Here is a 57,671-nt window from a genome sequence, read left to right on the forward strand (position 1 = left end):
AAGTGTGGAAAATCTGGAGTAATCCTGAACACATTGTAAAATGGAGCACTGCATCTGAGGACTGGCATACTCCCAAGGCAACAAATGACCTGCGTCCGGGAGGTCGTTTTTCTTCAAGGATGGAAGCTAAAGATGGCAGTATGGGATTTGATTTTTTTGGTACCTACGATGTGGTAAAGCCCCATGAAAAAATTGGCTATACCCTCGGCGATGGCCGTAAAGTAGATATCTATTTCCACAGTCATGGAGACTCAACTGATATAGATGAGACTTTTGAACCAGAAAAAACGAACCCGGAAGAGATGCAAAGAGCAGGTTGGCAGGCAATTCTTGATAACTTCAAGAAGTATACTGAATCCATCTGAGCAAATTGAAAAAGGCCTCCTGATCAGGAGGCTTTTTTAATATTATATACGAATTGCCATCTGAGAGAAAGTTGAAAAACAGCTACGCCGACTATTGAACCGATAATTGCTCCACCTAACACATCAGACGGGAAATGCTTGCCAACGTACACCTGCGCATAACATACCGCACCTGCCCAGATCCACAACCAGTTCCATTTTTTATCTAAGTAATGCCTGATAGCATAGAACCAGTAAGTTGCTAATACAAAATGATTGGCGGCATGATTGGAAGGAAAGGAATAAGCTCCTCCGCAGCCCACCAGGCTTCTGACCATACCGTTCAGTTCAGGATCATAGCAGGGGCGTAGTCTGCCCACGAAAGGTTTTACCAGCTGGGCACACATCAGGTCTGTAAATGCAAATGCCACAAGAGTGGTAACAATAAAAACCAATGCGTCTTGTTTTAATCTGGTAATGCTAAACCATAGCATAAATGCATAGAGCGGGATCCAGGTGAGGGGTTCTCTTATTGCCATCATAACAGGATCCAGCAATTTACTATCCGAATCGTGATTAATAAACATAAAGAGGACCTTGTCCAGTTCCCTGAACGAATGTAAAATGTCCATAAATAAAGTCGTTTACACTGATTTTCAATTGGCAAACCCGGATGATCAGCTGAACAATGTAGGTCTTGTTCAGTGCCGGCCGCATCAGCTTAATTTTATCGTTTTTAGTTGTAGGTTTCTTATCCGATCTATTCAGACTGTAAGGTAGTTATTTATTCAAATGTCCTCTTTTAGTTCATAATCATTTAATATTAGCGACGAGGACCAAAAGTTCGTCGATGTATTTTTTTGCACGGTAGCGTTCGTTTTACGGGCATATCGCGGGAATCTGAACACTGGTCGCTACAATTCGACAATATGCCTATAAGCCGGCTATATTATGGGATTCAGTTGTAGTATTGACCAGCAGGCTTCCTGTATGTGAACGAACTTATCGCTTATGAAGTGTACGATACTATCGTGTTGTCTATTTATTGCCTTCCCGGTTTCTCCTGTTGCCCAGACGACTGTGTCAGGAACAGTGACTGACGCCGCAACCCATGCTCCCCTTGAAATGGCAGGTATTATGATCACAGGCAGAACGATTGGTACACATGCTGACGAAAAAGGTCATTTTACGCTGACTGCCAGCGAACCATTTACACAGATCACTGTATCTGCAATGGGATATAAAACGGTTAAAGTCACCGTTGTACCCGATAGTCAGCAGGTGATCAACATAGCGCTGATAAAGAATACCTACGGCCTCAATGAGGTAGTGGTGAGGTCAGGTAAAAAACAGAAATACTCCAATAAGAATAATCCGGCTGTAGACCTGATCAGAGAAGTGATTGCACATAAACAAAAGAATCGGCCAGGGAATTATGACTATGCAGAATTTCGTAAATATGAAAGCATGCTGCTTGCGCTTAGTCATCTGTCGGATACTTTTCGAAACAGGCATATATTTAAGAACTACCAGTTCCTTTTTACAGCGCAGGATTCAAACGCCATTGGCGGTAGATGGATGCTCCCCGTGTATATGGAGGAAAAGTTGTCTGAAAATTATTACCGTCGTAGTCCTTATACTCAAAAACAGTTCGTTCTTGCCAGCAAACAGGTGAAATATGACGAAAATCTTATTGACAATAAGGGTTGGTCGTCAACACTCAATTTCTTTTACCAGGATATAGATATATATCAGAATAATATTATGGTGATGACCAACCAGTTATTGAGTCCTGTGGCAGGTGGAGCGCCTGCGTTCTATAAATATTTCATTACCGATACAACAGATAACCAGGTAGTGTTGGATTTCAGTCCCAGGAGCAAAACAGACCTCTTGTTCGAAGGTCGTTTGTATATCAGGTTGGATAGTACTTATGCGATATCACGGGCAGAGCTGACGGTGGATAAACGTATTAATCTCAACTTTGTACGGCGTATGGAAGCCAATCTCATTTTTGACGGGCAAAACCAGTTAAAAGAAAGCACGCTGAAGATAGATTTTGGGCTCAGCAGGGAGAAGGGAAAAGGAATGTATGGAGAACGTATTGTGAAGATAGACAGCTTTTATCTGAATAAGGTTAAACCAGCTGCCTGTTATACGGGCCCGGCTGTAGAAGTAGCTGCCGATGCGGTAGAGAAGGATACCGGTTATTGGGCAGCGAACCGGCCGTTTGCCTTGTCGGGGCCGGCACTGGATGTGTATAAGAATATGGATAGCCTGCAGCGGGTGCCTTCCTTTAAGAGAGCGGTAAACTGGGCTACCTTTTTATTGATCGGATTTAAAAATTTCGGTCCCTTTGAAATAGGACCGGTGAATACTTTCTACAGTTTCAATGCAGTGGAAGGTTTTCGACCTCGCTTTGGAGGCAGAACTACAGAGAAACTGAGCCGGCGTATTTACTTTGAAGGGTATGTGGCGTATGGTGTGAAAGATGAGCGCTTCAAATATTTTGCGAGCGCGACCTATTCATTGAATAATAAATCAATTTATACTTTCCCTCAACACTACATCCGGGTGGGTTTTCAGCACGACACAAAAATTCCCGGTCAGGAACTGCAATTTGTGCAGGAGAACAACGTGTTGTTATCATTCAAGCGGGGTACGAGCAACCAGATGCTCTACAATGATTTTTTCAGGTTAGAATACCTGCATGAGTGGCAGAATCATTTCTCTTATTCGTTGGGATGGAAATATTGGGACCAGCACCCGGCCGGTGGCTTGTATTTCCGGAAAATGGTGAATGAAGAAGAGGTGAATGTAAGTGGAATAAAAACGAGTGAATTGAATATGACGTTGCGTTATGCGCCGCATGAGCAATTTTACCAGAGTAAGTTGTATCGCACACCCATTACGGATAAGTACCCGGTATTTACATTGCGATATAACCAGGGGATACAGGGTTTGTTAAATGGGCAGTATAATTACCAGCATGTGGCATTAAATATGACGAAGCGGTTTTACTTATCACAGCTGGGGTATACAGATGTAAGTGCAGAAGGTGCCTATTTATTCGGACAGGTTCCTTTCCCTTTGCTGGATATACACAGGGCTAACCAGACCTATTCTTTTCAGCTGCAGTCTTACAACCTGATGAACTTTCTGGAATTTGTAAGTGATCATTATGCAGGGATGAATATTGATCATCACTTCAATGGATTCTTCTTTAATAAAGTGCCCTTGTTGCGCAGGTTAAAGTGGCGGGAAATTGTGAATACGAAGTTCCTGTGGGGCGGGGTGAGGAATGAGAATGAGGGGAAACTGCTACTGTTTCCTTCCGGTACTTATTCGTTAAGTAACGGGCCATATATAGAAGGAAGTGTGGGTATAAGTAACATATTCAGGATCCTGCGGGTGGATGCGGTAAAGCGTTTCACGTATCTGGCTCATCCGGAGGCACCTTCATGGGGAGTCAGGGCGATGTTGAAATTTGATTTTTAAGTGATAATTAGTATTTTAGTTATCGCACTATGGAAGAGAGAATGTTTAAATTCCTGTTAGCAGACGATGACAGGGATGACCAGGAGTTATTGATGGAGGCTATATTGCAGGAGCAACCATATACACAGATTAGTACGGTTTTTAATGGACAGAAGGTATTGGATTACCTTGCTGAGCGGGCACCTGCTGAGTGGCCGTCACTGATCATACTGGATTATAAAATGCCGGTGATGAATGCGAGGGAAGTGTTAGAGAAAATACAGGATGTGAAGATACCGAAAGTGGTATGGAGTACATCTAATCAACCGGAGCACATGTATTTATGTCAGCAGCTGGGTGCTGTGAAATATTTTATCAAGCCGAACAACAGGCCGGAACTGACTGCGATGGTGCAGGAATTATTCCGGATTTGTGGCGGGTAAGAGGATCGTGAAGGTCGCCCCTTCGCCAACCTGGGCTGTAGCGGTGATGGTGCCGTGATGGTTTTGCACAATACGCTGGCAGAGTGCCAGTCCTATGCCGGTTCCCGGGTAGCTTTCGCGTCCGTGCAGGCGTTCAAACATTTCAAAAATCTTTTCACTGTTCTGTGGTTCAAAGCCAATCCCATTATCCTGTATAGTGATTTTGTATTGGCCATCATCGATGACAGACCTGATAATGATATGAGGGTTTCTGTCTGTATGGTGGTATTTGAGTGCATTGCCGATCAGGTTATCCAATAACTGCCGCAATTGAAAGGTAATACCGGGCAGGACAGGGAGTGCAGTGGTTTCGATTACAGCATTGAGTTCTGTGATGGTATCCTGGTAATGGGAGAGAACTTCTGCCAGTATTTTGTCGAGTGTGACCTTTTCAAACGGGGGGACTTCGCCGGAGATATGGGTGTAGGTAAGCAGATCATCTATTAGTCCCTGCATACGACTTGCGGCATCTACAGTTCTTTCGAGGTAGGACTTTTCCTTTTGAGGAAGAGTGGCACCGATGCTTTCCAGTAAGGCGGAGGTGTAGAACTGCACTTTACGAAGTGGTTCTTTCATATCATGGGCGGCGGCGTAAGCAAATTGCTGGAGGTCTCTGTTCTGGGCTTCCAGTTCCCTGGCGTATTGTTTTATTTTGTCTTCAGCGACTTTCCGCTCGGTCAGGTCGCGGGTTACTTTAGAGAAGCCTATTACATTCTGCTGATCATCGTGAAGGGCGGTGAGGATCACGCTACACCAGAAGGCGGTGCCATCTTTCCGTACACGCCAGCCTTCGTGAATGGCTTTGCCGGTTGAGCGGGCCTGTTCAATGAGTCGCTGAGGGAGTTGCTGTTGCTGGTCTTCGGGACGGTAAAAGATGCGGAAATTGCGGCCTATGATTTCAGCTTCCTTATAGCCTTTGATCTTTTCAGCGCCTTTATTCCAGTTCATTATACGGCCATCTTTGTCGAGGAGGAGGATGGCGTAATCTTCGACTTCTTCTACCATTTTTTGATAGCGTTCCTCACTGCGCAGCAAGGCAGCGTTTTTTTGTTCTGCAAGCAGTACCATGCGCTCATAAGCAGCGGAGTCGTCAAGAGATGTAGTGTCCATGGAATTGTGCGTGTGTCGTCAGAAACAAATATAAGATATTCAAAAATAGTTTCTTATTTTATCCGGATAAAGAGTTCACGTATGAAATTACTTAGCATCACTATGCTTGGCTTGTTATTAGGTATGAGCAGCCATGCACAACCCAGTATTATTCCAGAACCGGTATCTATGCAGGTCCATGAAGGCAGGTTACCGTTAGGGCACACGATTGTCTGGAAAACAGATCTCAGCAGTCCATCATTATCATTGGCGAAGACACAGCTGGAGAAAGATTTTAACAGGAAAGTGACAGCTACGGCAGACACACGTATTTTCCTGACCCTGTTGACAAAAGAAGATAGTCGTATTGGAACAGAAGGATACCAGCTGGAAGTAGATAAAGAAGGGATTCATATAGCTGCCAATAAGGAGAATGGATTGTTCTATGGAATACAGACCGTACGCCAGTTGCTGACTGCGCCCGAAGTGCCTTACCTGACTATCACAGATTATCCCATGGTAGGTTGGAGAGGAATGATGTTGGATGTAGCCAGGCACTTCTTTACCAAAGCAGAAGTGAAGCAGTACATCGATGAAATAGCAGCTTATAAATTTAATGTGCTGCATTTGCACCTGACAGATGATGGAGGATGGAGAATTGAAATCAGGAGTTATCCTAAGTTGACCGAAGTAGGTGCATGGGGTGTGGAAAAGTATGGGTATTACGGTGAGTTTTCAGCACCAGGTAAAGATGCGAAGTATAATTATGGCGGATTTTATACCCAGCAGGATATTAAGGAGATCGTGCAATATGCAAAGGATCATTACATGGATATCCTGCCTGAAATAGATATTCCCGGTCACTCAATGGCTGCTGTTGTAGCCTATCCGGAGTTGTCAGGTACAAAAGAGGCGGTGAATTACAAGGTTTATTCCGGCGAGAAAGGTTTTATGGACTGGACGAGTCATGGCATTGTAGCAAGGTATGATAATACACTGAACCCGGCTAAACCGGAAGTATATAAATTCCTGGACAAGGTATTCGGAGAAGTAGCGGGGTTGTTTCCATTTGGTTATATCCATGTAGGTGGAGATGAATGTGCGAAGAACTATTGGCAAAAAGATCCGAATGTCACAGCGCTGATGCAGAAAGAAAAGCTGAAAAACTATGAAGAAGTACAGGCTTATTTTGAGAAGAAGGTAGAAGGGATTGTTGCATCCAAGGGTAGGAAGCTGATAGGATGGGATGAGATCCTGGAAGGTGGTGTGGCACCAAATGCAACAGTGATGAGCTGGAGAGGAGAGAAAGGAGGAATAGAAGCTGCCCGCCTGAAACACCAGGTAGTGATGACGCCGAATAACTATGTGTACATTGACTACGTGCAGGGAAACAAGTACATGGAAGCGAAGGTGTATGAATCGCTGCGATTGAAGAAAGTATATGATTTTAGCCCGGTACCGGCAGGTGTGGATCCGAAGTATATATTAGGGGGACAGGCGAACCTGTGGACAGAGCAGGTTTTCGATTTTAGTAAGGTAGAATATATGACCTGGCCACGTGGACTGGCGGTGGCAGAGCGTTTGTGGAGCCCGGCTTCAAAGAAGGACTGGCCGCGTTTTGTAGAAAAAGTAGCGCAGCATATGCAATTATTTGACGTGGATACTATTACTTATGCTCCTAGTATGTATGAGCCCGATGTAACGGTGAAATATGTGCAGGACAGTGCTTTGCAATGCACATTTGTGCCTGAAATAGATGGATTGGAAACACATTACAGTGTTGATAATTCATTCCCTGATACAAAGTCCCCCTTGTACAAGACTCCTTTCACGCTGCCGGAAGATGCCGTGACGCTGCGGATTGTGAGTTATAAAAATGGCAGGCAGGTAGGCCGGATACTGACGATTCCGGTGAGTGAACTGAAGAAGGGGTAGGTTATCGCTTTTTTTTGTCAGCGTTCTGTTTTACACGATAAATAACAATTTTATTAATGAGTTCCAGGGGAAGGGGTTGATCAAAAGGAAACTGGATCGACCCCTTTCCCTGTTTATAAGGCGATAATTCCTGCTCAAACGCTTTGATGCCCGTGGGGGCAGGGTAGAACCCAATATGGTGCTTAAATGCCGCAAAATGCACCAGATTACCATTTAGTATAAAAGTAGGGATGCCATATTTAATAGCTTCCGTAGCCCCGGGAGCAGCCTGTTGTATCGTCTTTCTTACCTGTTGCAGCAGGGTTTGTACGTCTGCCGGAAACGATGCAATGTAGGAATCGACAGTCATGTTGGTTTAAAATTTGTTTCCGCTAATTTAATGTTACCTCGTTACAAAACCGCTTTATTGAAGGGCCTGTTTCTGTTAATTTTGGCCATATATTGCGCACCTGCCTTTAGCCAGGTGCCGGCACCTGCTGCTGATACGCTGAAGGGTGATTCTTCTCAGGTGCATGTCAACAACCCGGTTGTGGCAGAACGACTGGAAACGCAATTTGACTTCACCGATCTCGTCAGGGATATCTTTCATGTGCGCAGGGATCCTGGCAAGAAGCCTTCGGGTATTATAGTCGTTCCCAATGTGGCTTCTAACCCGAGTATCGGCTCGCAGATAGGGATCAAAGCTGTGGCGGGTCGTAAGCTGGGAAATGATCCGAATACATTGTTGTCGGTAGGTGCTACATCGGCATCTATTACGACAAAGGGGATCATTTATTTCTACATCAGCCATAATATCTACACACCGGGGAATAAATGGAATTTCCAGGGTAACCTGGTAGCTGCCAAGACAGTGACGCCGGATTATGGTTTGGGAATAGGGATCGATCCGGAAGGGAGTGCAACCGATAAGCAGCTGGCGAACCCCGGCAGAAAGCCCCGGGGATTGCATGCACAGTTTTATAACTTCAGGGAGAAGGTGTATAAAGAAGTGGTACCGCATCTGTTTTTAGGGGCAGGGGTATCGTTTGATATCCGGAGGAAGCTGACGGAAACGGATACCTCGGGGAACACTCCGTATGATATTTATAGTGACAGGCATGGATTTCACAGGGATCATTATATGGCAAACGGGTTGTTGTTCAATGTGCAGTATACAACGCGTGATAACCAGAACAGGGCTTATAAAGGAATTTATATCGATGCGGGATTCCGGTGGAATCAGACCTGGCTGGCGAGTACGCGGAACGCATTGCAGTTTACATCAGATTTTAGAAAATACTTCAGTTTATCGCATCGGAATCCGGAGCATGTGGTCGCTTTCTGGAACTGGGGATCTTATCTGATAGCGGGGAATGTGCCTTACCTGGAACTACCGGGAACTGGAAAGGATCCGTCGTTCAGGAGTGGGAGAGGGTATACGGTGGGATATTTCAAAGGAACACAGTATAATTATTCAGAGGTAGAGTACCGGTTTCCCATATTGAGGAATAAGTTTTTGAGTGGAGTGGCGTTTTTCCATGTGCAGACGGCGAATGATGCCTCGGGGACTAAGTTATTCCAGGTATGGCAGCCGGGTGGAGGGGCTGGTTTGCGGGTATTGTTTAATAAGCTGACGAGAACGAATCTGTGCCTGGATTACGCGTGGGGTAAGTTTGGGGCGAGAGGGTTCTTTTTGGGGTTGAACGAGGCATTCTAGCTGAATAGGTAGTTTAGAATGAGAGCCGTTTTTTCATTTCTTCAACTACATTGTAAATAATGAGGCAGGTGCTGTAATGGGTAAAGGTGGTAAAGAGTCGTTTATTGAATTTTGGCAGGTGCAAAGCAGGGAATTCACGACAGCCGGCGAAACGGTGTTCGTAGATGTTACAGCGGTTTTCATGCAGGAAGTGGCAGGGGATGGTGTTGACAATCATCATGTCGTTGCCGGCGCCTGTTTCGATATATTTTTTCTTCAGTTCGGTATTCGATGTGTGGAGGTGAGTGGCGAGGGAGGTTACTTCTTCTTCGGTGACATTGATCATGAGGTTGCGGCAGCAGTTGCCACATACGGTGCAGTCTATTTGTGGGGTCACGAGGGCATCCAGTTCCCGGACAAGCTCATCAATCTCGTTTGAGTCATGTGATTGCACAAATGAGCGGAAGGCGAGGTTTTCAGCTTCTTTTTCTTCGGCAGCGTGCGCGATTTCGGTAAGTGTGGTGGTCAGTTTCAAGTTGTGAAGGTAGGGAAAATTTTAATCCTGTTGTTTGGCGGGTAATGATTCATTAGAGACTTTAGGTTGAAAATCCCTGATGGCGGTACATATTATCTCAATTTCATCAAAAGGCAGCAACCTTAGAGGGGTGAAATTTCCTTTGGCTTCAATTAGTACCAGGTACCATGCACCTCTATTACCAGTTATGAAAATATAGGCATCAGTATAGTTCTCCCAGTGATATTCTGTTCCTCTGAAATTGATTCCATCATGATTGATCGTGATTGAAAATTTCCGCAGGTAAAAAGAAAACGTAAAGGTGACAATCCCTATTACTAATGTAATGGGAATGGTCAGGAAGATGAATGATTTTGTAATAATCATGTTCCATGCAATGTAGATACAAAACATGCAAGCCATTATAGGGAAGATTAATCCTGGGCGAATGACGACATTGCCGTCTTTGTTCTTCCTGGCAGGGTTGTAGAAGGCATATTTCTGTGCCGGTTTGAAAGAGGTATTGGCAAAGGGAACGTGATTTTTCCGGGCCAGCTCCTTATGAATGTTGGCAATCATATCCATGATCTGTGTTATAATAAGCAGGTTGAAAATCCATGATGGCAATACTTTACATTGTTGAGGGCTTCCTTACAGTTGTTGTCCGCTATCGATTTATCTTCACATTCAATTTCACTTTTGTTTGATATCAATGAGATCTGGGCAAATAAGGTCTTGCTGATCAATAGCTGGTAACAGAAATGAAATTGTATGGATGGTTTGGATGAGTTATAAATCTTTGCAAAATTAATAAAAAAGAAGCCGTGCATGTGGATACTTTCGTTTAGTCCAGATGCTATTTTAAGATCAATGTGGCTGTTGGTGAGTAATGATTGCCTGTTATGTTGAAAAAGAAAATCCCGCGGCTGGCGCGGGACTTGAATATAAAAAAGTAGTATTATAACGATAATTCTCCGGTTTCAATATCAATCCTTGTGGCAAAAGGTTCCTTCTTTTTGATATATGGAATATTCTCCACGAAAGGCATCGTCCCCGCCATCGATCCGGCTGCAATAGCGCCTCCGATTAATCCTCCACCTACAGAACTCCAGATCAGGGCATTGTTATTCCGGCGTGAGTTCGCAAGATAATTGACTAAGTAAATACTGTTTTGTTTTTGTTCAATAGGAATAAGCGACGCATCATAATGTTGTTTGAGTAGCGCCCCGCTTTTACGTACGCCCCAGAATTTATCGATATAGAGGATTTTTCCGCTACTATCTTTTTGATAGAATTGTGTGACTCTGTCGCTATTGGTTGTGAATTCGAAATTAGTAATGGAGGGCCGGTCATCAATAAATTCCTGGAAGGTCAGGTAGATGCCGTCCGGATGTTCTTTTGCCTGCAGGCCGGGTACATTGTAGCGCCTGGCGGCATCTTTCCTGATTTCGGCTATGGTATAGGCAGTATTGCCAGCCTGTGTCGCTTTGCCAGATTTTACCAGCAGGAGGTGCAATGCAGCGGCTATGTTTTCGCCATGTTTGTGGGTAACGTCCAACCCGCCTCTGGTAAGGATCGTGTCCAGGGTGGTGATCTGTTTGAATTTACCGTTCCCGTCTCCGGTAAAAGTGATGGCCTTTAACTGGCAGAAGCCGCGTTCACTCATGCTGAAGGTGCGCTCGCCGATCCGGATTTCCTGCACTACGATCAGTAATTGCGGGGCCTCTTTTTTAAAGATGGATCTATAGTGCTGGTCTACGTATGATTGCAGATAGTCAGTAAAAGGTTTGTCAAACCCGGCGGGTTTCCATCTATTGAACATGCCGGTTTGTACATAGCCCAGTACGGAGGAGTCACTGACTTCGTTGATGATTTGAATACCGGAAATTTCTATGCCTGTGGAGGAGACGTTTTCCATATTCACATCAGGATCAGGCAGGGAGATTTTTGAGATTTTGCCGCTATCGAGATCCTGGGCTTTGTTTTTTCCTTTGAATGGGTCTTTGGATTTGCGGCTGTCGTTGACGGTTACGTTGTCATCTGCGTATTGGGCAAAGGCGGAGGTGGCAGTGAGCGTAAGGAGTGTTATGAGTGTCCAGGAAATAATTTTCATTAGGGAATGTTTATGGTGATAGGTATAACATGCTAAAGTACAATGGACAGCAAGGTAAGGAAATTTTTGTCTTATTTCGGGAAAGGATGGGCGCCGGGGATCTGCAGAAAATGGTAAATTCTATAAGGGTAAATTAAAGTTTTCCACGGAGTTTTTTTCGATGGGTTTTTCCCCATTTTTCCAGTGGAGCTGCTACTTCTTGTGTAGTTAAACAGTAATCTGTAATAGCATATTCGATCCTTACGGGATAATCGTTTATTACATTTCTGCAGATCAGTAAATTTTCCTCCGGTGTTTTAATTCTTTGGACAAGACACGATTGGTAATGCCTGGAATAGAACCTGCTATTTCATGCGACGAAAACCAATGTGTTCACTGCTGCCGATGTGATTTCGCATCCGGTGTATGATGAGGTGATACAGAAGATGCTCGGCAGCATACAACAGTCAGGGGAACCTGTAGATATCGCGGAAGTTATTTTTAGTGCTGCAAATGATGGGAGAGAGCAGCTGCGCTATCCTGCCGGCAGGGCTTCACAGAAAATTTATTCAAGGCGTTTGGAGATTGGCCCGGAGGCTTCGAGGGTTGAAACAACTAAATGGTTTTTGAGTTTGTAGAAGAAGAGGGGATGAAATGTGCGCTATCGGTTCTAAAAAAGATCATTCAGGTGATCGTTTTTAGAACCGATAAAATCATGTAGCAGCAGAGGCGTTGATGCTAAGATTAAAGCGTTTAGCAATGCAATGAGATGGGTGAGAGACGTAGCATTCTTTCTGTTGCCTTAAAATATTTAGATATATTGTCGCTGTATGTTCGACAATTCGACTATCCATCCCTTTACCTGTTTCACATAATTAATGTAGGCAACCCGGTAACCAGGTTGGAGGTAAAACCACATACACTCGCCATTTGCTTTCCTAATTGCTATACGCGGTGTTTTTTTTATTTTGGAATAATCAACATCAATAATCTTCGCCCGGGGTGCTCCGGGTGTGCTGGTTACCAGCATTGCATTGTAAATAATACTGCTATCCAGCATGATAATGATACTATCATTGAACTGCTTTTCAAAAATAAGACGAACACTTCTCTGTAATGTATCGACAAAGTCCATCTCTCCCGATTCTGCTTGCCTGGTCTCTTCAATGGCTGGAATAATTTCATTTTTGCAGCATTCATTTTTCTGCGCAGCAGCATCTAAAGCGTGCAAAAGAAGGAAGAATATAAAAAGTATGCTATGAATGTTGGGGATTGGCATCTTTATCAACCTTTGAACTGCATTTTCTCACGGATTGCCCATTTATCGGCTAATCTGCCCTAAAACGAAAAAGGGACCGATCATCTTTTCGATAATCAGTCCCTTTTAGCGGACCAGACGGGACTCGAACCCGCGACCTCCGCCGTGACAGGGCGGCATTCTAACCAACTGAACTACTGATCCTTTTCCGTTTCAATCCAACAAGGGACTGAACCTTTACCCACCGTTCAGGCACTGCTGCTTTCCCGTTTTGGGATTGCAAAGATAGCGACAAAGCAATCAATTTTGCAAATCTTTTTTAAAAAATATTTTAGCCGTTATCTTTACACCGTACTTTAACCAATTTATAACATAAATATGCAATTCCTGGAATTCGAAAAACCTATCGCGGACTTGTATGATCAGCTGGAAAAACTGAAAGAGAATGGCGCCAAGTCTGGTGTTGACGTGACAGCTACCGTGGTGGAATATGAAGCTAAGATCGCTCATACCCGTCAGGAGATCTACAATCATCTGACCAGTTACCAAAAGGTACTGTTGAGCAGGCACCCGGATAGGCCCTATACCCTGGCGTACATAGAGAAGATGTGTACCAACTTTGTGGAGCTGCATGGCGACAGGAATGTAAAGGACGATAAGGCGATGGTAGGTGGTTTCGCTGACCTGGATGGCGAAACTGTGATGTTTATCGGTCAGCAGAAGGGGGTAAACACCAAAATGCGCCAGATCCGCAACTTCGGTATGGCAAATCCTGAAGGCTATCGCAAGGCATTGCGTCTCATGAAACTGGCTGAAAAGTTCAATAAGCCTATCGTAACGCTGATAGATACCCCGGGTGCTTACCCAGGCCTGGAAGCAGAAGAACGTGGACAGGGTGAGGCAATTGCCCGCAACATATTTGAAATGGTGAAGCTGCGTGTGCCAGTGATCTGTATCATTATCGGGGAAGGTGCTTCCGGCGGTGCCCTCGGCATTGGTATCGGCGACCGTGTACTGATGTTGGAAAACAGCTGGTATACCGTTATCTCTCCTGAAAACTGTTCTACCATCCTCTGGCGTAGCTGGAATTTCAAAGAAAAAGCGGCAGAAGAGCTGAAACTGACTTCTGATCATATGAAGAATTTCGGCCTGGTAGATGGTGTTATCAATGAACCGCTGGGTGGTGCGCATGTGAACCCTGATGAAATGGCGGTGATCCTGAAGCAAAAAATCAAAGAAGAGCTGGCAGAGCTGAAAAAGCTGGATGCCGACACCAGAATCGAACAGCGTATTGACAAGTATAGCAACATGGGCTTTTTTGACGAACGTTAAAAATAATTTGACATAAACCATTTCAAATTGTCATCTTTGCACCTCCTTTCAGGAATTTCCCTTGAAGGGAGATGCCGGGAGGGCTATTTGAAATTTCTTATCCGGAATTTTTACGCATTATGGAACAATTAAGAGGCACCGGTGTTGCGCTGGTTACGCCCTTTAAAAAAGACGAAAGCATCGACTGGAATGCTTTAGAGAGAGTCATCGATCATGTGATTGCCGGCGGGGTTGACTATGTAGTATCCCTGGGGACAACCGGTGAAACACCTACACTAAGCGCAGAAGAGAAGCTGGACCTGATAAAGTTCACCTTCGAAAAGGTAGCGAAGCGCGTACCAGTGGTGGTGGGTATTGGAGATTACAACACCCGTGATGTAGTCAAGCGTCTCGAAACCTGTCCGCTCGATGAAGCCGTTGCCATACTCAGCGTAGCTCCTTATTACAGCAAACCCAGCCAGGAAGGTATCTTCCAGCATTATAAGGCGGTAGCCGCAGCTGCGCCAAAGCCAATCATACTCTACAACGTACCGGGTCGTACAGGGCGTAATATGACTGCCCAGACCACGCTTCGTCTTGCACATGAAGTGGAAAATATCGTGGCAATGAAAGAGGCCAGTGGCGATATGGTACAGTGTATGCAGATCATTCGTGACAAGCCGAAAGATTTCATCGTGGTGAGCGGAGACGATGCCCTGGCCATGCCACAGATTGCTACCGGTATGGACGGCCTGATCTCTGTAGCAGCAAATTATTTTGCAAAAGATACTGCTGATATGGTACGTGCTGCTTTGAAGAACGATTTCCCAACAGCCAGAACATTGCATTATAAGCTGCAGGAAGCTTTTGATCTTATGTTTGAGGAAAATAATCCGGCGGGGGTGAAGGCGTTCTTACATGAAGGCGGTTTGATTGAAAATGTGTTCCGCCTGCCGGTTGTACCGGTGAGTGGTGGACTGCAGGCAAGAATTGCTGCTTTCGCGAAGAACTTTAAGTAAGTTTGAAAGAAATAAATAAAAAAACGCTTCTGCATCTTGCAGAGGCGTTTTTTTTATGGTCGGAATGAAGCTGTATGAATGGCTAGATGATATAGGTAGCCCCTTCCAGTGCGAGGTCTGTATTCGGAAACACGGGCCTGCATTCCTCCAGGAAAGGAGTCAGTTCTGTGTACTTTGACGAAAAATGCCCGATAATCAGCCTTTTAGCCGCCCCTTTAGCCGCTAATGTGGCCGCCTGCACACTGGTGCTGTGGAACCTGTCAGCAGCTCTTTCAGCCAGGTTATGCAAATAGGTTGTTTCATGATACACCAGGTCCGCCTTATGAACATATGGTAACAGGTCTTCTGTATACCTTGTATCTGCACAGTACACATATTTCTTGCCCGGGGCAGGAGGGAGGGTGACCCAATCGTTTTTTACGAGGGTACCATCTTTCCGCTGATAGTCAGCACCCTCGGCTAATTGTGAGAAATATGCGGCCGGGATTTCATATGCCCTTGCCTGTTCCGGTACAATCCGTCTTTTCCGCTTTTGCATATCAAACACAAAGCCGTAACAGGGAATGCGGTGCTGGGTAGCAAAATAGCTGACCTGCAGGTCCTTATCATTTACGATCACACCTTGATTTTCCGGCAATAACGGGGTAAAATGCAATTCGAACTGTAACGTAGTGGCTGCACATTCCATCTGGAGTCTGAGGATCTGCTCCAGTTCAGGAGGGCCAAATAAGTAAAGTGGCTCCTGACGGCCCAGCAGACTAAGGGTATTGACCAGGCCTATCAGCCCAAAGTAATGATCTCCGTGTAAATGACTGATAAAGATGTACTTCAGCCGGCTTCGCCGGATTTTATAACGTGCAATCTGCACCTGTGTGCCTTCACCGCAATCTACGAGTAGCAAACTATCGTTACATGTAACTACCTGTGCCGTTGGATGCCTGTCTAACGTGGGAAGAGCCGAATTATTACCTAATATGGTGACCGCAAACATGCCCGAAAATACGCATTTATAAAATGAAAAATTCCGGAATATGGAACCATTTTCCACATTCCGGAACTAAATAGCTGCACTAAGGCAACACAAAAAAATTATTCATCTTCTCCCAACAATTCCCTTTCCAGGTCTTCCATCATGACCAGGTCAATGGCTTCTAACATAGTAGGGGCAAGGTTTACAACATTTTCATCCGCGGCCTTGATTTTACCCAGCAGGTCATTGTTAAGCCCGGTAAGCGCACATGATAAACTGCTGTCATACTGCTGATTGTAAACTGTTAAAATGGCTTGCACCCCCGCATCGTCTACATTTGACACCAATGCCATATCCAGTATAAGATTGCGGCCTTCCAAGCCTGGCTGCGCGGACACCTCTTTTACAAAAGCATCTGCCAAATTAGCATCCAGCAAACTTATTTGCGGCTGTATAACAAGAATTTTTTCTTTGGTATCAATTTTGAACTCCATTCGCTAAGGTTTTGTTTTATAAAGTTTAGTAAATAAGTAATCGGAATCCTGCCCAATAACAGCCTTCTTCTTACTCATTCGCCCTTCACAAGGATCTTTATACTATTAAAGTGTTAGGGTAAAGGTAAATCAAAATTATTTGCTAATATTGTATAAGCAAGTCCCGGTAAGGGTTTTAATAATTTAATATTCTCACAATGGACCAGAATTTTTCACCGCAAGTAAAGGAGATTATTTCGTTTAGCAGAGAGGAAGCTCTACGCTTGGGAAATGATTTCATCGGCACAGAACACCTGTTGCTTGGCATTATCCGAGAGGGGGAAGGGACAGCTGTTAAAATTCTGCAGGCCTTGAATGTAGACCTTTATGAACTACGTAAGGAGGTTGAGTTGGCCGTAAAAGATAAGACAGGAAAAAACATCGCCAATATCAATAGCCTCCCGCTTACAAGGCAGGCAGAGAAAGTTATCCGTGTTACAGTGCTGGAAGCAAAGGCACTGAAAAGTCCCACAGTGGAAACGGAGCACTTAATGCTTTCTATCCTCAAGAATAAAGAAAACGTTTGTACACAAATCTTACAACAGTTTGACGTGGATTACGACACTTTTAAAAACGAGCTGGGCTTCGTAAAGTCTTCTGACCCGAAAGCAGAATTTGACGATCCAGGAGAGGAAGAATTTGAAGATGAGCGCAAGAGTTTTGCCTCTAAGGCCAAACAGACGAATACGAAGTCAAAAACGCCTGTGCTGGATAATTTCGGCCGGGATATCACTAAGCTGGCCGAGAGTGGCAGCCTGGACCCTATTGTAGGTCGCGAAGCGGAAATTGAGCGTGTATCGCAGATTTTATCGCGTCGTAAAAAGAATAATCCGATCTTAATCGGTGAACCGGGAGTAGGTAAAACTGCTATCGTTGAAGGTCTTGCACTGCGCATCGTGCAGCGTAAGGTTTCCCGCGTATTGTTCGACAAACGCGTTGTAAGCCTCGACCTCGCCGCACTGGTAGCGGGTACTAAATACCGTGGCCAGTTTGAGGAAAGGATGAAAGCCATCATGAATGAACTGGAGAAAAACAGAGATGTCATCCTGTTCATTGATGAAATCCATACGATCGTAGGTGCTGGTGGTGCTTCAGGTTCCCTGGATGCTTCCAATATCTTCAAACCTGCATTGGCTCGCGGAGAACTCCAGTGCATCGGTGCATCCACCCTGGATGAATACCGCATGTACATCGAGAAAGATGGTGCGCTTGACCGCCGTTTCCAGAAAGTAATGGTAGATCCTCCAACCGTAGAGGAAACCATACAGATCCTCAATAATATCAAACCAAGATATGAAGAGTATCACAACGTAAGTTACAACCAGGAAGCGATTGAGGCATGTGTAAAACTGAGCGACCGCTACATGACAGACCGTTTGCTGCCAGACAAGGCGATAGACGTACTGGATGAAGTAGGTGCCCGTGTACACCTCAAGAACATCAACGTTCCGCAGAACATCCTGGATCTGGAAAAACAGATCGAAGATATCAAGCAGGAAAAGAATAAAGTAGTGAAGAGCCAGCGTTTCGAAGAAGCAGCTGCGCTACGCGATACTGAAAAGAAACTGGGAGAAGACCTGGAACGTGCGAAAGCCGTATGGGAAGAAGAAGTGAAACATAAGCGCTACCCAATCGATGAAGAAGCCATCGCAGAAGTAGTGAGTATGATGACAGGTATCCCTGTAAAACGTATGGTGCAGGCCGAAACCGAAAAACTGCGTCGCATGGGCGAAGACCTGAAAGGTGCAGTAGTAGGTCAGGACGAAGCCATTTCCAAAGTAACAAAAGCCATTCAGCGTAACCGCGTAGGTCTGAAAGATCCTAAGAAACCAATTGGTACTTTCATCTTCCTCGGTCCTACAGGGGTTGGTAAAACTGAACTGGCCAAGTCACTCGCACGCTATATGTTCGATTCAGAGGATTCCCTGATCCGTATAGATATGAGTGAATACATGGAGAAATTCTCTGTAAGCCGCCTGATCGGTGCGCCTCCGGGATATGTAGGTTATGAAGAAGGTGGTCAGCTGACTGAAAAAGTTCGCCGTAAACCATACTCCGTCATCCTGCTGGACGAAATCGAAAAAGCACACCCGGATATTTACAATATCCTGCTGCAGGTGCTGGACGATGGTATCCTCACCGATGGTCTGGGTCGTAAGGTAGACTTCAAGAATACACTGATCATCATGACCTCTAATATCGGGGTGCGTCAGCTGAAGGATTTCGGAGCAGGTGTAGGTTTCTCTACCAATGCCAAATCCAGCAGTGAAGAAGAGAATACCAAATCAGTGATCGAAAAGGCACTGAAACGTACATTCTCTCCTGAGTTCCTCAACCGTATTGATGATGTGATCATATTCAACTCACTGAGCAAAGAGCATATCTATACAATCATAGATATCACTATGCAGAGCGTGCTGAAACGCCTGGAAAACCTGGGCTTCAGCCTGGAACTGACCGACGAAGCAAAAGGATTCCTCGCAGAAAAAGGCTACGATCAGCAGTTCGGTGCCCGTCCCCTGCACAGGGCGATCCAGAAATACCTGGAAGATCCTTTAGCAGAAGAGATCCTGAATATGAATATTCACAACGGAGATGTATTAATTGCTGATCTGGACAAGGAAAATCAGAAACTGATCTTCACTTTAAAGAACTCAAGAAGTAGCAAATCCGAAAAATCAGAGGCATAATTTGTCGATAAAGCCTTAGTTGATAGTAATATTTTTCCAATAAAAACTCCCGGGATTGATTTCCCGGGAGTTTTTTTATGGTAAAAACGCCCATTTTCTCCCCCTTTCGTGTTAAAGAATAAATTTTTAACATATGTTTGTGAAATGAGGAAAACAGCTTTTTTGTTATTGCTGTCGGCCATGCTGGGATGCCATCCGAAAGCGTCCGTCACAGCCAGCCAGAACGTTGATTCAATAGCCGGTATAAGCGGTAACCAGGATACAGGACGACTGACCGAAGACACAGACCCCGGTGATGAGGAACTCGCAGCATTATCAGAAAGAGAGAAACAACTGGCTTATAAAACAGAAGACCCTTCCTATAGCGAGCAGGAGCTCACATCTACGCAATACATATTAGATGAGGAAAACGACCTCGCATTCAGGTCGGCTGTTGGAACGATCAGTAATATCTCCTGCACAGTTTATCTGGCAGGCATACAGATTCCAAAGGATAATGCTGCAAAGCCAGACAGCCTGAATAAGATAGTAACAAAAATGGGAAAGAAACATTTGATGGTGCTTGTGAATGATCGACAGCTATCAATTAACAATGGACTGATCCCGGATGAAATACAGGAGCGGATGGATCCGACGAAAATAGGTGCTTTTGTGTATAACAATACTCCTTACCTGCTGCTCAAATTTTATACCTTCAGTTTTATCACTTCAGGGAGTGGCAACGTCAATTTATTGATCAATGTAAGTACAGGTAAAGTATCGGCCATAGAAACCCCGGGCGAAGTACTTTTTAAATCACTTATTGATGCGATAGATGCGAAATAAAACACTCATGCAAACTGAATAGAAATTATTTTCAGCACACATAGCTCATGAAATCCTGCATACATTAAACTGAAGGAAGATAATCCCTGTTGCTGCCCGATGCCTCAAAAACGCATACATCCATTTATTTGACATCTGAAATCCGCCCTTTTTATTTACCAGTATTTTTTATGAAAATTCCTGTAGTAGTATTTCTACAAAAGTGGTATGCCGTATCAGATATTGATATTATTTTCCCTTAAAAAAGCATTAGAATTAGCTAAAATGAACTAAAAATAGAATAGGCATAACACATAGGTGTTATTTTTACCCCCCTGGTTAGCCCCATTTTCTCCTGTTCAGGCTCATCCATCTGCTGGTTTTTGCGGTTTCTGGTTACATGATCATTTTTAATAATGAGAATCAATTAATTATGTGACTTGTATTTAAAATTAAAATGATACGTTCATGTCATTTGACTAATATTACTAATATTAGATATTTGCGCCATAGGAATTCGAAACACCTATCAGCACTTTAGGGTTCGTGAACATTACAATACAGTGGACATTACATTTTGCCTCTTTTTAACCACCTTCTTTACTTGAAGACCTTTTGACGCCTAGCAAGTTCCAATCTGTGCAGCAGGACAGTGTGATGCCAGGTATATCTATTACTTATTAATAACAAACGAAAAAGGATAAATAAATAAATTTTAAAATCTATCTATCCCTATACTAATATGAAAACAGTTTTACACAACGTTTCACGCAAACTCATATTGGCTGGTGGAATCACCCTGGCAGCTACTGCGGCAAACGCACAGATGAAAATTGGTGATAATCCTTCACAGATTACTAAGTCAGCCATCCTCGAGTTGAGCAGTACCAAACAAGGTCTGTTGCTGCCAAGGCTTGCAGATTTTACCGCTATCAATACGGCGATCGGTACTGATGCTGTAGACGGTATGATCGTTTACCTGAACAGCTCTACTGCTGCTAACAACGGTGTGTATATGCGTAAAGCAGGTGCATGGGTGAAAATCGCCAGTGCCGCTGATGCAGCTGCAAACTGGGGCCTGACCGGTAATGCAGGAACTAATCCTACTACTAACTACATCGGAACTTCTGATGCACAGAACCTCTCTATCCGTGCAAACGCGACTGAGGCAATCAACGTGCAGACTGATGGTAAGGTACAGCTGAAGAACGTAGCAGCTACCACTACTGATGCTGCCCTGGATGTACTGATCATCGAAGCGGACGGTACGATCGTGAAGAAATCTTTGCCAGCTTATGCATTTAAAAATCTGCTGACGAATGTGAATACGTCAGTACTTACTTTAAGTACTTCACAGGCAGCTGATGGTCAGGTGACTATCAATGCGCCTATCATGGACGGTGCTTCCACCAAGTCATACGGTTTCATGACCCTGGCTGACTGGACCACCCTGCAAAATCTGGCAGCTGGTAACAGCCTCACAGTAGCTAACCTGATCTCTGCAGCAGCTACTACGTTTGATGCTACCAAAGGTGCTATGATCAATTATAACACCACTACCAAACAATATGAACTGTCACTGATCGAAGCGTCTACCGATAGAAATGGTATCGTAACTACAGGTGCACAGTCATTCGCAGGTGGTAAAACTTTCACCGGTACTGTAACTGTAACAGGCGCTACTACCCTGAACAGCACTTTGGGTGTAACAGGTGCTACTACCCTGAACAACACTTTAGGTGTAACAGGTGCTGCTACCCTGGGTAACACGTTGGATGTTACCGGTGCAACTACCCTGAATAACGGTCTCGCTGTAACAAGCGGTAACGTGAACGTTACGACTGGTAACTTAAACCTCGCAGCTGGTAATGCTACTGTAGGTGGTACTTTGGGTGTAACAGGTGCATCTACCCTGGATGGCACTGTGAAAATCAACTCTGCTGCTGCAAACACTGAGACGAATGCACTGAACGTACTCGTACAGAATAAAACAAGCAACAACGTAGAAGTAAAATCCTTCTCTTTTGATGCAATCGCCAATGCGATCACGCTGATCAAAACCGGTGCAACTTCAACTGCTGGTAGCGATGTAGAACTGCTTTCTGCAACTGCTGGTACTGACTTCAATATCGTAGCTGATGGTACTGCAAAGACTGTTACCTTCAACCTGCCTGATGCAAGTGCTGTTGATGCTGCGCACACCGCTGTTCAGCGAGGTGTTGTTTCTACCGGCAGACAATCTTTTGCTGGTAGCAAATCTTACACTGACAGCGTAGCGATCGGTTCTTCATCTGTCGCTAACTCTACCCTGCAGGTAAATGGTTCTGTGGCAATGGCTATCAAAACCGTTACTGCTACATATACAGTGACTGGTAGTGATAACACCATCCTCGCAGACGCTACTGCAGGTGCTTTCACTATTACACTGCCTGCTCCGGCTGCTGCTATCCAGGGTCGTATCTATACGATCAAGAAAACTGGTGGTGATATTGACAAAGCAGTTACTATCATGCCAGGTGCTAACAGCATCGAAGGTGGTTCCAGCTACGTAATCTACAACGACTGGACTTTTATTACTGTACAAACTGATGGTACTAACTGGTACATCATCAAGAAATAAGGGATAAGATTTTATAGAGGTTGTATCAGGAGTAAATATGCCGTGTTGAACCGGATTTCTGATACAACCTCTTACGCTCTTTTGTGTGCCTGTATTCGTGAACCAACTACTACCTATGACGACATTCTCAAACCGGCTAGTGCTTTTGTGCATGCTTATGCTGATAGCGGCATATGCAGATGCCCAGCAATTGAAGTTGGGGCAAAACCCGACTACAATTGAAAAATCGGCGCTGCTGGACCTGAATAGTGATAAACAAGGATTATTACTCCCAAGAATTGCCGACTATACCGTTGCCCCGCTGAATACTGCTCCCGATGGGATGCTTATATACTATGTTCCTGATAGATTATTATATATCCGCAAGAATGGAACATGGAAGAAACTCGTAGACGAAACAACTGCTATCTCATCCGTAAATGGACAAACTGGTCCAGCCGTTACTTTAACCACCAACAATATTGGCGAATCTGTTAATCTTTACTATACCGACGCGAGAGCAAGAGCGGCGTTCAGTGCCGGCACTGGAATTAGTTTATCCGGTGCAGGTGTTATTTCAGCTTTGAATACTTCTAATTTATGGAATGCGGCCCAGTTACAGGGCCGCGCCATCGCCACGACAGCACCTGCTGATCAGAACGTGTTGACCTGGGACGCTGCTTCCAGTACCTGGATGCCCAAAGCGACAGGTAGTAATGGTTCTGTTACCTCAGTTGCTTTGTCATTACCATCTTCTGTATTTTCAGTAGGTGGTAGTCCGGTGACATCTGCCGGTACCTTGTCTGGTACCTTCAACTCACAGGCAGCTAACACCGTTTTTGCTGCACCAAACGGATCTGCAGGTACCCCTTCTTTCCGTGCACTGGTAGCAGCAGATCTTCCTGCTGGATCTAATAATTACATACAAAATATATCTTCCGGCACTCAGACTGCCAGTTTTTCTATCAGCGGCAATGGCGCCATTGGCAGTAAGCTGGGTGTAGGCATCAGCACTACACCAGCCAATACATTGGAAGTGGGAGGAACAACTGCTGCCAGCGGTTTGTCTGGCTTAAGACTGACCGGTCTTGGTGCAGCTACCTTACAGACACCCCTGTCCAACACACTTGCTGTAAATGCCAATGGAGACGTAGTAGTCACCTCCAACGCAGCTGCCAATAACTGGTTGATTACGGGTAACTCCAATGTAAATGGCAACACACAATTCCTTGGTACTACCAATGATGTGAAGATGGTGATCAAATCCAATAATACTTCCTTCCTGGAATTCGGCCGCCGCGCTACTTTAGGATTGGTCCAGAATTACCCGGAGTATACCAATCCGGATGAAAGTGTAACCTTCGTGAGATCTGCCCTGCAATTTGATGTACCAGCTACTGTACAGTTTTATAAGCCCAAATTCTGGACGACCAGCGATGGCAACTTCCGTTTGAAAGGGCCTGCTGCCGGCACTGACTATTTCGAGATGGGCGCTACCGGTACTAATAATAATGGTGGTTTCGATTTCATTATCGGTGATGATGGAGATGAGCCGATCCTGTTTAAGAGTTACTACTATGTAGATTCATCTTATACAGAGATGATGCGCATGCAATCAAAGAAAGTAGGTATCAACATGAATGGTGTGACACCTGCGCAAACGCTGGATGTAAGAGGTACAATGCGCCTCACAGGTAGTACAGGTACTCCAGACAATTTATTGGGTCGTAACAGTACCAGTGGTGACATTGCTACCATGGGACTGGATGCTACTACATTAAGTATCACCAGTGGAACGATCAAAGCGAATAATACAAGTGCTGCGTGGAATGCAAATCAATTGCAAAGTGTAGCTGTCGCAACAACGGCGCCTACCTCCGGGCAGGTATTAACATACAATGGAACAAACTGGGCACCAGCTGCCGCCGGCCTGCCTACAGTAACAGGTAGCCGGCTACTCGGCAGGTATTCAACCACATCAGGTACTGCACAGGAGATTAGTTTAAACACTTCTTTGAAGTTGACAACTGGTGGCGTGCTGTATGCAGACAGTACCTTGTCTATCTGGAATGCCAGTAAGCTGCAGGGTATCCGTATGTCCCCGGTTGCTCCTGCTACAGGTCAATACCTGGCCTATGATGGTACCAGCTGGGTGCCTACTACTGTGCCTGGCGGAGGTAATGGTAATGGTACCAAGTGGTCTACTAACGGTAACAGTGGTACTGCTCCCGGATCAGACTTCCTGGGTACTACCGATAGCAAAGACCTTGTTGTAAAAACAAATAATACTGAAGCAATGCGTGTGGATGCCAGTGGCCGTGTTGGTGTCAATACAGCTGCCCCAAGCAGTACGTTTCAGTTTACCGGATCTTTTGCGGGAAGTGTTACTTCATTCGATAATCCATCGGTTGCTACTACTGTGAATCTGAATGAGACACATTATCTCATCTCACGGATGTCAAGCGCCAATGGTGGAACTTTTGATGTAACTGCCAATCTCCCCAAAGCATCCACTTGTCCAGGCAGGGTATATATATTTTCCAATACAATCTGGGGTTCCGGATATGGTAAGCTCTACGTAAAGCCAGCTTCAGGGGATTATATTGGCAGTTTGGGTGTTAATACAACCATGAACGTGGACGAACGTCAGAGTGCCGGATTGCAAAGTACAGGTAATTACTGGGTAGTACTGTATAAGGGTTCAAACCAAGGTTACTAACAACAAAAGTTAATAATGAAGTTCTTATTCTCCATAATACTTTTATGCGTTATGTTCCTACCGGGCTATGGGCAGGAGACTTACATCTCTTCCAGTGCGCAGGTATGGAATTTTGGTAACGTAGGAGTATTTGGCAACATAACGAATGAGGGGTCATTAGGATCGAGCCCGAATGCCAATCTTTACTTCTTCGGTAAGGTATGGACGAACGGCTTCAACGCTTCCCTCAAAGACGAAAGTACCTCCGGCCTTAGAGGCACGGGAGGTTTTTTCCGGTTTGCAGGTAAAGGCGGACAACAAACCATTTCCGGTGGATTCAACGTTGCAGCAAAGATGGGGGCAAGTTTCCCCAACGTAGATGTCAATAACCCGGATGGCGTGATCTTTTATACCCTCCATGACCTGAAGATCAGAAATACCCTTAGCTTATCGAATGGACTGATTTATCTGAACGGGCAGAACCTCATGGTAGGTGATACCTCCACAGGTACGATCTCTGGTTATTCTGATAAGCGTTTCATTGTTACCGGCACCGGTACCAACGGTGGATTTGTGTATCGTGCTAAACTGTCCAGCAGTGCAGGGCAGGTGATGTTCCCGATTGGTAGCACACCCACGAATTACTCTCCAGCAATGGTGCAATATGAAGGTGCAGCCGAGGATTTTCATGCGCGTGTATTTGACAGTGTATATCAATATGCCAGTTCAGGTACATCTATCCATGATACTGTCGTGTACAAAACCTGGAACATCGGACAGGAGCTGGGAGGTACCGGCAAAACAGCCATCACCCTGCAGCACATGGATACCGACGAAGGAAATGAATACGGTTTGAGCAGGGATGAAAGTTATATCTCTTTGTTCCAGGACAGCCAGTGGGAACGCCGGTATGGTGTGAATGACAATATGACCACAGGTTCACTTTCCACGCAGGCAATGGCCTCTTCTGCAACGATGCATTCCCGCGGATTTGCAGGTATTGGTATGAATGCTTATTTCTCCAAAAAGGCGAATTATAATAAAAGTTATTCTCCGGCTACAATTATTGATTTCAATGCCTATCGTGTGAGCATCTCACTGGTGGACCTGGTATGGATTACCAGCAGGGAGGCGAACATGTATACGTTTGAAGTAGAGCGCAGACTTGATAATGAAGAAACCTTTAAAAAGGTGGGAACTGTAGCGACGAAAGCACCTAATGGGAATAGCACTACAAAACTCAGTTACTATTATCAGGATACAAATGACTACGATGGATGGAGCTATTATCGCATCAAGGCTGTATCAAAAACCGGCTTCTATGTCTACTCTGATGTAAGAGAAGTGGGGCCGCTGGTAGCTGTTACCGTTTACCCGAACCCGAACTGGGGTGATTTCAAGATCAGGGTAAGAGGTATCAAGACTACTTTGACTATGCAATTGTACGATGTATGGGGTCAGGTGATGCGTAGACAGGATATTACAGGCGCAGGCGATGTAGAAGTACACGACTTACCGGCTGGTACTTACTTCCTCGTCATGAAACAAAAAGATACGCAGAAAGAAGTGTATACCTGCAAAGTAATAGTGATCGCCCATTGATAAAACAACAGAAATGAATTGAAAATAAATAAAGACACATAATTATCGACGAAGAAAGCAAGTGGGGCGTGTATAAACCCTGCCTGCTTTCTTAGTCATATTTGTAGGTTTTTGTTTAAATCCGGGTAACTATTTATGAAGACTAAATTCTTTGTCCGAGCCGTCCAACTATTGCCAGTATTCCTGCTCTGGTCAACGCTGCTTTTTGCACAACAATTGAAGCTGGGAGATAATCCGAGTTCACAGCAAAAATCTGCACTGTTGGAGCTCGAAAGTAAATCTCAGGGTTTACTGCTTCCCAGAATTGCTGATACCACATCTGGCCCTATTACCACAGCGCCTGATGGTATGATCATTTACCTTACGCTGAACAATAGCTTGTGTATCCGTAGCAATGGTCACTGGCGTCCATTGTTGCCTGAAGGGTATGCGATCACCAGTTTGAATGGACAGACAATTGCAGTACAGTCATTAGCTACGACAAATACCACCGGTGCTTTTGGCTTTACGTCAGTTGCAGGAGCACATACTTTGAATATCCCGGATGCAACTGCCACGAATAGTGGTTTTGTGAATACCAATGCACAGACACTGGCAGGCGCCAAGACATTTACAAACACATTAACCGCTAATCAGGATGTATTCCTGACAGGCATTAATGTAGACAATACAAAGGATAGCGTGCTGCTGATTGATGGTGGCAAACTGCTGAAGAAACAACTGACCGGATTACCACCCATCGGTACTGCAGGTGGAGACCTTACAGGTACATATCCTAATCCGGCGATTGCAGCAGGTGCAATAACGGGTACCAAGATCGCACAGGCAGGTGCAACCACTGGTCAGGCTTTGAAATGGAACGGCTCCACCTGGGCACCGGCTGCTGATGATGGGCTGACTTCAATAGGATTGACAATGCCTTCATTGTTCACCGTGGCAAATTCCCCGCTCACGGCGAATGGTACTATTGCTGCTTCGCTGGCTTCACAAACAGCGGCTACAATATTTGCAGCCCCAGCCGGCTCTAATGGTACACCTTCTTTCCGTTCACTGGTAGCAGGTGATATTCCTGCTTTACCATTCTCGCAGATCACCGGCACTGTACCTGTAGCACAGGGAGGTACCGGTTTGACAACAGTAGGTACTGCCGGACAGGTATTAACCTCTGACGGTACAGGATTGTCTTATGTAACGCCTTCAGTAACGCTGGCAGGTGATGTAACGGGTGCAAGCGGAGCAAATACTATTGCAAATGGTGCGGTAACAGGTACCAAGATCGCACAGGCAGGTGCAACCAACGGTCAGGTACTGAAATGGAATGGAACCACCTGGGCGCCGGCTGCTGATGATAACAGCGGATCTATATCTTCTATTGGGTTAGTCGTGCCTTCTTTCCTCACTGTATCGCCTGCAACCTTAACAGCTAACGGCACATTTACGATAGGGACAAGTACCCAATCGCCCAACCTTGTCTTTGCAGGACCCTCTACCGGTTCTACTGCTGCTGCACCTACTTTCCGCTCACTGGTACCGGCTGACATGACACTGGGTACACAACGCCTGGTAGGTCGTTATTCCAATGGTACCGGCGTTGGTCAGGAAGTAGCGATGGACAGGACTTTGAAAATGATGACCAGCGGTTTCCTGTATGTAGATACTACGCTTGCAGTGTATAATGCAAGTAAAATACAAAGCATCAAAGTTTCCCTGACAGCACCTGTGACCGGGCAGGTATTGAAATATGATGGTACAAACTGGTCACCTGCTGCTGATGATAATGCAGGTCTGACTTCTGTAGGTTTGTCATTACCATTGTATACCTTCTCAAACTCTCCGCTTACAGCGAATGGTACTTTGACTGGTTCATTGTCTTCGCAGGCTGCAAATACATTCCTGGGTGCACCAAACGGTGCTGCCGGTACACCTTCTTTCCGTACCCTGGTAGCAGGTGATATCCCTTCTTTACCATTCTCACAGATTACCGGCACAGTGCCTGTAGCACAGGGTGGTACTGGATTGACAACAGTAGGTACTTCAGGGCAGGTATTGACCTCTAATGGTACCGGCCTGGCTTATGCAACGCCTTCTGTTACACTGGCAGGTGATGTAACAGGCGCCAGTGGCGCAAATACAATTGCGAATGGTGCAGTAACGGGTAGCAAAATTGCACAGGCAGGTGCTACCAGTGGTCAGGTATTGAAGTGGAACGGTACTACCTGGGCGCCGGCTGCTGATGATAATGCAGGCCTGACCTCTGTAGGATTGACAATGCCCTCTTTGTTTACAGTAACGAATTCTCCGCTCACAGCGAATGGAACTATAGCTGCCTCACTGTCTTCACAAACAGCCAATACAATATTTGCAGCACCAGCCGGCTCTAACGGTACACCTTCTTTCCGTACCCTGGTAGCAGGTGACATTCCTTCTTTACCATTCTCACAGATTACCGGCACAGTGCCTGTAGCACAGGGAGGTACGGGATTGACAACAGTAGGTACTTCAGGACAGGTATTAACCTCTAACGGTACAGGCCTGGCTTATACAACACCATCAGTTACACTGGCAGGCGATGTAACCGGTGCCAGTGGTGCAAATACAATCGCTAACAGTGCAGTAACTTACGCGAAGATCCAGAATGTAAGCGCGTCTAAATTATTAGGCAGATATGCTGCGACCGCAGGTGTGGCACAGGAAATCTCCCTGGACAACACATTGAAATTTACAGCCGGTGGTAGCCTGTATGCTGATAGTGCCCTGACAGTATGGAATGCGGGCAAGCTGCAAGGTGTGAGAGTGGCATTTACCGCACCTGCTACAAACCAGGTATTAAAATATGATGGCACCAACTGGTCACCAGCTACTGATAATGGGTTGACATCTGTAGGATTGACATTACCGTCTATGTTTACAGTAACAGGCTCACCGCTTACGGCAAATGGTACCATTGCTGCTACACTGGCTTCACAAACAGCCAATACAATTTTCGCAGCGCCCAATGGGTCTGCAGGAGCACCTGCTTTCCGCTCACTGGTAGCTGCTGATATTCCTACCTTACCATTTTCTCAGATCTCTGGTACCGTGCCTGTATCTCAGGGTGGTACCGGTCTGACAACGGTAGGTACATCCGGCCAGGTACTGACATCGAACGGAACGAGCCTGACATGGGCTACGCCTGCTTCAGCTAGTGCTGGTCTGACCTCAGTAGGTTTATCAATGCCTTCTATTTTCACCGTTACCAACTCTCCGTTGACCGCCAATGGAACGTTGACAGCTGCATTGAATACACAAACAGCCAATACCGTTTTTGCTGGTCCATCTTCAGGAGCGGCTGCTGCACCTACTTTCAGAACTTTAGGTAGCGGAGATATACAGGGTGTAAATACACAGAAATTACTGGGAAGATATTCAACTGGTGCAGGTGCTGCACAGGAAGTAAGCCTGGATAATACGCTCAAGTTAACGACAGCAGGTACGTTGTATGCAGATAGTTCACTGGCTGTATGGAATGCCAGTAAAGTACAAGGTGTGAAGGTATCTGCAGCAACGCCAAGCAGCGGGCAGGTATTAAAATATAATAGTACAACTGCTATATGGGAGCCTAATACAGATAATGACGGTGGTGCTACTTATGCAAAGGCTACCACAAACGATCTTTCTTATGCAACGGCAGATGGGTCTACAACGGTCATGAAGATCTGGCAAAGCCCGGTAAGCGGAACAGCGACGAACAGCCCCAAATACACAAACGCGTATGCCTGGAGTGTGATGGCATTTAATGGTACTTCTTATACCACACAATTATACTTTGATAAGAATACCCTGGCGATTAAAGAATGGGGGGGGATAACAGCGCCGCTGACTACCAACCCGGGAAATGGCTGGTATAAAGCAATCCTAACGAATGGTGATAATAAAATAGGTGTAGGTGCAATCGTGTATGGTAAGCGTACCTACGATGCATCTGCAGAAGCGGCATCAGATAGTACAAGCTTTGTATGGGATGAGAATAATGACAGGTTAGGTATTAATACCAGTTCGCCACAGTATAGTCTGGATGTGAATGGAACCGAAAGAGTGACAGGAGCGGCAACGCTGGGTTCGACACTGGCAGTGACGGGAGCAACGACATTGAGTTCTACGCTGGCAGTATCAGGTAATACCACGATGAATGGAACGGTGAAAGTGGGTAGTGCGGGTACTGCGTTAACAAATATTATAAAGACGACTATAAATGTTGCCAGTAATACAACGGTGAATGTCGCCTCAACCGTAACTATTTCTTTTGCGAATGCCAATGTGACTACTTCATCCGTTGTAACAGTAAATCCAATGGCAGCAATGAGTACAGGATTGGCAATTGCCTATGCATATACAACCGCCGGTAATATCAACGTTGTTTTTTATAATTATGGAACGACGTCAAGAACAATTTCAAGTGGTACTACATTTGCCTTCACCATCGTGAACTAATCCAATCAGGATACACGCATAAAAAAACGCTTCTGCACAGGCAGAAGCGTTTTTTGTTTACCTTTATACCGTTTAATTCATACAGTTTTGAAAAAGATTATCATCACCTTAGATGGATATTCTTCCTGCGGGAAGAGTACGCTAGCCAAACAGTTAGCCGCGGAGTTGGATTATGTTTATATTGACAGCGGTGCCATGTATCGTGCTATCACCTTGTATTTTATTCAGAACCGTATAGACTGGAACAGCGCTGAAGAAGTAGCCCGGGCATTGTCAAACATCCAGCTGGAATTTATTTACAACCCGATCTCCGGTGCTTCCGAAATGAACCTGAACGGCGAAAATGTAGAACACATGATCCGGGAAATGCTGGTGGCTGAAAAGGTAAGTGAAGTAGCTGCCATTGGTGCAGTAAGAGAATTTGCCGTGGCACAGCAACAGGAAATGGGCAAACAGAAAGGCATCGTCATGGATGGCCGCGACATCGGTACCACCGTGTTCCCACATGCAGAGCTTAAGATCTTTATGACAGCCGACACTGCTATCCGGGTAGAACGTCGCTTCAAGGAACTCTACGCGAAAAATAAGAATATCACTATTCACGAAATTAAAGAGAACCTGGAGCTGCGCGATTATATAGACACTAACCGTGAAATCAGTCCACTTCGCAAAGCAGAAGATGCTATCATATTGGATAACAGCCAATTAACCCCCGAAGAGCAATTAAAGCTTGTGCTGCAATGGGTAGACGACGCTGTAATGGTGAAGTCCTGAGCCAAAATAGTGAGTATCATGCGTCCTGACAGCAGGCTATCTTCCTGATACCTGCTGCCAGCGGGACCTTACTACCGGATAGAATATTCTTCCTGAATTTATTTTAATATTAGAAAAACCTTTGCTAAATTTGTTCTATTCCGGTGAGTATTCCGGTTAATCCTACAATAGTTTTTCCACATCCTTTAGAATTTCCTGCATTTTATTGTTATTATAATGTTGTACCCGGTTATTTGAACATATGCCGTTGAACGATATTTTCCATACATGGTCAAGAGAAGTCATAAAAGATCTTTTGGACGATCTTTCTATAACTATATCCAGGGACCTGTTACTATTAGCCGTATAGAACACTCAATACTTATATATAATACACCCGGGCATTTTTGTGTACCGGTTTTATTAAAAACTTAATGTGGGACGGGCAGCTTTGCCTGTCAGGTCTCATGTTTTCAGTAGGTGTATTCGGTTAATAGGAAGAAGGGGCGAATTCTTTCGCCCTTTCGCTTTTTTATTTAACTTGTGCCTATTACCCTGGCTGTCGCATGGCGAAATTACCTTACGTATTATTCTTTTTATTCCTGGGGCTAAAAGTGGACATTTCATTTGCGCAGGATTCTTCCCTCATTTTCAGCACACTCGATTCTGCCCGGACTCTCCATGGAGATACCGCTAAGATCAATTGGCTGTTAGATAAAGGAAAGACCTTCGGTCGGTATTTTGAAAAACAAAAAACCGAAAACCCCTTTTTCCAGGAAGCTGTTACCCTTGCTCAACACCTGAAGAATGCAAGGGCACTCTTTAATGTCTATAATGAAATAGGCACCGCTAAAAGGAATATCTCAGAATATATCCTGGCCGCAGACTATCATGAAAAGGCGATTAAATATGCAGATGAGACTAAAGATGATCATCTGCGTGCGATTGCCCGCAACAATACCGGCGTGGATTATCGCCGTATGGACAAACCCCAGAAAGCATTCGACTACCATTTCAAGGCCCTTCAACTAGCTGAAAAAGTGAATGATGTGCGTAACATTTGCGTTGCAATTAATAGTATTGGTAATATTAACCTCTCTACTGAGAAATACGAAGACGCAATCAGTCATTTCGAAAAAGCCCTCCAGCTGGAACGGGAGAACAAAAATAACCTGGGAGTAGCCATTAACCTGGGTAACCTGGGGTATGCTTACCAGGGCCTCGGCAAACTGGATATGGCCATCGACTATTACAAGAAGTCCCTGGCCGTGAATGTGCAGTTGAACAATGCTATGGGGAAAGCTATTTGCTACAATTCACTGGGGGATGCCTACAAGGAAAAGAAAGACTACACACAGGCCCTGGATGCCCTGAAGAAAGCCCTTGAGGTAGAAGTAGGGGTAGACGATAAGGTGCACATCGCCGAAAGTTACCTGAACATCGGTAAATGTTTTAGTCTGATGGGCAAGCATGACGAAGCCCGCAAATATTTTCAGCGAAGTATTGACCTGAGCCAGCACTGGCGCTTTAATTATTTGCTGCAGGAAGCCTACAAAGCCCTGGCTTCCGATTACAAAGCCAGCGGTGATTTTCGCCGCTCACTGGAATGTGCTGATAAGTCGCTGGTTTATAAAGACAGTATCCTGGATGAAAAGTCCGCCCTGGAGCTTGCACAGATGCAGGCTGTGTACGAAGTAGACCGGAAGGATAACCAGATCAAAACCCTGGAACATGACAAGCAACTGAATGAGCTCCGTACCCGCCGCAATCTGGTTTACATGTTATCGCTCGGGGGATTTCTGATTATGCTGGCAGTCGGTGGGTTCTTTTATATCCGCCACCGCAACCTGGAAACAAAAAAACAAACCCTGCAACTGGAGCTGCGCTCGCTACGCGCGCAGATGAATCCCCACTTTATTTTTAACTCCCTGAGTTCTATTCACCGTTTCATCTGGAGCAATAATCAGGAAGAAGCTTCCGATTACCTGACCAAATTCTCCAGGTTGATGCGCATGATCCTCGATAACACCCAGTATACCTTTATTTCGCTGAATAAGGAACTGGAGTCTCTACGTTTATACCTGGACCTTGAACAATTACGTTGTAATAATATCTTTGAGTACAAAATCACGTTGGCCGACGATATAAACGATGAAGAAGTAATGATTCCGCCTATGATCATCCAGCCGTATGTTGAGAATGCCATCTGGCACGGCCTGGTACATAAGTCAGGAAAAGGATTACTTGAAATAGCAGTATCTCTGAAAGACCGCACGTTAACCTGCCTCATAATTGACAATGGGATAGGTCGTAAAAAGGCAATGGAAATCAAAGAAAAGAAAGGACAGACGCACCGCAGCATGGGAATGCAGGTGACAGCAGGGAGGATAGACCTGATTCGTAAGATCAACAATACCAAAGAAGCCACTGTAAGCATTACAGACCTTGAAGACGAGGAAGGCCACGCAACAGGCACAATGGTCACACTTGTGTTGCCTGTAGAATTTATATTTTAAACCCTGGATATTTATAGCATGAGCGAAATTAAAGCGATTATCGTAGATGATGAACAGCATTGTATAGATGCCCTGCAAACCATGCTGGCGAAAAAGTGCCCGGAGGTAACCGTACTGGGAGGGGTCAATAGCGTAAAGGCAGCAAAAGAGCTGATCGATGAAGTGCATCCTGATGTGGTGTTCCTGGATGTGGAAATGCCACACCAGAATGGATTTGAACTACTGAAACTGTTTGATAAGATCAACTTCAACATCATATTTACCACTGCCTACGAACAGTATGCCCTCAAGGCCATTAAGTTCAATGCACTGGATTACCTGCTTAAGCCATTTAGTGTAAAAGAGTTGCAGGATGCCGTACAGAAATGTGTGAGCCGAAAGAATGTACAACAACCGGAAGCCGGCAATTCTCCGCTCGATGTGTTTTTGCAGAACATGAAAACCTTACACCAGACACATAAGAAGATTGCACTACCGACTATTAACGGGTTGGTTTTTATGCCCGTACAGAATATTGTCAGGTGTGAGTCTACGGGGAACTATACCAGGATCTTTTTCACAGATAAAAAAAATCTGATGGTATCACGTCCATTGAAAGAGTTTGAAGAGTTACTGACCGATGTGGATTTTTTCAGAGTGCACAATTCTCACCTGATCAATTTGCAACAGATGCAATCGTACATACAGGGTGAAGGCGGCTTTGCACTCATGAGTGATGGAACGCAGGTAGAAGTTTCGAGAAGACGTAAAGCTGATTTTTTGAAAAAAGCGATGCAATTCTAAACCAGATTTAATGCGATTTACGCCACTTACCCGAAATAGGATACCGGATAATAAATGTGGTTTGCAGGCGGTGGGGGAAGAGATTACTTTTGATTTAGGTTTAAACTAATTACGATATATAAGTTTTTTTCTCTGCATTACTAGCATTGATTAGCCCCAAAGAAAAAAGACACCGCCTGGTGTCTTTTTTATTATTTATAACTTTCAATGACCTGTTCTATTCGCTGCTCCAGTCCGTAGAACGATAGTAATCTTCTGATGACCGCTTCGACCAGCGCATCGGGACAACTTGCCCCACTTGTCATCATCACTGTTACCACATCTTTCTCAGGCAAAAATACATCACTATTCAATTCCTGCTTATGATGGAAATCATAATGTCTGATTTTATTCTTCGAAATCATCTGATCGTCAGCAGCTATAAAGTAGGTCGGCAGTTTTTCTTCGCACAGTTCCACCAGGTGGGAGGTATTGGAACTGTTGTACCCACCGACTACAATGGCCAGGTCGGCCTGTTCCTGCAGTAAGCCGGTCACGGCACTCTGGTTATCGTTCGTGGCATAGCAGAGGGTATCTCTGGTATCTGCAAATCGTTCTCCTACATTTTCCGGGGTGAGGGCATACCTGTCCATGATCACGTTCTTAATATAATCGGCGATTCCCTGGGTTTCAGTTGCCAGCATGGTAGTCTGGTTGACTACCCCTACGCGTTGCAGGTCTTTTACCACATCGAATCCTTCGGAGAATTGCCCTTTGAAACGTTCGTAGAATTCAGTCGCTGGCCGCTCGCCGGTAATAAAGGTGGCCAGGAGCTGCGCTTCGGCCATATCTTTTACCACTACAGTTGGAGTATTGCTACGGCTGTGGGAGAAGGTGGCACGGGTTTCTTCGTGACCGGGCTTACCATGTACGATCACAGTATACGATTGCTGGCCGATCTGCTCCGCTTTGTTCCATACCCTTTCCACAAAAGGACAGGTGGTATTGTATTGCAAAGGCGCAATACCCAGGGAACTCAGTTTAGCTTCTATTTCCAGTGTAGTACCAAATGCGGGAATAATGACAATGTCCTCAGGTGTAAGGCTTTCCCATGGCACCAGCTGACGGCCGGCGGTATCCATGATGAACTGAACCCCTTTTGCCAGCAGGTCATTGTTTACATGAGGGTTATGGATCATTTCGCTGAGCAGGAAGATCCTTTTGCCTGGATTTTCCTCTACGGTCTTGAATGCTATCTCGATGGCATTTTCCACACCATAGCAAAAGCCAAAGTGACGGGCCAGTAAAATCCTTAACGGACCGAAGTCGAGAACAGTAGGCGTGAAATCCTTTTTCATGCGATCCTGTTTCTTACGGCTATTTTTAATAGCAGTAATAAGTGGACTCCGATAAATGATTGGTACGTTGAACGTTTTCATGTTGGCGACAAAGTTACACATTTTGATGTGGAGAAGTCCAAAATGTGTGGGGGCGCGGCAGATTGCGGTTTTATTCCTGGCTCATTTTATTCAGCCAGGCTTTCTCTTCAGGACTCAGGCTTTCCATTCCCCTGTCATTGATCTTGTCAAGGAGTTGGTCCAGCCGGAGCTGTTTATTTTCTTCAGGGTGACTTTTTACCACCTTGAGCGGGGATTTTTTAGGTTTAAACGAGCGGCGGGTGCGGCTCTGCATAGCTTCCACCCTCACCCGGCGGTTGAAGAGCCAGATGAGTGGCTGGCAAAGGTCAGTTCCGTTATCCAGCAGTTTAATATATAAGAACCCGATCAGTGCACCACCCAGGTGAGCGATGATACCGCCCATATTTCCCTGTCCGATAGAGAGCAGATCCAGGATCAGCACAGCGATCGCCAGCCATTTTAAACGGATGGAACCAAGGAACAGCAATCCGATTTCGTAATTGGGAATCTTGGTCGCACAGGCGATTAATAAGGCCATCACAGAGGCAGAGGCACCTATCAGGGTATAGTCGTTTACCTTAATGATGTTAAATACCAGCAGGTAGGAGAGTCCACCGATCAGGCCTCCCAGCAGGTAGAGGGGCAGCACCCGGTGGTTGCCCAGGAAGGAGCGAAACAGGTTGCCAAAGTAGTACAGGTTCAGCATGTTGAAGAAAATATGAAATATTTCAACATGTGAGAACATATAGGTCACCAGTCCCCATGGTTTTTTAATAAACTCAGGGAGTAGGGAGTGTAAAGCTGCTTCATCATATATCGTATTGTAGACTCCGGCAGCGGCAGGTGAAAAGTTAGCAATCAACCGGGGTATATTTAATACGAGGAAAACAACAATGTTCCAGAAAAGTAAATGGTTAATCGTGTTTCCCTGTCTAAGCCAATATCGTATATCTGATCTGAAAGAAGTTCCGTTCATACATGAAAATTAGTACAAAATCCGCATTCGTTAATCACAAATTTTAGCCTAAAAAATTATGCCGAAATTAGCAGTCTGTAGGGGTGTAAGCGCGTACTGTTGTAGTTTCCGGGGGAGGTATGCTGCCAGAATCAGGGCCAGCGGGCTGAGAATTGAATTTTAACGCTTTTTTTGGTGAAGATGTAGTATCTTTGCCGTCCACTTAAACCTCGGGGTGTGAAATTCCGGGAAAAACCATAGGTGGAATTAAAGTTTTGGCAGAAAACAACATTACTAACGAACAAAACGCTGAACAACAGGCTCCGGCAGCTCAGGCTGCAGAAGCAACAGCGACAAAAAATGCACCTGTTGTAGCTACCGCTCATGACGATTTCGATTGGAGCGTAGACAAACGTAACGTTTCTTCTTATAGCCAGGAAGAAAAAGCAAAGTACGACCAGACTTACGAAAACACCTTCAAGGTGATCGAAGAAAATGGTCTGCTGACCGGTACAGTTGTGGGTTTAACCAAGACTGACGCCGTTATCAACATTGGCTTCAAATCTGACGGTCTGATCTCTCTGAACGAATTCCGCGATATGCCGGGTCTGAAAGTAGGTGATGACGTTGAGGTATTAGTAGTTGAAAAGGAAGACCGCGATGGTAACCTGCACCTGAGCCGTAAACAAGCTCGTCAGCAACGTGCATGGGAAAAGATCGTGGAAGTGTACAAAACCGGCGAAGTTGTTACTGGTACTGTTACCAGCAAGACCAAAGGCGGCTTGATCGTAGACGTATATGGTATGGAAACGTTCCTGCCAGGTTCACAGATCGATGTGAAACCAGTTACCGATTACGATCAGTTTGTTAGCAAAACAATGGAGTTCAAAGTGGTTAAGGTTAACGAAGCCATCAGAAACGCAGTTGTTTCTCACAAAGCACTTATCGAAAGCGATATCGAGCAGCAGAGAGTGGATATCATCAGCAAACTGGAGAAAGGCCAGGTGCTGGAAGGTACCATCAAAAATATCACCGATTTCGGCGCATTCATCGACCTGGGTGGTCTGGATGGTCTGCTGTACATCACCGACATCAGCTGGGGCCGTATCTCTCATCCAAGCGAAGTACTCCAGATGGATCAGAAGATCAATGTGGTGGTGCTGGACTTCGACGACGAGAAAAAACGTATCAGCCTCGGTTACAAACAACTCACTCCTCACCCATGGGATACCTTGCCTGCTCACATCACTGAAGGTGCGCGCGTGAAAGGTAAAGTAGTGAACATCGAAGATTATGGTGCATTCCTGGAAATTCTGCCTGGCGTAGAAGGTCTGGTACACGTATCTGAAATCTCCTGGGCTTCTACTCCAATCAACGCTAAAGAATTCTTCAAATTAGGCGAAGAATACGAAGCAGTTGTAGTTACCCTGAGCAAGGATGAGCGTAAAATGTCTCTGTCTATCAAGCAACTGACCGAAGATCCTTGGGCTACTATCGAAACTAAATTCCCGCTGGACAGCCGTCACAAAGGTATCGTGAAGAACATCACTCCTTATGGCGTGTTCGTAGAACTGGAAACTGGTATCGGTGGTATGATCCACATCTCCGATCTGTCCTGGATCAAACGCTTCAACCACCCAAGTGAATACACTAAGGTAGGTAGCGAAATCGAGGTAGTTATCCTGGGTATCGACAAAGAAAACCGTAAACTGAGCCTCGGTCACAAACAGATCGAAGAAGATCCTTGGAATACTTTCGAAACTATCTTCCCGATCGGTTCCGTACACGAAGGTACTGTAGTGAAGAAAGATGAGAAAGGTGCTACCGTTCAGCTGCAATACGGTCTGGAAGCTTACGCTCCTGCCCGTCACCTGCGCACTGAAGATGAGAAACCAATCAGCGTTGAAGATGTGAAAGAATTCATGATCATTGAATTCGATCGTAGCGAAAAACGTATCCTGGTATCTCACACCAGAGTTTGGGAACAAGCTAAGAACGAAGAGAAAGAAGCTGTCGCTAAAGAAAGAAAAGCGGATGCTGACAAAACCCGTAAGGCTGTGAAAAATATCCAGAGCAAGGTAGAAAAAGCTACACTTGGTGATCTGGGTGCACTGGCTGAACTGCGTGAGAAGCTGAAGAAAGACGAAGGCGACAAGAAAGATGGTGAATAATCATTTTTAGGTTGTTGAAATATCATGAGGCTGTTTCGAGAGAAACAGCCTCTTTTTTTTTATTTTTCACCTATGAATAAAGTTTATATCACCGCCACCGGACAATTCCTCCCCAATACCCCGGTTGCCAACGAAGAAATGGAATTGTACATCGGTAGCATCAACAACACCCCATCCAGGATGAAAGATATCTTTCTCCGTAAAAATGGGATCAAATCCCGCTACTACGCATTGGATACCCAACAGCAAACCACCCATCAGGCCTGGCAGATGGCCGCCAACGCAATCGACAATTGCCTCCATGGTGCCCCGGCCGATAAACAGGATATTGACTTCCTCAGCACCGCCACTACCCAAAGCGATATGCCCGTTCCCGGTTTTGCCAGCATGGTACAAGGCGAAAGCGGTATCGGCGCCTGCACCATCGCCTCTCATCAAAGTGTATGTGCATCCAGTATCATGGCTATCCAGAATGCATTTATGCATGTGAAAGCCGGACAAGCCGGCAACGCCCTCTGTTGTGCCGCAGAATTACCCAGCCGTATGTTCAAAGCTTCACGCTTTCAACATCAGCACATTGTCAAGGACAATGAACTGCCTGCAGAAATAGATTTTCTCCGCTGGATGCTCAGTGACGGAGCAGGTGCCATGTTACTGCAACCAACTCCTTCACCCACACAGTTGTCACTGGAAATAGAATGGGTTGACCTGCGCTCTTATGCCCACCAGTTCGACGTTTGTATGTACACCGGTACAAACAAAGACACAGACGGGCGCATCACAAAAACATGGCTGGATTATGCAAGCATGAGCGATGCTGATCGGAATGGAGCTATCAACCTGAAACAGGATATGGGCCTTGTTGATAATATTGTGAAGCTGGGAATTCAACGCTTCTTTGAATTGATAGATGAAGGTAAAGTGTCGCCAGATGCAATCGACTGGCTGGTATGCCATTACTCTTCCCATCACTTCAAAAAGCAGATCACAGACCTGCTGGAAAAAGGCGGAGTAGTCATCCCTGCACATAAGTGGTTTACGAACCTTTATACCACCGGCAATATAGGCGCTGCCTCTATCTTTGCCATGCTGGATGATTTGCTGCGTAGTGGTAAACTGGAAGAAGGACAGCAACTTCTTTGCATGGTGCCCGAAAGTGGTCGTTTCATCACAGGTTATATGTTGTTGAAAGTGGTCGCTCCGGGTGGAAAAAGATTCATCACCGAAGATATCGCCACTATCAAAGCACCGGCAATCAGGATACAGGAAAAACCTGTACAGGAATGGTTAGTAAGACAACTGACGGGTGTGTGGTTTGACTTTGAACGCTCCCTGCAACAGGTCCCCATTGTGAAAAAGATCTTTAATGGTCAGCTGAAAATGGAAGAATATAAACGACTGTTACTCAACTTGAGGCAACAGGTCGTTGACGGCTCACAGTGGATAGCACGCGCCGCCTCCAATGTGAGTATGCAATACTTCCATGTACGTTCTTCCTTTATTCGTCACAGTGCGGATGAACACAGAGATTACCAGATCCTGGAAAAGAACTATATTAATTGCGGGGGAAATGAGCAGGACCTGTATACCGGAGAGAAGAATATCGGTAGTGAAGCCCTCAGTGCTTATATGTTCCAGCGTGCAAGCCAACCGGATCCGTTTGATCTGTTAGGCGGTATGTTCATCATCGAAGGCCTGGGTAACCGTGTATCCGGTAAGTGGGGGAGGGCTATTCAGCAACAACTGCACCTCAATGCCGACCAGGTTTCTTTCTTTATATACCATGAAACCAGCGATAGCAATGATAATCACTTTGAGCGCTTTGAAAATGCGATTCAATCCGATCTCCTGACGCAGGAAATGGCGGCCAGGATCGTCAAAACAGCGAAAGTAGTCGCCAGGTTATATAGAATGCAATTAGAAGAACTGGACAATATTTAATATGATACACACCAGAGAATATTATGAGAAGATGCAGCATGACACGCGCAATCCCAGTCACTGGCATGCATTGTTTCTCGACAAAAGTATCCCCTTTGACCCTGATGCGAAAGCGGCATTTTTGTACGACTCTTCTACCAGGAGCCGGCAATTTCTTTATCCGGTTATAAAAGCCTTTGCCAGATTAAGTATTGTGCTGATGCAGGTGTTTAAGATCTTTATTCCCAACCTGATCAATGCCCCTAAGATGCTGCATAAAAGCCTCTTCTGGGGCATGAAATACTGGATCACACCAGAAGCTAACTTCCTGATCCTTCGGCATTTCTACCTGGGGTCAGAAGTGCTGCGTTTTATCAAAGACAATGTAAGAGGCGCAGAAAACATTCCGATGAATCCACTGAAACCTTTGTCAGTAAGTGATGTACGGGATAACCTGTTCCTGGAGCATGACCTGAACCTTTATAATTTTATTATCAACCTGAATAAGGCGATCGATGAAAAAGGAGTACGGGTGATGAAGCAGGAGCAACCTGACTTTAGTGCAATTTCGGTGGAGCCGATCCCGTTTGCCACTTTCAGAGACAAGTGGACGAATTTTATAGACCTGGGCACAGCGATTGAGATCTTTACGCCGGTATATCAGTTTTTTCTTACCGATGCTGATTTCTGGCGGGCCACAAATTCCCTCCAGCTGGATGAGGTAATAGGGATTTATGCCGCTACAATTATGGATTGCCCGGAAAAGCTGACAGCATTGAATAATAAACATCCGATGATTCCCCTGCCTATGGCCGGGGCTGCCTTTAGGTTATTGCTGCATGGCTTCTCGACAGAAGTACTACACGCATTATTAGTACAGGCTAAATTGGAACAGGCAAAGCAGCAGCCTGTTAAATAAGGAACCAGGTCGTCTCAAAAGTACGCTGAGCGCTTCGGGAAGTGTTTATCAGCATTTCGTTCCGGTTCAGTTCACTTTTGTGACAACCTGTTCTTTATAACTGTCCTAAAATATCGTCGTTAAAATCTTTCAGGCTATTCAGCTGCACATCCGCCAGGGCATAACGTTTATTATGCCGGTTATGACCTTCGGGAACAGCTATTACCTTCATTCTGGCCGCTTTTGCTGCCGTCATGCCGGTTACGGAGTCTTCAAATGCGATACAATCCAGTGCATTACTACCCAATGCTTTCGCACAGGTGAGATATACTGCCGGGTGCGGTTTACCGTGTGATTCAAACTCTGCGGAAGCGATCGCCTGGAAACGATCCCTGATGCCGAAATGCGTGGTAGCGGCATCAATCAATCGTAAAGGGGAGGAGGAAGCCAGCCCCATCTTGAATTTCCGCTTTTCAAAAAAGTCCAGTATATATTCCAGCCCTTTCATGGGCTTTCCTTTATTGATGATCTTGTCAGTTACCGAATCAATAATTTCATTCGTCACCTGCTCAGTCGATTTCCCCTTCCATTTGAAGTAGTTATGCCAGTAATCAACCACCTCTGCCGTACGCAGCCCTGTAGTGTGGCTGGCCAGTTCCATAGATAATTCTACACCAACGGATGCAAATACCTCTCGCATGGCCTGTCCCCATAGTGGCTCTGAGTCAATTAATAACCCATCCATGTCAAATATTACCGTATCGATCATATCTTATTTTTGTCAGATTGCCGCCGCAAAGATAATACAGGGAGACTTTTCTTTTCCAAATTCTCTGGGTGATCCTCATCTCATTATAACTTTTCATTATGACCCATAACTTTATTTTATGCAAAATTCTTTTGGTTTTCTGCCATGGATGTATAACTTTGTAATAGTCTACTTAAATGGTAGGAAATATAGATAAGGAAGCTGAAATATCGCGCTAATAGCTGGAGCTTACCTTTTTATACGCTAATCTGATAAGGAAATATTCACTCAATAATTTACCACCAAGAAAATTCATCATATGCAAGGATTTAGAACAGAGCTTGAAAATCCCGTCGTAGAGAAGGATATCATAGAACTGGAGAAAAAGATCCGTCTGTTCCGCGAAGGGCAGATTCCGGAAGAAAAGTTCCGCAGTCTGCGTCTGGCAAGGGGCATCTACGGACAACGTCAGGCTGGTGTACAGATGATTCGTATCAAATTACCTTATGGTAAAATGACCCTGGAACAGTGGAAGAGAATTTCTGATGTTTCAGACGAGTATTCAACTGGCAACCTGCACCTGACTACCCGCCAGGATGTTCAGATCCACTTTGTAAGTCTCGAAAGAACACCTGAACTATGGGCAAAACTGGATGCTGATGATATCACCATCCGTGAAGCCTGTGGTAATACGGTAAGAAATATAACTGCTTCTGACATTGCAGGTATTGATCCGGATGAACCATTTGATGTAACACCTTATGCAGATGCAGCATTTCGCTACTTCCTGCGTAATCCCATCTGTCAGGATATGGGCCGTAAGATCAAAATGTCCTTCTCCAGCAGTGATAAAGACACCGCCTGGTCCTTTATGCATGATATGGGAGCCATTCCCAAGGTGCGTATTGTAGATGGCAAAGAAGTGCGTGGATTCAAGGTACTGGTAGGTGGCGGCCTTGGGGCACAACCGATTCTTGCACACGTAGCATATGAATTTCTGGAAGCAGACAAGCTGATACCATATATAGAAGCTGTATTGCGGGTATTTGACCGTCATGGTGAAAGAGCCAGCCGTCATAAGGCTCGTATGAAGTTCCTCATAGCTAAGATTGGTTTTGAAGAATTCACACGCCTGGTAACAGAAGAATTCACAGCGATCAAATCAAAGGTGTATGAAGTCGATGCAGCAGCATGGCCGGCTGTAGAACTGGCGCCTGCAGGAGCAACGGTGCCTGCATACACCATCAGGGATCCAAAGAAATATGAGGCATGGAAGGCAACCAATGTTTTTGAACAAAAGCAATCCGGTTACTATGCGGCTTATGTACGTGTACCATTGGGCAACATTAGTTCAGTGATCTCCCGCCAGCTGATAGAAGCGCTGCGCCCAGTGATCGCCAATGATGTACGTGTGACAGCTAACCAGGGTTTACTGCTCAAATATATTCAGCCGGCACACCTGCCTTACGTATTCAGTGCACTGGAGGCAGCAGGATTTGCGGAACCAGGCTTCAACAGCATAGCAGATATCACGGCCTGCCCGGGTACAGATACCTGTAACCTGGCCATCTCCAGCAGCACGGGTATCTCCACAGCACTGGAACTGGTCATTCAGGAAGAATTTCCGGCACTGGTATATAATAAAGACATTAAGATCAAAATCAGTGGTTGTATGAACTCCTGCGGTCAGCATGGTATTGCCAGCATTGGTTTCCATGGCAGCTCTATGAAGAGTGGCGGCAAGGTACTTCCAGCCCTGCAGGTATTGCTGGGTGGTGGTATTGTAGGTGATGGGGTAGGGCGCGTGGCAGACAAGGTGATCAAGGTACCCAGTAAGCGTGGTCCGGAAGTACTGCGTACACTTCTCCAGAACTATGCAGAGCAGGCACAGGAAAACGAAAAGTTCAACGATTACTATGATCGTCAGGGCGAACGTTACTTCTACGACCTGCTGAAACCATTGACAGACCTGGCTTCTCTGGTAGATGAAGATTTCATTGACTGGGGCCAGGGCGATAAGTTTGCCACTGCTATCGGCGTGGGTGAATGTGCGAGCGTAGTGATTGACCTGGTACAAACCCTGCTGTTTGAAGGTGAAGAGAAACTGGAATGGGGTAAAGTAGCGCTGGATGCTAACCAGTATGCAGACAGCATTTACCACTCTTACTCAACTTTTGTGCAGACAGCCAAAGCATTGCTGCTGGGTGAAGGCGTATCTTGTAATACACAGACCGGCGTTATCAATGACTTTGACAAACATTTCGTGCAGACAGGCAAATGGGAAATAGAAGGTACATTCAATGACCTGGTATTACAGATCAATAAGAATGAACCATCAGAAGCATTTGCAAAAGCATATTATCAACAGGCAACTGACTTTTATCAGCAGGCGCAGTCTCTAAGGAAACGGGAAGCTGCTGCCGTTCCCGCTGAATAAGGATATCAACAGGCCCCTGTAACCAAGGGGCCTGCTGATATTACGGTTGTGCGAAACCGATCACATTTTAAATTAGTACACTATGCAGCAGATTACTCCAAAATTAACCCTGGTGGGCGCTGGCCCCGGAGATCCTGAGCTGATTACTGTAAAAGGCCTGAAGGCCATACAGCAGGCAAGGGTCATCCTTTACGATGCATTGTCAAACAATGAACTGCTGGAACATGCACCCTGCAATTGCCTGAAACGTTTTGTAGGTAAGAGAGCAGGTATGCACGTGTACTCTCAGGATGAGATCAATCGCATGATCGTAAAGTATGCATTGACTTATGGCAGCGTGGTAAGACTCAAAGGAGGAGATTCATTTGTATTTGGTCGTGGACAGGAAGAATTAACTTTTGCCCGCCAGTTTAATATTGAAACAGAAGTCGTGCCTGGTGTAACCAGTGCGATCTCTGTACCTGGTTTCAACAGCATTCCTGTGACTGCCCGTAACGTGAGTGAAGGCTTCTGGGTAGTGGCCGGAACGACACAGGAAGGTAATTTATCCCGTGACCTGGTGCATGCGATTCATGCAGATACAACCGTGGTAATCTTGATGGGAATGGGTAAATTAGCTGAAATATCCGCTGCCTATGTTGCGCAGGGAAAAGGGAATGTACCTGCGGCAATCATTCAGAATGGTACCTTACCCACACAGAAAGTAGGTATTGGTGCAGTTTCCGATCTGGCCAACATCGCTCTTCGGGAGGAGCTAAAAAGCCCGGCTATTATAATAGTGGGGGAGGTAGTACGCTTCCATGAAACCTTCATAGCAGTGCAGGACAGAATTGCAGCGGAATTGAAAATAGCTGTGTAAATTTATATTAAAGCGGTTCGTATGGAAGAGAATCATTTGTTTCCCGTATTCTTTAAGGTGCATCGTCTCCAGATCTTAGTGGTAGGCGGTGGCGCTGTCGGACTTGAAAAAGTAAGTGCCCTCCTTGATAATTGCCCGACTGCTAACTTAACAGTAGTAGCCACCTGGTTCCTGCCGGAACTGGAGGCATTGGTCAAAAATGCACCCAATGTAACGTTGGTACAGAAGGCGTTTTCCTGCGGTGACATGTTCGGAAAAGACCTGGCCATAGCTGCTACCAGCGACCATGAGTTTAATTATTTTGTCTGGGAAAAGGCAAAATGTAGTAAAGTACTAATTAATGTAGCTGACACCCCGGAACTGTGCGACTTCTACCTGGGTTCAGTAGTTCAGAAAGGCAACCTTAAGATAGCCATCTCCACCAACGGCAAATCTCCCACCATTGCCAAAAGACTCAAAGAGGTATTGCAGGAAGCATTACCAGGGTCGTTGAATGAAATTTTAGATAAACTACAGCTCATCCGTGACCGGATTAAGGGCGATTTCTCTGAAAAAGTAAAACAACTCAACCAGATTACCGATGTACTGGTTAAAAAAGACTAATTAATATTTTTTATATATGATCTCTTTGAAAAGGCTCTCTTGTCTTTTCAAAGGGGTGTTTTTATCTAACATGTTAGATAACAGTATACTTGCGTATTTTCTATATTATATTGTAAATATAAATATATGAATGTTTGTGTGCTGAATTGTTTAAAAATTAGATAATGATTATTATTTTTATGTCAGAATTCGAAGGTGATCAGAAAGTGTAGTATGTACAATAGCGAAAATGTGAAAGATGTAATTATTTATAATGTGATTATTTCTTAAGTATGCGAATCTCGTCAAAGAACAGGTTTAGTAGGGTTATCATCAGGAAGGCGCAGTTTGCGGACCAGGGTAGCATACTAAAAATAGACACTTCCTCCACAAGAATAGACCAGTCAACCAAAATTCAGAAACCAGCTCAAAGCACAGCGTCTGTCTACGATAGAAGAATTATAGCTGGATCTGCGCTGTAAGATATTTTATCAATGTACTGAAAGGGTACGTTGTCATCGAAAAATTTTTGCGGTAAAAGGCGGGGGGCTGCCGAGGCTAGGGTCAGCAAAGGTCAGCAAAGTTATTGACCTCGAAGTCCGGTAATCAAAGTTTTCCCGCCTTCAGCCGCGCCAATTTTTCAAACAGATTATTCCCGCTTCCCTGAAGTATATACCTTTAGAGAGAGGCCCAAAAGGGGCCTCGCTAAGGTATCGATCCGGAAGTTGTAGTCAGATAATGTACATTTTATCAACCAAAATTTAAGATCGCCCGGCCGGCATACCTGCATTTAACCATTAGTCACAACACCTAAGGCCGGTACACCAATTATTCTGTCGAAGATCCAAACATTGAAAAGGAAAAAAGGAAAAACGAAGAATATCTTAGTGAAGCAAGATCCCTGTTGATTATTCTAATTGCATGCCTGAATACCAGGGAGGAGAGATGGAAAAAGGAAAGAAGGTTACACATAAGCATTCTTCTCTAAACCCATTTTACACTCATGAGACACCTTTTCCGTTTCTCTTTTTCTTCGTTTTTCCTATTTTTTTTGCCCCATCAACCTCCTTATATTTGATCTTATGACACAAGATCAATTGATAGACAACACCGTTACCTATGTAAAACAGGAATTAGCCCAGGCAGAAGGAGGCCACGACTGGTGGCATATTCATCGTGTATGGCATACTGCCAGGGAAATTGCGGCCAAAGAATCAGTCAATCCACTTATTGTATCATTAGGAGCCCTGCTGCACGACATTGCAGATGCCAAGTTCCATGGTGGCGACGAAACGATCGGACCTGCCAAAGCCCGCCAGTTTCTCTTATCTCAGGGAGTAGCGGAAGACATTATCACACATGTGATTGCCATAATCGAAAATATATCATTTAAAGGGGGGCATAACGAAGGTAAATTTACCTCGCCCGAACTGGCAGTGGTACAGGATGCCGACATGCTGGATGCCATCGGAGCGATTGGCATAGCACGTGCATTTAACTATGGCGGGTTCAAAAACAGGGCATTATATGATCCGGCTATTCCACCAGATCTGCAAATGAGCAGGGAACAGTACAAAAACAGCACTGCCCCTACTATCAATCATTTTTACGAAAAACTGCTCTTATTAAAGGATAAGATGAATACCACTACCGGAAGAGAGTTGGCTGCCGAACGACATGCCTTTATGGAGACTTTCCTCGAACAATTTTATAAAGAATGGCATTAAATAAACAGTGCTTTCAACTCCTCGGCATCCTGTGGCTTCATTTTTCCACCCAGGATCAAACGGAGCTGCCTGCGGCGTAATGCACCTTCGTATAAAGTTTTTTCCTCTTCAGTTTCAGCAATAATAGGAGGTACCGGGCGAGGATTACCATTTGGATCCAGGGCAACGAAAGTCATAAATGCCTCGTTGGATTTATAGCGGTATTGCTGTACCGGATCTTCTCCCCATACTTTAAGATGTACTTCCATACTTGAATTGAAAGCACGGCTCACCTTTGCTTCAATGTGAACAGCGTTTCCCAGACGGATAGGGTTCTCAAATGAAATGTTGTCTACCGAGGCGGTAACTGTCGGCGCAGCGCAATGCTTCATACTGGCAAGGGCAGCAGCAATATCCATCCAGTACATCAGGCGGCCTCCCATGAGGTTGGTATATACATTGGTATCATTGGGCAATACCAGTTCAGTCATCTGGATCAGAGATTCCTGTGCACGCTTTGGCGTTAGAGTCATGTTTGATAATTATTACGGATCGCAAAATTAAGAATAAATCACCGGCCCGCCGCAGTGATTAAATTTATAAGCCTTTTATATCCCTTAATTTGTTTATAAACATGCTATTACATGTATGCACTCAGTGAAATGTGAAAAACCAATTTGGGTGCGCGTTAAATTTGTGTAACTTTGCATGACCTTCGGAAGTTACTTTTACTTGACTGGTTACACCAAACGTCGTCCGGCACTTCCCTTTTAGGTCAAGTATTCTACAGAATTTTAGATTTTATGGCAAAATATATCTTCGTTACGGGAGGTGTTACATCCTCATTGGGTAAAGGAATTATCGCAGCTTCACTTGCAAAGTTACTGCAGGCACGCGGCTTTAGAGTGACTATTCAAAAGTTCGATCCATATATCAATGTGGATCCGGGAACATTAAACCCATATGAGCATGGGGAATGTTATGTAACCGAAGATGGCGCCGAAACTGACCTGGATCTGGGACACTACGAACGTTTTCTGAACACGCCAACGTCACAGGCGAATAATGTGACCACAGGCCGCATTTATCAAACTGTTATTAATAAAGAACGTGAAGGTGCCTACCTCGGCAAAACCGTGCAGGTTGTTCCCCACATCACCGACGAGATCAAACGTCGTATTCTCCTGCTCGGCAAAGATGGTAAATTTGATATCGTTATCACCGAGTTAGGTGGTACAGTCGGCGATATCGAGTCGCTTCCCTACATTGAGGCTGTTCGTCAGCTGCAATGGGAACTGGATGAACAGGATTGCCTGGTCGTTCACCTGACCCTCATCCCTTACCTGCGTGCTGCTAAAGAATTGAAAACCAAGCCAACTCAGCACTCTGTGAAAATGATGAGCGAAAATGGTGTGCACCCCGACGTGATCGTGTGCCGTACCGAAGAGCCTATGTACAATGACCTGAAAAAGAAAATCGCCCTCTTCTGTAACGTAACCGTAGATGCCGTGATCGAAGCAACCGACATGAGCACCATCTACGAAGTGCCGCTGGAAATGCTGAAGGAGAAGCTGGACGTCATCTGTATGAAAAAACTGGGTATTCCTGTCGAGAAAGAACCGGACATGACCAAATGGCGTGGTTTCCTCGACAAGCTGAAATATCCTAAGTCTAAAGTAACTATCGGCCTGATTGGTAAATATGTGGAATTACAGGATGCTTACAAATCCATCCTGGAATCCTTCATCCACGCAGGCGCCATGAACGAATGTAAAGTAGTTGTTCAAAATATTCATTCTGAATTCCTTACAGCAGAGAATGTAGCTGAAAAGCTGCGTAACCTCGATGGTCTGCTGGTAGCACCAGGCTTTGGCCACCGTGGTATTGAAGGAAAGATCACCGCTATTCAGTATGCCCGTGAAAACAACCTGCCATTCTTTGGTATCTGTCTGGGTATGCAGATGAGCGTTGTAGAATTTGCCCGTAACGTAATCGGCTGGAAAGATGCCCACTCTACTGAAATGAACCCTGAAACCGGTCACCCGGTAATTGGTCTCATGGAAGAGCAGAAAAAGATCACCGCCAAAGGTGGTACCATGCGTTTAGGTGCCTATAGCTGCGACCTCACACCTGGTTCCAAAGCTTCCGCTATCTATGAAAGCACTAAGATCAGCGAGCGCCATCGTCACCGTTATGAGTTCAATGGTCAGTATCTAAGCGATTTCGAAAAAGCAGGTATGATTGCTTCAGGCCGCAACCCTGAAAGCGGACTGGTGGAAATGGTAGAATTACCCAACCATCCGTTCTTCGTGGGCTGCCAGTTCCACCCTGAGCTGAAAAGCACAGTGGAAAGACCAGCACCACTGTTTGTTCACTTCATCGGCGCTGCCAAGCAGTATGCAGAAGATAAGACAAACAAAACAAAGGTGGCGGAAGAAGTAGCACAATAATAATATTAGTGGCAAACGCCCACCAAAAGGACTATTTTTTAGGTCATTGCACCACAATGACCTAAAAAATAGTCCTTTTGGCATTTATACCCCCACATTTTGCTTACCTTCGCTGCCTAAATTTTAATTGTAATTTCAATGGACAGAAATTCGGTCATTGGTTTTAGCTTACTGGGTTTGTTGCTGGTAGGGTACATCTTTTTCAATACCAAACAGCAGCATGCAGCAGAGTTAGAAAAAGCTCGTCAGGATTCTATCGCTGAAGCGAACAAACCTAAAGCAATCACAGACACCACTGCCTCTTATCCCAATTCAGGCACTCCTGATTCCACCAGGCTCGCAGGTCAATATGGCGCCTTCGCAGGTGCTGCTACCGGCACCGCACAGAAAACCGTGCTGGAAAACAAAGTGCTGAAAATCACCTTCTCCAGCCAGGGTGGTCAACCTGAAACTGTAGAACTGAAAGCCTTCAAAACATTTGCAGGCACTCCTTTATTACTGGCAAACAGTTCTTTTAACCGCATCTCTATGAAGGTGCCGGCTAATAACAATACTTTATTAAATACTGCAGACCTTTATTTCGCTGGTGGAAATGTACAACAGCTGCCAGATGGTAGCCAATCTTTGGTATACCGCCTTGCGACTAACAACCCTGGTCAATTCCTGGAGTTTGTATACACCCTGAAACAGGATAGCTATGCAGTAGATTTCGACATTCATGCCGTAGGTCTGGAAAACGTGATCCCAGCCGGTCAGAAAACATTAGAACTTCAGTGGGATAATGAGAATGACAAGCAGGAACAGGATATGCAAAATGAGCGATTGAACAACCAGGTTCACTGGAAAACAACAGAAGGTAAACATGACTACTTCACCCTGCAGCGTACCGCTCATAAAAATCTGGAAAGCAAAGTACAGTGGCTGAGCGTAAAGCAACAGTTCTTCAACACCACTTTCATTGCGAAAAAAGATAAGAGCTTCGAAAACGCAGATATCAACACGAAAGTGCCTGAAAGTGGTAACATCGTAGGCCAGACCTTCACTACCCTGGCGATCCCTTACGACCGGGCACATGACTTTACCTTCCCGATCGAAATCTATTATGGTCCTAACCATTATAAGACCCTGAAATCTTATGATATCGGACTGGAAAATATCATTCCACTAGGTACCGGTATCTTCGCTTTCGTAAAATATGTGAACAAATGGGTGATCATCCCTGTGTTCAACTTCCTCAGCGGATTTATTCATAACTATGGTGTGATTATCATCCTCCTGACACTCTTTATTCGTTTGCTGATAGCACCATTCACCTACCAGAGTTATGTGTCTTCTGCAAAGATGAAAGTACTGAAACCGGAAATCGATGCCCTGCGCGCTAAGCATGGCGACGACCAGCAGGCTTTCGGTATGGAGCAGATGAAGCTCTTTAAGAGTGCAGGTGTGAATCCTTTAGGAGGTTGCCTGCCGGCAGTGATGCAGTTGCCGATCCTGGTAGCCATGTATAGCTTCTTCCCATCTTCCATCGAATTGAGACAGGAGAGCTTCCTGTGGGCTAAAGACTTATCTACTTACGATTCTATCCTGAATCTGCCTTTCAATATTCCTTTCTATGGTAACCACATCAGCCTGTTCACCCTGCTGATGACTGCCACCAGCTTAATGCTGGCGTTCAATAACCGTGGAATGGCAGATCAGAGCAATCCGGTCATGAAGTACATGCCTTATATCTTCCCAATCATGCTGTTGGGTATCTTTAACAAACTGGCATCCGCGCTGACTTTCTATTACTTCCTGTCAAACGTGATCAGTATCCTCCTGCAGTGGGTGATACAGAAGTTCATCATTAACCATGATAAGATCCATGCACAGATCCAGGAGAATAAAAAGAAGCCGGCTTCAAAATCCAAATGGCAGGAACGCCTGGAAGACATGCAGAAACGCCAGCAGGATATGCAGCAAGGTAGAAAAGGAAATAAATAACCGATAACTGTTTATAAAGAAGAGCCTCCCATAAAAGGGAGGCTTTTTTTATGTCATCAGTGCTAAATACCTTAAATTTTTTTATGCCGGCAATCCATCCCTGCAAATGTTGGCTTTAGACAACTTTTTATACTACCACAGGCCATTTCCTTTCTCCTCCCGGTCGTCCAGATAACATGTTTTTTTCATGTAATCTGTCCTCCGAATCAAAGAATCGATGTAATAATTTTTTAATCCTCAATCCTGAACCTTATGTTTGTAATGTGATAAATAACCCTATATGAAGCCGATACAACTGAGTGTACTATTCATTTGTCTGTGCAGTATGGTCCGTTTACCTGCACAGTCACTCAGACTATCCGTTTCAGGCAAAATATCTGATTCCCTCAGCAACCAAAATCTGCCATTTGCCATCGTGTTATTACTCACAGATACCATCAGGCAAACTATCCAGACTGACAAAGAGGGTAATTTCACGTTTGAAAACCTGAAACCGGGTGTTTATAGCCTCCAGGTAAAATACCTCGGCTATCGAGACAAAACGACCGGCCCGTTTCAATTGAGTACCCAATCCCTGGCCCTGCCCGCTATCGGCATGGTATCAGTTTCCTACGATCTGATCACCCACCAGGTAACGGCCCAGAAGCCACTCATTGAACAAACAGCCGACAAGATGATCATCAATGTTGCCGAGAGCCCGCTCGCTACCGGCAATACATTGGAAGAACTGCTCCGCCGATCGCCAGGTGTGCGACTGGACGATGATGGATCTATTACCCTCAACGGAAAGAAGGTGATGGTCTATATCAACGACCGCCCGTCTTATTTTACTGCCGCAATGCTCAAAAATCTATTGCTGTCTACTGCCGCTAATGCCGTTGATAAAATAGAACTCATTGCTAACCCATCTGTAAAATATGATGCCGCCGCTTCGGCTGTCATTAACATCAAAATGAAAAAAACAGGTAAATCAGGAACCAATGGCAACCTCACTATAGGAGAGGGAGGAGGCCGTTATGGCCGCTACAACGCCGGCGGAGATCTGAACTACCGCAACGATAATCTGAACATCTATGGTAATTACAATTACCAGCGCAATGAACAGTTTTACGATACCCATACAGGCAGGATCCTGGCAAATGAATATATAGAGGAATCAAATTATGAGGTCCGCAAAAAAGATATTCATAACGTCAATGCCGGTATCAGTTATACGATCAATAAAAAGAACAGCGTAGGCCTGGATCTGAAAGGCAACTTCCTCGGACGTGACAGAGATGGTATAGACAAGACAATGTTCCGTCCTACCCAGTCAGCCCCCTTCGACTCTTTGCTGAACATGCACACTACCGGGCATGCGAACATCAATAATTATTCAGCCAACCTGTTCTACCAGCATAACTTTGACAGTACCGGCACACAGATCACCTTCAATGGTGACTATGCCTATTATGACCAACGCTGGAAAGATAACTTTAATACTGCCTATCTGGATACCGAAATGAAAGTATACCAGCTACCCTACGTAATCCGTAACAGTTCTCCGGTATCTGTTGCCATCCGTTCCTTATCGGCCGATTTCACCCGTCCCACTAAAATCGGCACCTTCGATGCAGGACTGAAAACCGTCTTCGTAAAAACAGACAGCGATATCCGTTGGGAAATGTTGGATGATAATGATACCTGGGTAAATGATGCGGGCAAAACGAATCATTTCATCTATGACGAAAATGTGAATGCAGGTTACCTCAATTATCATAACCAATTTAAGAAATGGTTACTACAGGTAGGTGTGCGGGTGGAAAATACACATGTCAAAGGCAACAGTATAACGAATTCCCAGGTGTTTACGAAGGACTACACCGGTGTCTACCCCGGTTTTTCCCTGCAATACCTGGCCTCTGCATCCCAGCGTTTTTCGTTCTCTGCCAGGAGAAGTATTGACAGACCACAGTATGAATATGTGAATCCATTCCTCTTCTTCCGCAGCAAGTATTACTACTTCCAGGGAAATCCGGACCTGAATCCACAGAATACAACTTCACTGGAGTTGTCTCATACCTGGAAACAGCGTTTATTTACTACGCTCAGTATATCCAGAACCAACGATGCGATCTCGGGTGTATATGTAGCAGGTGATAATAAGGTGCTGATTACCACTTATCAAAACGTTACACACTTTGATAACTACAATCTGAGCATCACTTACTCAAAGGCATTTACACGTTGGTGGAATAGTATGAACACCATGCAGGTCTACTACCTGCACTACGATTACAATGATATCACCTTGCCGAAGTCAAAACCCGGAGCCTATGTGATGTCGAATAATACGTTTAATATTCCGCACGTGTTCACACTTGAGGTGAATGCAATCTATTCATCCAGATCTAATGCCGGATTGAGTGCGCTGACCAGCTACTGGGTGCTGAACGCCGGAGTGCAAAAGAACGTGCTAAAGAACAAGGTATCACTCAAGCTGAGTGTAAACGATATTTTCAGGGGACAGCAATTTACATTAGCGTCCAATTATCAGGGGGTAAATATTCAGCAGCATTTTTTGTTTGACTCCCGCTTCGCAATGCTGAGTTTTACATACCGGTTCGGTAATAGTAAGATCAAGCCAAGAACGGAAAGGCAGACGGGTATTGAAAAAGAAAAGAAACGGATTCAATCGAACTAATGGGGGACGGTCCGTTTTGAGGAGGTCGTCAATTAAGTACCGATAAAGCTAAACAAATTACTTGTTTAGCTTTATCATTTCAAAGAAAGGTTGTTTGAAGGTAATACCAATTGGCAGGGCCACCGTTTGCTGATCCGGTTTACGCAGAATGACCTGGTTACCGTCTACAGAAACGATCCTGTTCAGGGAGATGATGAAAGAGTTATGGATCCTGGCAAACTGCCGTGGGGGCAAGGTTTGTTCCAGATCTTTCATCTTGAGCAATGCCAGTATTTTTTCCTTGTCACAATGAAAGGCTACATAGTTCTTCAGCCCTTCTATATAATCGATGTCGTTGAAATTGACTTTGATTTGTTTCCCTTTATGTTCTGATTTCACAAACAGGTAGTCCACCTCCGGTTCAGCCTTTTCATTACTTTCACCTTTACTCACATACATGGTTTGGAACATGTTGAGTGCCTTTTGTGCGGCTTTCAGAAAACGTTGGTAGGTGATAGGTTTGAGCAGATAGTCAACTACATCGTGTTCATATCCATCCATGGCGTATTCGCTGTAGGCGGTCGTAAGTACAACTTTGGTCTGGTTGTTAAAGATTTTCAGCAGGTCAATCCCTGAGATACTGGGCATGTGAATATCCAGGAACACCAGGTCTACTTTTTCATTACTGATCACTTTGATCGCATCGAGGGCTTCGGTGGTACTGCCTACCAGTTTCAGGAACGGAGTACGTTGTACATAGCCGACTAACAGGTCTATGGCATGTTGTTCGTCATCAATTATATAACAGTTGATCATGCAGGGCGGTTTCGGTTGTAGCAATATGTAAAGACAGGCTGTAGAACAGGTCTGTATCTTTTATGTCGAAGGCATATTTTTTAGGATAGGTGTTTTCCAGCTGACGTTGCACGTATTCCATGCCGAAGCCGTTGGAGATTTCTTTTGGACCTATCCGTTTTTTATTGTTGATGTAGAAGTAGAGACCACTTTCATCCAGGTTTAGCGTAATTCTCAAGGGGTAAGCGGCATTGTGCAGTTCCCCGTGCTTGAAAGCGTTTTCTACCAGTGTGATGAGGATGTGTGGTAATATTCTCTGGCCTACCAGGTTGTCAGGTCTGCTGTATTCAACATGGATGTTATTGTTGAAACGCATGTAGTAGATGCTGATCAGGCTTTCGATGTGTTCGATCTCTTCTTCTAATGACACCATACCGTCAGGACCTCTTTTCTTCAGGGAGGAGCGCATAATGTTGGTGAGAGCGGCGATGCCT

41 protein-coding genes and 1 tRNA gene (2 of these 42 cut by a window edge) are annotated in these 57,671 nt (G+C 45.0%); 26 read left to right on the forward strand and 16 right to left on the reverse strand.

The annotated features are described in order from the left end of the window. A protein-coding gene (locus ABDW33_RS21705; protein WP_343692200.1) for an SRPBCC family protein crosses the window boundary here: on the forward strand, window positions 1–365 show its 3' portion. Its footprint begins 46 nt before the window's first position; 365 of the gene's 411 nt are visible here — the last part of the coding sequence; its start codon lies beyond the left edge, outside the window; the stop codon is at window positions 363–365. A gap of 23 nt (window positions 366–388) precedes the next feature. On the opposite strand, the gene ABDW33_RS21710 is transcribed toward ABDW33_RS21705, so the two are convergent. Beyond that, a complete protein-coding gene (locus ABDW33_RS21710; RefSeq protein WP_343692201.1) occupies window positions 389–976 on the reverse strand; it encodes a phosphatase PAP2 family protein in 588 nt (195 codons plus the stop codon). A 379-nt stretch (window positions 977–1,355) separates the two neighbouring features. Here ABDW33_RS21710 and ABDW33_RS21715 point away from each other — a divergent pair, with 379 nt between their 5' ends. Next, complete coding sequence (locus ABDW33_RS21715) at window positions 1,356–3,842, forward strand: DUF5686 family protein (protein ID WP_343692202.1); 2,487 nt, start codon at window positions 1,356–1,358, stop codon at window positions 3,840–3,842. Window positions 3,843–3,871: 29 nt separating this feature from the next. Then, complete coding sequence (locus tag ABDW33_RS21720; protein WP_343692203.1) at window positions 3,872–4,264, forward strand: response regulator; 393 nt, start codon at window positions 3,872–3,874, stop codon at window positions 4,262–4,264. On the opposite strand, the gene ABDW33_RS21725 is transcribed toward ABDW33_RS21720, so the two are convergent. After that, window positions 4,241–5,413, reverse strand: a complete 1,173-nt coding sequence (locus tag ABDW33_RS21725) for a PAS domain S-box protein (protein WP_343692204.1) — start codon at window positions 5,411–5,413, stop codon at window positions 4,241–4,243. The two genes, ABDW33_RS21720 and ABDW33_RS21725, sit on opposite strands and share 24 nt — an antisense overlap. A gap of 81 nt (window positions 5,414–5,494) precedes the next feature. Here ABDW33_RS21725 and ABDW33_RS21730 point away from each other — a divergent pair, with 81 nt between their 5' ends. After that, on the forward strand, window positions 5,495–7,327 hold the full coding sequence (locus tag ABDW33_RS21730) for a family 20 glycosylhydrolase (RefSeq protein ID WP_343692205.1): 1,833 nt from the start codon (window positions 5,495–5,497) through the stop codon (window positions 7,325–7,327). A 1-nt stretch (window position 7,328) separates the two neighbouring features. Here ABDW33_RS21730 and ABDW33_RS21735 read toward each other — a convergent pair whose 3' ends face one another. Further along, window positions 7,329–7,676 carry a DUF1801 domain-containing protein gene (locus ABDW33_RS21735; RefSeq protein WP_343692206.1) on the reverse strand — a complete coding sequence of 116 codons (348 nt, stop codon included), beginning with the start codon at window positions 7,674–7,676 and terminating at the stop codon, window positions 7,329–7,331. Window positions 7,677–7,757: 81 nt separating this feature from the next. Between ABDW33_RS21735 and ABDW33_RS21740 the strand changes: the two genes are divergently transcribed. Next, window positions 7,758–9,023, forward strand: a complete 1,266-nt coding sequence (locus ABDW33_RS21740; RefSeq protein WP_343692207.1) for a hypothetical protein — start codon at window positions 7,758–7,760, stop codon at window positions 9,021–9,023. A 13-nt stretch (window positions 9,024–9,036) separates the two neighbouring features. Here ABDW33_RS21740 and ABDW33_RS21745 read toward each other — a convergent pair whose 3' ends face one another. The 5 genes from ABDW33_RS21745 to ABDW33_RS21765 form a co-directional block, all read right to left on the reverse strand. Continuing rightward, window positions 9,037–9,537, reverse strand: a complete 501-nt coding sequence (locus ABDW33_RS21745) for a YkgJ family cysteine cluster protein (RefSeq protein WP_343692208.1) — start codon at window positions 9,535–9,537, stop codon at window positions 9,037–9,039. Between the two features lie 21 nt (window positions 9,538–9,558). Then, window positions 9,559–10,101, reverse strand: a complete 543-nt coding sequence (locus ABDW33_RS21750) for a hypothetical protein (protein ID WP_343692209.1) — start codon at window positions 10,099–10,101, stop codon at window positions 9,559–9,561. A 373-nt stretch (window positions 10,102–10,474) separates the two neighbouring features. After that, window positions 10,475–11,629 carry a hypothetical protein gene (locus tag ABDW33_RS21755; RefSeq protein WP_343692210.1) on the reverse strand — a complete coding sequence of 385 codons (1,155 nt, stop codon included), beginning with the start codon at window positions 11,627–11,629 and terminating at the stop codon, window positions 10,475–10,477. 790 nt (window positions 11,630–12,419) lie between these two features. Next, a complete protein-coding gene (locus ABDW33_RS21760; protein ID WP_343692211.1) occupies window positions 12,420–12,839 on the reverse strand; it encodes a hypothetical protein in 420 nt (139 codons plus the stop codon). A gap of 157 nt (window positions 12,840–12,996) precedes the next feature. Then, a tRNA-Asp gene (locus ABDW33_RS21765) sits at window positions 12,997–13,070 on the reverse strand. 174 nt (window positions 13,071–13,244) lie between these two features. Here ABDW33_RS21765 and ABDW33_RS21770 point away from each other — a divergent pair. Together ABDW33_RS21770 and dapA are read left to right on the forward strand one after the other, a co-directional pair. Beyond that, complete coding sequence (locus ABDW33_RS21770) at window positions 13,245–14,198, forward strand: acetyl-CoA carboxylase carboxyltransferase subunit alpha (protein WP_343692212.1); 954 nt, start codon at window positions 13,245–13,247, stop codon at window positions 14,196–14,198. 119 nt (window positions 14,199–14,317) lie between these two features. Continuing rightward, on the forward strand, window positions 14,318–15,196 hold the full coding sequence (gene dapA / locus ABDW33_RS21775; protein WP_343692213.1) for a 4-hydroxy-tetrahydrodipicolinate synthase: 879 nt from the start codon (window positions 14,318–14,320) through the stop codon (window positions 15,194–15,196). Between the two features lie 82 nt (window positions 15,197–15,278). Here the strand turns inward: dapA and ABDW33_RS21780 are convergent, their stop codons facing one another. Beyond that, window positions 15,279–16,187, reverse strand: coding sequence for a ribonuclease Z (locus ABDW33_RS21780; protein ID WP_343692214.1), 909 nt, complete (start codon window positions 16,185–16,187; stop codon window positions 15,279–15,281). Window positions 16,188–16,285: 98 nt separating this feature from the next. Beyond that, window positions 16,286–16,660: an STAS domain-containing protein gene (locus tag ABDW33_RS21785; protein WP_343692215.1), complete on the reverse strand. Its 375-nt coding sequence runs from the start codon at window positions 16,658–16,660 to the stop codon at window positions 16,286–16,288. Window positions 16,661–16,857: 197 nt separating this feature from the next. On the opposite strand from ABDW33_RS21785, the gene ABDW33_RS21790 reads away from it, so the two are divergent. The 9 genes from ABDW33_RS21790 to ABDW33_RS21830 all read left to right on the forward strand — a co-directional run bounded on the left by ABDW33_RS21790 (window position 16,858) and on the right by ABDW33_RS21830 (window position 35,614). Continuing rightward, window positions 16,858–19,389 carry an ATP-dependent Clp protease ATP-binding subunit gene (locus ABDW33_RS21790; RefSeq protein WP_343692216.1) on the forward strand — a complete coding sequence of 844 codons (2,532 nt, stop codon included), beginning with the start codon at window positions 16,858–16,860 and terminating at the stop codon, window positions 19,387–19,389. A 144-nt stretch (window positions 19,390–19,533) separates the two neighbouring features. Then, entirely contained in the window at window positions 19,534–20,214 is a 681-nt protein-coding gene (locus ABDW33_RS21795; protein ID WP_343692217.1) for a hypothetical protein, read from the forward strand. A 721-nt stretch (window positions 20,215–20,935) separates the two neighbouring features. Continuing rightward, on the forward strand, window positions 20,936–22,813 hold the full coding sequence (locus ABDW33_RS21800) for a hypothetical protein (RefSeq protein ID WP_343692218.1): 1,878 nt from the start codon (window positions 20,936–20,938) through the stop codon (window positions 22,811–22,813). A gap of 115 nt (window positions 22,814–22,928) precedes the next feature. After that, on the forward strand, window positions 22,929–25,511 hold the full coding sequence (locus ABDW33_RS21805) for a hypothetical protein (RefSeq protein WP_343692219.1): 2,583 nt from the start codon (window positions 22,929–22,931) through the stop codon (window positions 25,509–25,511). Between the two features lie 51 nt (window positions 25,512–25,562). Next, window positions 25,563–27,092: a T9SS type A sorting domain-containing protein gene (locus ABDW33_RS21810; protein ID WP_343692220.1), complete on the forward strand. Its 1,530-nt coding sequence runs from the start codon at window positions 25,563–25,565 to the stop codon at window positions 27,090–27,092. A 135-nt stretch (window positions 27,093–27,227) separates the two neighbouring features. Next, window positions 27,228–31,562, forward strand: a complete 4,335-nt coding sequence (locus tag ABDW33_RS21815) for a hypothetical protein (RefSeq protein WP_343692221.1) — start codon at window positions 27,228–27,230, stop codon at window positions 31,560–31,562. An 87-nt stretch (window positions 31,563–31,649) separates the two neighbouring features. Continuing rightward, window positions 31,650–32,336, forward strand: coding sequence for a (d)CMP kinase (gene cmk / locus ABDW33_RS21820; RefSeq protein WP_343692222.1), 687 nt, complete (start codon window positions 31,650–31,652; stop codon window positions 32,334–32,336). Window positions 32,337–32,881: 545 nt separating this feature from the next. Beyond that, entirely contained in the window at window positions 32,882–34,831 is a 1,950-nt protein-coding gene (locus ABDW33_RS21825) for a tetratricopeptide repeat protein (protein ID WP_343692223.1), read from the forward strand. A gap of 18 nt (window positions 34,832–34,849) precedes the next feature. Further along, window positions 34,850–35,614 (forward strand): LytTR family DNA-binding domain-containing protein, encoded by a 765-nt coding sequence (locus ABDW33_RS21830; protein WP_343692224.1) that lies wholly within the window; start codon window positions 34,850–34,852, stop codon window positions 35,612–35,614. Between the two features lie 191 nt (window positions 35,615–35,805). Here the strand turns inward: ABDW33_RS21830 and ABDW33_RS21835 are convergent, their stop codons facing one another. Both ABDW33_RS21835 and ABDW33_RS21840 read right to left on the reverse strand, forming a co-directional pair. Continuing rightward, complete coding sequence (locus ABDW33_RS21835) at window positions 35,806–37,032, reverse strand: 4-hydroxy-3-methylbut-2-enyl diphosphate reductase (protein ID WP_343692225.1); 1,227 nt, start codon at window positions 37,030–37,032, stop codon at window positions 35,806–35,808. Between the two features lie 70 nt (window positions 37,033–37,102). Beyond that, window positions 37,103–37,987 carry a rhomboid family intramembrane serine protease gene (locus ABDW33_RS21840; protein ID WP_343692226.1) on the reverse strand — a complete coding sequence of 295 codons (885 nt, stop codon included), beginning with the start codon at window positions 37,985–37,987 and terminating at the stop codon, window positions 37,103–37,105. 254 nt (window positions 37,988–38,241) lie between these two features. Here ABDW33_RS21840 and rpsA point away from each other — a divergent pair, with 254 nt between their 5' ends. From rpsA to ABDW33_RS21855, 3 genes are all read left to right on the forward strand, one after another. Beyond that, a complete protein-coding gene (gene rpsA, locus ABDW33_RS21845; RefSeq protein ID WP_343692227.1) occupies window positions 38,242–40,137 on the forward strand; it encodes a 30S ribosomal protein S1 in 1,896 nt (631 codons plus the stop codon). 72 nt (window positions 40,138–40,209) lie between these two features. Next, window positions 40,210–42,078, forward strand: coding sequence for a beta-ketoacyl-ACP synthase III (locus ABDW33_RS21850; RefSeq protein ID WP_343692228.1), 1,869 nt, complete (start codon window positions 40,210–40,212; stop codon window positions 42,076–42,078). Window position 42,079: 1 nt separating this feature from the next. Beyond that, a complete protein-coding gene (locus ABDW33_RS21855) occupies window positions 42,080–42,976 on the forward strand; it encodes a hypothetical protein (protein ID WP_343692229.1) in 897 nt (298 codons plus the stop codon). A 94-nt stretch (window positions 42,977–43,070) separates the two neighbouring features. On the opposite strand, the gene hxpB is transcribed toward ABDW33_RS21855, so the two are convergent. Next, entirely contained in the window at window positions 43,071–43,724 is a 654-nt protein-coding gene (gene hxpB / locus ABDW33_RS21860) for a hexitol phosphatase HxpB (RefSeq protein WP_343692230.1), read from the reverse strand. A gap of 298 nt (window positions 43,725–44,022) precedes the next feature. Here hxpB and ABDW33_RS21865 point away from each other — a divergent pair, with 298 nt between their 5' ends. From ABDW33_RS21865 to ABDW33_RS21880, 4 genes are all read left to right on the forward strand, one after another. Beyond that, window positions 44,023–46,140: a nitrite reductase gene (locus tag ABDW33_RS21865; protein WP_343692231.1), complete on the forward strand. Its 2,118-nt coding sequence runs from the start codon at window positions 44,023–44,025 to the stop codon at window positions 46,138–46,140. Window positions 46,141–46,222: 82 nt separating this feature from the next. Then, window positions 46,223–46,999, forward strand: a complete 777-nt coding sequence (gene cobA, locus ABDW33_RS21870) for a uroporphyrinogen-III C-methyltransferase (RefSeq protein WP_343692232.1) — start codon at window positions 46,223–46,225, stop codon at window positions 46,997–46,999. Window positions 47,000–47,020: 21 nt separating this feature from the next. Next, window positions 47,021–47,602, forward strand: coding sequence for a bifunctional precorrin-2 dehydrogenase/sirohydrochlorin ferrochelatase (locus tag ABDW33_RS21875; protein WP_343692233.1), 582 nt, complete (start codon window positions 47,021–47,023; stop codon window positions 47,600–47,602). 1,061 nt (window positions 47,603–48,663) lie between these two features. Then, complete coding sequence (locus ABDW33_RS21880; RefSeq protein ID WP_343692234.1) at window positions 48,664–49,308, forward strand: HD domain-containing protein; 645 nt, start codon at window positions 48,664–48,666, stop codon at window positions 49,306–49,308. Here the strand turns inward: ABDW33_RS21880 and ABDW33_RS21885 are convergent. Then, window positions 49,305–49,820 carry an acyl-CoA thioesterase gene (locus ABDW33_RS21885; RefSeq protein ID WP_183288557.1) on the reverse strand — a complete coding sequence of 172 codons (516 nt, stop codon included), beginning with the start codon at window positions 49,818–49,820 and terminating at the stop codon, window positions 49,305–49,307. The genes ABDW33_RS21880 and ABDW33_RS21885 overlap by 4 nt on opposite strands. A gap of 270 nt (window positions 49,821–50,090) precedes the next feature. On the opposite strand from ABDW33_RS21885, the gene ABDW33_RS21890 reads away from it, so the two are divergent. From ABDW33_RS21890 to ABDW33_RS21900, 3 genes are all read left to right on the forward strand, one after another. Beyond that, the gene (locus ABDW33_RS21890) at window positions 50,091–51,737 is read left to right on the forward strand and encodes a CTP synthase (RefSeq protein ID WP_343692235.1); all 1,647 of its coding nucleotides are present in this window, start codon (window positions 50,091–50,093) and stop codon (window positions 51,735–51,737) included. A gap of 138 nt (window positions 51,738–51,875) precedes the next feature. Beyond that, on the forward strand, window positions 51,876–53,720 hold the full coding sequence (gene yidC / locus ABDW33_RS21895; protein WP_343692236.1) for a membrane protein insertase YidC: 1,845 nt from the start codon (window positions 51,876–51,878) through the stop codon (window positions 53,718–53,720). A gap of 280 nt (window positions 53,721–54,000) precedes the next feature. Further along, a complete protein-coding gene (locus ABDW33_RS21900) occupies window positions 54,001–56,403 on the forward strand; it encodes a TonB-dependent receptor (RefSeq protein ID WP_343692237.1) in 2,403 nt (800 codons plus the stop codon). 57 nt (window positions 56,404–56,460) lie between these two features. On the opposite strand, the gene ABDW33_RS21905 is transcribed toward ABDW33_RS21900, so the two are convergent. Beyond that, window positions 56,461–57,198, reverse strand: coding sequence for a LytTR family DNA-binding domain-containing protein (locus tag ABDW33_RS21905; RefSeq protein ID WP_343692238.1), 738 nt, complete (start codon window positions 57,196–57,198; stop codon window positions 56,461–56,463). Next, on the reverse strand, window positions 57,176–57,671 hold the 3' end of the coding sequence (locus ABDW33_RS21910; protein ID WP_343692239.1) for a histidine kinase. It continues 680 nt past the right edge of the window; the window shows 496 of its 1,176 coding nt (coding positions 681–1,176); its start codon lies off the right edge, out of view; the stop codon is at window positions 57,176–57,178. Before ABDW33_RS21910 ends, ABDW33_RS21905 begins: the two co-directional genes overlap by 23 nt.

Origin of the sequence: Chitinophaga sp., assembly GCF_039596155.1 — a bacterium.
GTDB lineage: Bacteria > Bacteroidota > Bacteroidia > Chitinophagales > Chitinophagaceae > Chitinophaga.

Bases quoted from the DNA above. Each gene is read 5' to 3' on its own strand.
- ABDW33_RS21710 (WP_343692201.1), bottom strand. From the start codon at position 976: ATGGACATTTTACATTCGTTCAGGGAACTGGACAAGGTCCTCTTTATG.
- ABDW33_RS21715 (WP_343692202.1), top strand. From the start codon at position 1,356: ATGAAGTGTACGATACTATCGTGTTGTCTATTTATTGCCTTCCCGGTT.
- ABDW33_RS21720 (WP_343692203.1), top strand. From the start codon at position 3,872: ATGGAAGAGAGAATGTTTAAATTCCTGTTAGCAGACGATGACAGGGAT.
- ABDW33_RS21725 (WP_343692204.1), bottom strand. From the start codon at position 5,413: ATGGACACTACATCTCTTGACGACTCCGCTGCTTATGAGCGCATGGTA.
- ABDW33_RS21730 (WP_343692205.1), top strand. From the start codon at position 5,495: ATGAAATTACTTAGCATCACTATGCTTGGCTTGTTATTAGGTATGAGC.
- ABDW33_RS21735 (WP_343692206.1), bottom strand. From the start codon at position 7,676: ATGACTGTCGATTCCTACATTGCATCGTTTCCGGCAGACGTACAAACC.
- ABDW33_RS21750 (WP_343692209.1), bottom strand. From the start codon at position 10,101: ATGGATATGATTGCCAACATTCATAAGGAGCTGGCCCGGAAAAATCAC.
- ABDW33_RS21755 (WP_343692210.1), bottom strand. From the start codon at position 11,629: ATGAAAATTATTTCCTGGACACTCATAACACTCCTTACGCTCACTGCC.
- ABDW33_RS21770 (WP_343692212.1), top strand. From the start codon at position 13,245: ATGCAATTCCTGGAATTCGAAAAACCTATCGCGGACTTGTATGATCAG.
- dapA (WP_343692213.1), top strand. From the start codon at position 14,318: ATGGAACAATTAAGAGGCACCGGTGTTGCGCTGGTTACGCCCTTTAAA.
- ABDW33_RS21780 (WP_343692214.1), bottom strand. From the start codon at position 16,187: ATGTTTGCGGTCACCATATTAGGTAATAATTCGGCTCTTCCCACGTTA.
- ABDW33_RS21785 (WP_343692215.1), bottom strand. From the start codon at position 16,660: ATGGAGTTCAAAATTGATACCAAAGAAAAAATTCTTGTTATACAGCCG.
- ABDW33_RS21790 (WP_343692216.1), top strand. From the start codon at position 16,858: ATGGACCAGAATTTTTCACCGCAAGTAAAGGAGATTATTTCGTTTAGC.
- ABDW33_RS21795 (WP_343692217.1), top strand. From the start codon at position 19,534: ATGAGGAAAACAGCTTTTTTGTTATTGCTGTCGGCCATGCTGGGATGC.
- ABDW33_RS21800 (WP_343692218.1), top strand. From the start codon at position 20,936: ATGAAAACAGTTTTACACAACGTTTCACGCAAACTCATATTGGCTGGT.
- ABDW33_RS21805 (WP_343692219.1), top strand. From the start codon at position 22,929: ATGACGACATTCTCAAACCGGCTAGTGCTTTTGTGCATGCTTATGCTG.
- ABDW33_RS21810 (WP_343692220.1), top strand. From the start codon at position 25,563: ATGTTCCTACCGGGCTATGGGCAGGAGACTTACATCTCTTCCAGTGCG.
- ABDW33_RS21815 (WP_343692221.1), top strand. From the start codon at position 27,228: ATGAAGACTAAATTCTTTGTCCGAGCCGTCCAACTATTGCCAGTATTC.
- ABDW33_RS21825 (WP_343692223.1), top strand. From the start codon at position 32,882: ATGGCGAAATTACCTTACGTATTATTCTTTTTATTCCTGGGGCTAAAA.
- ABDW33_RS21830 (WP_343692224.1), top strand. From the start codon at position 34,850: ATGAGCGAAATTAAAGCGATTATCGTAGATGATGAACAGCATTGTATA.
- ABDW33_RS21835 (WP_343692225.1), bottom strand. From the start codon at position 37,032: ATGAAAACGTTCAACGTACCAATCATTTATCGGAGTCCACTTATTACT.
- ABDW33_RS21840 (WP_343692226.1), bottom strand. From the start codon at position 37,987: ATGAACGGAACTTCTTTCAGATCAGATATACGATATTGGCTTAGACAG.
- ABDW33_RS21850 (WP_343692228.1), top strand. From the start codon at position 40,210: ATGAATAAAGTTTATATCACCGCCACCGGACAATTCCTCCCCAATACC.
- ABDW33_RS21855 (WP_343692229.1), top strand. From the start codon at position 42,080: ATGATACACACCAGAGAATATTATGAGAAGATGCAGCATGACACGCGC.
- hxpB (WP_343692230.1), bottom strand. From the start codon at position 43,724: ATGATCGATACGGTAATATTTGACATGGATGGGTTATTAATTGACTCA.
- ABDW33_RS21865 (WP_343692231.1), top strand. From the start codon at position 44,023: ATGCAAGGATTTAGAACAGAGCTTGAAAATCCCGTCGTAGAGAAGGAT.
- cobA (WP_343692232.1), top strand. From the start codon at position 46,223: ATGCAGCAGATTACTCCAAAATTAACCCTGGTGGGCGCTGGCCCCGGA.
- ABDW33_RS21875 (WP_343692233.1), top strand. From the start codon at position 47,021: ATGGAAGAGAATCATTTGTTTCCCGTATTCTTTAAGGTGCATCGTCTC.
- ABDW33_RS21880 (WP_343692234.1), top strand. From the start codon at position 48,664: ATGACACAAGATCAATTGATAGACAACACCGTTACCTATGTAAAACAG.
- ABDW33_RS21885 (WP_183288557.1), bottom strand. From the start codon at position 49,820: ATGACTCTAACGCCAAAGCGTGCACAGGAATCTCTGATCCAGATGACT.
- ABDW33_RS21890 (WP_343692235.1), top strand. From the start codon at position 50,091: ATGGCAAAATATATCTTCGTTACGGGAGGTGTTACATCCTCATTGGGT.
- yidC (WP_343692236.1), top strand. From the start codon at position 51,876: ATGGACAGAAATTCGGTCATTGGTTTTAGCTTACTGGGTTTGTTGCTG.
- ABDW33_RS21900 (WP_343692237.1), top strand. From the start codon at position 54,001: ATGAAGCCGATACAACTGAGTGTACTATTCATTTGTCTGTGCAGTATG.
- ABDW33_RS21905 (WP_343692238.1), bottom strand. From the start codon at position 57,198: ATGATCAACTGTTATATAATTGATGACGAACAACATGCCATAGACCTG.